Annotated in this window: 60 protein-coding genes, 5 tRNA genes and 1 riboswitch (1 of these 66 only partly in view); of the genes, 19 read left to right on the top strand and 46 right to left on the bottom strand. The window is 41.8% G+C overall.

Annotated features, from left to right (window positions below):
• From DOT_RS13440 to scfA, 8 genes are all read right to left on the bottom strand, one after another.
• Positions 1–317, bottom strand: partial view of an NlpC/P60 family protein gene (locus DOT_RS13440; protein ID WP_040412202.1) — the 5' end (the start) only. The gene continues 364 nt to the left of window position 1, outside the view; 317 of the gene's 681 nt are visible here — the first part of the coding sequence; the start codon lies at positions 315–317; its stop codon lies beyond the left edge, outside the window.
• 394 nt (positions 318–711) lie between these two features.
• The gene (locus tag DOT_RS31065; RefSeq protein ID WP_009619572.1) at positions 712–873 is read right to left on the bottom strand and encodes a hypothetical protein; all 162 of its coding nucleotides are present in this window, start codon (positions 871–873) and stop codon (positions 712–714) included.
• A 205-nt stretch (positions 874–1078) separates the two neighbouring features.
• Positions 1079–2737, bottom strand: coding sequence for a glutamine--tRNA ligase/YqeY domain fusion protein (locus DOT_RS13445; RefSeq protein WP_009619574.1), 1659 nt, complete (start codon positions 2735–2737; stop codon positions 1079–1081).
• Between the two features lie 375 nt (positions 2738–3112).
• Complete coding sequence (locus tag DOT_RS13450; RefSeq protein ID WP_009619578.1) at positions 3113–4264, bottom strand: trypsin-like peptidase domain-containing protein; 1152 nt, start codon at positions 4262–4264, stop codon at positions 3113–3115.
• 21 nt (positions 4265–4285) lie between these two features.
• Positions 4286–5095, bottom strand: coding sequence for an MBL fold metallo-hydrolase (locus tag DOT_RS13455; protein WP_009619581.1), 810 nt, complete (start codon positions 5093–5095; stop codon positions 4286–4288).
• Positions 5096–5112: 17 nt separating this feature from the next.
• Positions 5113–5820: a hypothetical protein gene (locus tag DOT_RS13460; protein WP_009619583.1), complete on the bottom strand. Its 708-nt coding sequence runs from the start codon at positions 5818–5820 to the stop codon at positions 5113–5115.
• A 75-nt stretch (positions 5821–5895) separates the two neighbouring features.
• On the bottom strand, positions 5896–7401 hold the full coding sequence (gene scfB, locus DOT_RS13465; RefSeq protein ID WP_040412173.1) for a thioether cross-link-forming SCIFF peptide maturase: 1506 nt from the start codon (positions 7399–7401) through the stop codon (positions 5896–5898).
• A gap of 130 nt (positions 7402–7531) precedes the next feature.
• Positions 7532–7672: a six-cysteine ranthipeptide SCIFF gene (gene scfA, locus DOT_RS28680; protein WP_007787631.1), complete on the bottom strand. Its 141-nt coding sequence runs from the start codon at positions 7670–7672 to the stop codon at positions 7532–7534.
• Between the two features lie 315 nt (positions 7673–7987).
• Positions 7988–8152: riboswitch (M-box (ykoK) riboswitch) on the top strand.
• A 205-nt stretch (positions 8153–8357) separates the two neighbouring features.
• On the opposite strand from scfA, the gene DOT_RS13475 reads away from it, so the two are divergent.
• Positions 8358–9656: a CBS domain-containing protein gene (locus tag DOT_RS13475; protein ID WP_009619589.1), complete on the top strand. Its 1299-nt coding sequence runs from the start codon at positions 8358–8360 to the stop codon at positions 9654–9656.
• The gene (locus DOT_RS13480) at positions 9653–10909 is read left to right on the top strand and encodes an Nramp family divalent metal transporter (protein WP_009619590.1); all 1257 of its coding nucleotides are present in this window, start codon (positions 9653–9655) and stop codon (positions 10907–10909) included. Before DOT_RS13475 ends, DOT_RS13480 begins: the two co-directional genes overlap by 4 nt.
• Before the next feature lie 249 nt (positions 10910–11158).
• Here the strand turns inward: DOT_RS13480 and DOT_RS13485 are convergent, their stop codons facing one another.
• Entirely contained in the window at positions 11159–11362 is a 204-nt protein-coding gene (locus tag DOT_RS13485) for an aspartyl-phosphate phosphatase Spo0E family protein (RefSeq protein WP_242833832.1), read from the bottom strand.
• 467 nt (positions 11363–11829) lie between these two features.
• Between DOT_RS13485 and DOT_RS13490 the strand changes: the two genes are divergently transcribed.
• Entirely contained in the window at positions 11830–12303 is a 474-nt protein-coding gene (locus DOT_RS13490) for a NapC/NirT family cytochrome c (RefSeq protein WP_009619592.1), read from the top strand.
• A 153-nt stretch (positions 12304–12456) separates the two neighbouring features.
• Here the strand turns inward: DOT_RS13490 and DOT_RS13495 are convergent, their stop codons facing one another.
• The 5 genes from DOT_RS13495 to DOT_RS13515 form a co-directional block, all read right to left on the bottom strand.
• Complete coding sequence (locus DOT_RS13495; RefSeq protein ID WP_009619594.1) at positions 12457–13518, bottom strand: DUF3231 family protein; 1062 nt, start codon at positions 13516–13518, stop codon at positions 12457–12459.
• Positions 13519–13636: 118 nt separating this feature from the next.
• The gene (locus DOT_RS13500; protein WP_009619596.1) at positions 13637–15232 is read right to left on the bottom strand and encodes a methyl-accepting chemotaxis protein; all 1596 of its coding nucleotides are present in this window, start codon (positions 15230–15232) and stop codon (positions 13637–13639) included.
• Between the two features lie 209 nt (positions 15233–15441).
• Entirely contained in the window at positions 15442–17085 is a 1644-nt protein-coding gene (gene hcp / locus DOT_RS13505; protein WP_009619598.1) for a hydroxylamine reductase, read from the bottom strand.
• Positions 17086–17326: 241 nt separating this feature from the next.
• Entirely contained in the window at positions 17327–18172 is an 846-nt protein-coding gene (locus tag DOT_RS13510) for a hypothetical protein (RefSeq protein ID WP_009619601.1), read from the bottom strand.
• Positions 18173–18184: 12 nt separating this feature from the next.
• On the bottom strand, positions 18185–19450 hold the full coding sequence (locus DOT_RS13515; protein ID WP_009619603.1) for a multiheme c-type cytochrome: 1266 nt from the start codon (positions 19448–19450) through the stop codon (positions 18185–18187).
• Between the two features lie 348 nt (positions 19451–19798).
• On the opposite strand from DOT_RS13515, the gene DOT_RS13520 reads away from it, so the two are divergent.
• The 3 genes from DOT_RS13520 to DOT_RS13530 all read left to right on the top strand — a co-directional run bounded on the left by DOT_RS13520 (position 19799) and on the right by DOT_RS13530 (position 21478).
• A complete protein-coding gene (locus DOT_RS13520) occupies positions 19799–20326 on the top strand; it encodes an HPP family protein (protein WP_050809883.1) in 528 nt (175 codons plus the stop codon).
• Positions 20327–20442: 116 nt separating this feature from the next.
• On the top strand, positions 20443–20868 hold the full coding sequence (locus tag DOT_RS13525; protein ID WP_009619608.1) for a universal stress protein: 426 nt from the start codon (positions 20443–20445) through the stop codon (positions 20866–20868).
• 319 nt (positions 20869–21187) lie between these two features.
• Positions 21188–21478: a hypothetical protein gene (locus DOT_RS13530; protein ID WP_040412178.1), complete on the top strand. Its 291-nt coding sequence runs from the start codon at positions 21188–21190 to the stop codon at positions 21476–21478.
• A 65-nt stretch (positions 21479–21543) separates the two neighbouring features.
• On the opposite strand, the gene DOT_RS13535 is transcribed toward DOT_RS13530, so the two are convergent.
• A complete protein-coding gene (locus DOT_RS13535) occupies positions 21544–21834 on the bottom strand; it encodes a DUF3846 domain-containing protein (RefSeq protein ID WP_009619612.1) in 291 nt (96 codons plus the stop codon).
• Between the two features lie 493 nt (positions 21835–22327).
• Here DOT_RS13535 and DOT_RS32710 point away from each other — a divergent pair, with 493 nt between their 5' ends.
• The 3 genes from DOT_RS32710 (at position 22328) to DOT_RS13545 (ending at position 24096) form a co-directional block, all read left to right on the top strand.
• On the top strand, positions 22328–22432 hold the full coding sequence (locus DOT_RS32710) for an HTH domain-containing protein (protein ID WP_348982147.1): 105 nt from the start codon (positions 22328–22330) through the stop codon (positions 22430–22432).
• 190 nt (positions 22433–22622) lie between these two features.
• The gene (locus DOT_RS13540; RefSeq protein WP_348982148.1) at positions 22623–23234 is read left to right on the top strand and encodes a flavodoxin family protein; all 612 of its coding nucleotides are present in this window, start codon (positions 22623–22625) and stop codon (positions 23232–23234) included.
• A gap of 241 nt (positions 23235–23475) precedes the next feature.
• Positions 23476–24096 carry a DUF3786 domain-containing protein gene (locus DOT_RS13545; protein WP_009619615.1) on the top strand — a complete coding sequence of 207 codons (621 nt, stop codon included), beginning with the start codon at positions 23476–23478 and terminating at the stop codon, positions 24094–24096.
• 202 nt (positions 24097–24298) lie between these two features.
• Here DOT_RS13545 and DOT_RS13550 read toward each other — a convergent pair whose 3' ends face one another.
• The 3 genes from DOT_RS13550 to DOT_RS13560 all read right to left on the bottom strand — a co-directional run bounded on the left by DOT_RS13550 (position 24299) and on the right by DOT_RS13560 (position 27062).
• Complete coding sequence (locus tag DOT_RS13550) at positions 24299–24853, bottom strand: PspA/IM30 family protein (RefSeq protein WP_083824099.1); 555 nt, start codon at positions 24851–24853, stop codon at positions 24299–24301.
• A 279-nt stretch (positions 24854–25132) separates the two neighbouring features.
• Positions 25133–26506: a DUF4179 domain-containing protein gene (locus DOT_RS13555; RefSeq protein WP_009619619.1), complete on the bottom strand. Its 1374-nt coding sequence runs from the start codon at positions 26504–26506 to the stop codon at positions 25133–25135.
• Positions 26496–27062, bottom strand: coding sequence for a sigma-70 family RNA polymerase sigma factor (locus tag DOT_RS13560; RefSeq protein ID WP_009619620.1), 567 nt, complete (start codon positions 27060–27062; stop codon positions 26496–26498). Before DOT_RS13560 ends, DOT_RS13555 begins: the two co-directional genes overlap by 11 nt.
• Before the next feature lie 319 nt (positions 27063–27381).
• On the opposite strand from DOT_RS13560, the gene DOT_RS13565 reads away from it, so the two are divergent.
• Complete coding sequence (locus DOT_RS13565; protein ID WP_009619622.1) at positions 27382–27804, top strand: GNAT family N-acetyltransferase; 423 nt, start codon at positions 27382–27384, stop codon at positions 27802–27804.
• 37 nt (positions 27805–27841) lie between these two features.
• Here DOT_RS13565 and DOT_RS31850 read toward each other — a convergent pair whose 3' ends face one another.
• Genes DOT_RS31850 through DOT_RS13575 form a run of 3 tightly spaced genes read right to left on the bottom strand, consistent with a single transcriptional unit; the run spans position 27842 to position 29256 of the window.
• Positions 27842–28462, bottom strand: a complete 621-nt coding sequence (locus DOT_RS31850; protein ID WP_009619623.1) for a DUF3231 family protein — start codon at positions 28460–28462, stop codon at positions 27842–27844.
• On the bottom strand, positions 28425–28907 hold the full coding sequence (locus tag DOT_RS31855; RefSeq protein WP_009619625.1) for a DUF3231 family protein: 483 nt from the start codon (positions 28905–28907) through the stop codon (positions 28425–28427). The genes DOT_RS31850 and DOT_RS31855 overlap by 38 nt, the downstream gene beginning before the upstream one ends.
• Before the next feature lie 25 nt (positions 28908–28932).
• Positions 28933–29256 (bottom strand): hypothetical protein, encoded by a 324-nt coding sequence (locus tag DOT_RS13575; protein ID WP_139024208.1) that lies wholly within the window; start codon positions 29254–29256, stop codon positions 28933–28935.
• A 155-nt stretch (positions 29257–29411) separates the two neighbouring features.
• Here DOT_RS13575 and DOT_RS13580 point away from each other — a divergent pair, with 155 nt between their 5' ends.
• From DOT_RS13580 to DOT_RS13595, 4 genes are all read left to right on the top strand, one after another.
• The gene (locus DOT_RS13580; protein ID WP_157998459.1) at positions 29412–29963 is read left to right on the top strand and encodes a helix-turn-helix domain-containing protein; all 552 of its coding nucleotides are present in this window, start codon (positions 29412–29414) and stop codon (positions 29961–29963) included.
• A gap of 74 nt (positions 29964–30037) precedes the next feature.
• Complete coding sequence (locus tag DOT_RS13585) at positions 30038–30898, top strand: hypothetical protein (protein ID WP_040412180.1); 861 nt, start codon at positions 30038–30040, stop codon at positions 30896–30898.
• Positions 30879–31658: an IS21-like element helper ATPase IstB gene (gene istB, locus DOT_RS13590; RefSeq protein WP_242833834.1), complete on the top strand. Its 780-nt coding sequence runs from the start codon at positions 30879–30881 to the stop codon at positions 31656–31658. Before DOT_RS13585 ends, istB begins: the two co-directional genes overlap by 20 nt.
• Positions 31642–32067, top strand: a complete 426-nt coding sequence (locus DOT_RS13595) for a hypothetical protein (RefSeq protein WP_040412181.1) — start codon at positions 31642–31644, stop codon at positions 32065–32067. The genes istB and DOT_RS13595 overlap by 17 nt, the downstream gene beginning before the upstream one ends.
• A gap of 96 nt (positions 32068–32163) precedes the next feature.
• Here DOT_RS13595 and DOT_RS13600 read toward each other — a convergent pair whose 3' ends face one another.
• Entirely contained in the window at positions 32164–32403 is a 240-nt protein-coding gene (locus DOT_RS13600) for a hypothetical protein (protein WP_009619638.1), read from the bottom strand.
• 1001 nt (positions 32404–33404) lie between these two features.
• Here DOT_RS13600 and DOT_RS13605 point away from each other — a divergent pair.
• Together DOT_RS13605 and DOT_RS13610 are read left to right on the top strand one after the other, a co-directional pair.
• Entirely contained in the window at positions 33405–33731 is a 327-nt protein-coding gene (locus DOT_RS13605) for a hypothetical protein (RefSeq protein WP_040412184.1), read from the top strand.
• A 99-nt stretch (positions 33732–33830) separates the two neighbouring features.
• On the top strand, positions 33831–34814 hold the full coding sequence (locus DOT_RS13610) for a DUF3800 domain-containing protein (RefSeq protein ID WP_009619646.1): 984 nt from the start codon (positions 33831–33833) through the stop codon (positions 34812–34814).
• A gap of 87 nt (positions 34815–34901) precedes the next feature.
• Here the strand turns inward: DOT_RS13610 and DOT_RS31410 are convergent, their stop codons facing one another.
• Complete coding sequence (locus tag DOT_RS31410) at positions 34902–35045, bottom strand: hypothetical protein (RefSeq protein ID WP_009619647.1); 144 nt, start codon at positions 35043–35045, stop codon at positions 34902–34904.
• A gap of 470 nt (positions 35046–35515) precedes the next feature.
• Between DOT_RS31410 and DOT_RS29735 the strand changes: the two genes are divergently transcribed.
• From DOT_RS29735 to DOT_RS13620, 3 genes are all read left to right on the top strand, one after another.
• A complete protein-coding gene (locus DOT_RS29735) occupies positions 35516–35713 on the top strand; it encodes a hypothetical protein (protein WP_009619648.1) in 198 nt (65 codons plus the stop codon).
• A gap of 186 nt (positions 35714–35899) precedes the next feature.
• The gene (locus tag DOT_RS13615) at positions 35900–36658 is read left to right on the top strand and encodes a phage antirepressor (protein ID WP_009619649.1); all 759 of its coding nucleotides are present in this window, start codon (positions 35900–35902) and stop codon (positions 36656–36658) included.
• 120 nt (positions 36659–36778) lie between these two features.
• Positions 36779–38677 (top strand): hypothetical protein, encoded by a 1899-nt coding sequence (locus tag DOT_RS13620; protein WP_009619651.1) that lies wholly within the window; start codon positions 36779–36781, stop codon positions 38675–38677.
• Between the two features lie 227 nt (positions 38678–38904).
• Here the strand turns inward: DOT_RS13620 and DOT_RS13625 are convergent, their stop codons facing one another.
• From DOT_RS13625 to DOT_RS30485, 23 genes are all read right to left on the bottom strand, one after another.
• Positions 38905–39849: a tyrosine-type recombinase/integrase gene (locus tag DOT_RS13625; RefSeq protein WP_009619652.1), complete on the bottom strand. Its 945-nt coding sequence runs from the start codon at positions 39847–39849 to the stop codon at positions 38905–38907.
• Positions 39850–40016: 167 nt separating this feature from the next.
• Positions 40017–40091, bottom strand: a tRNA-Gly gene (locus DOT_RS13630).
• A 675-nt stretch (positions 40092–40766) separates the two neighbouring features.
• A tRNA-Phe gene (locus DOT_RS13635) sits at positions 40767–40842 on the bottom strand.
• Positions 40843–40845: 3 nt separating this feature from the next.
• Positions 40846–40921: transfer RNA gene (locus DOT_RS13640), tRNA-Glu, on the bottom strand.
• 13 nt (positions 40922–40934) lie between these two features.
• Positions 40935–41010 (bottom strand) — tRNA-Lys (locus DOT_RS13645).
• Positions 41011–41124: 114 nt separating this feature from the next.
• Positions 41125–42408, bottom strand: a complete 1284-nt coding sequence (locus DOT_RS13650) for an adenylosuccinate synthase (RefSeq protein WP_009619654.1) — start codon at positions 42406–42408, stop codon at positions 41125–41127.
• Positions 42409–42419: 11 nt separating this feature from the next.
• On the bottom strand, positions 42420–42692 hold the full coding sequence (locus DOT_RS13655; protein WP_157998460.1) for a hypothetical protein: 273 nt from the start codon (positions 42690–42692) through the stop codon (positions 42420–42422).
• 118 nt (positions 42693–42810) lie between these two features.
• On the bottom strand, positions 42811–44112 hold the full coding sequence (purB, locus tag DOT_RS13660; protein ID WP_009619656.1) for an adenylosuccinate lyase: 1302 nt from the start codon (positions 44110–44112) through the stop codon (positions 42811–42813).
• Positions 44113–44155: 43 nt separating this feature from the next.
• Positions 44156–45568: an FAD-dependent protein gene (locus DOT_RS13665; RefSeq protein WP_009619658.1), complete on the bottom strand. Its 1413-nt coding sequence runs from the start codon at positions 45566–45568 to the stop codon at positions 44156–44158.
• Positions 45569–46135: 567 nt separating this feature from the next.
• Positions 46136–47470: a replicative DNA helicase gene (gene dnaB / locus DOT_RS13670; RefSeq protein ID WP_009619662.1), complete on the bottom strand. Its 1335-nt coding sequence runs from the start codon at positions 47468–47470 to the stop codon at positions 46136–46138.
• A gap of 62 nt (positions 47471–47532) precedes the next feature.
• A complete protein-coding gene (gene lonC, locus DOT_RS13675) occupies positions 47533–49431 on the bottom strand; it encodes a Lon family ATP-dependent protease (RefSeq protein ID WP_009619664.1) in 1899 nt (632 codons plus the stop codon).
• 33 nt (positions 49432–49464) lie between these two features.
• Positions 49465–49911 (bottom strand): 50S ribosomal protein L9, encoded by a 447-nt coding sequence (rplI, locus tag DOT_RS13680; RefSeq protein ID WP_009619672.1) that lies wholly within the window; start codon positions 49909–49911, stop codon positions 49465–49467.
• Between the two features lie 12 nt (positions 49912–49923).
• Entirely contained in the window at positions 49924–50859 is a 936-nt protein-coding gene (locus DOT_RS13685; RefSeq protein ID WP_009619674.1) for a DUF2232 domain-containing protein, read from the bottom strand.
• Positions 50860–50879: 20 nt separating this feature from the next.
• Positions 50880–51182: a MazG-like family protein gene (locus tag DOT_RS13690; RefSeq protein ID WP_040412188.1), complete on the bottom strand. Its 303-nt coding sequence runs from the start codon at positions 51180–51182 to the stop codon at positions 50880–50882.
• A 215-nt stretch (positions 51183–51397) separates the two neighbouring features.
• Positions 51398–51628 carry a 30S ribosomal protein S18 gene (gene rpsR, locus DOT_RS28685; protein WP_034141199.1) on the bottom strand — a complete coding sequence of 77 codons (231 nt, stop codon included), beginning with the start codon at positions 51626–51628 and terminating at the stop codon, positions 51398–51400.
• Positions 51629–51649: 21 nt separating this feature from the next.
• Positions 51650–52060: a single-stranded DNA-binding protein gene (locus DOT_RS13695; protein WP_009619677.1), complete on the bottom strand. Its 411-nt coding sequence runs from the start codon at positions 52058–52060 to the stop codon at positions 51650–51652.
• An 18-nt stretch (positions 52061–52078) separates the two neighbouring features.
• Positions 52079–52366: a 30S ribosomal protein S6 gene (rpsF, locus tag DOT_RS13700; protein WP_009619679.1), complete on the bottom strand. Its 288-nt coding sequence runs from the start codon at positions 52364–52366 to the stop codon at positions 52079–52081.
• 206 nt (positions 52367–52572) lie between these two features.
• Positions 52573–53673, bottom strand: coding sequence for a redox-regulated ATPase YchF (ychF, locus tag DOT_RS13705; protein ID WP_009619681.1), 1101 nt, complete (start codon positions 53671–53673; stop codon positions 52573–52575).
• 62 nt (positions 53674–53735) lie between these two features.
• On the bottom strand, positions 53736–53939 hold the full coding sequence (locus tag DOT_RS13710) for a DUF951 domain-containing protein (protein WP_009619683.1): 204 nt from the start codon (positions 53937–53939) through the stop codon (positions 53736–53738).
• Between the two features lie 184 nt (positions 53940–54123).
• Positions 54124–55005 carry a mechanosensitive ion channel family protein gene (locus tag DOT_RS13715; RefSeq protein ID WP_009619684.1) on the bottom strand — a complete coding sequence of 294 codons (882 nt, stop codon included), beginning with the start codon at positions 55003–55005 and terminating at the stop codon, positions 54124–54126.
• Between the two features lie 29 nt (positions 55006–55034).
• The gene (locus tag DOT_RS13720) at positions 55035–56411 is read right to left on the bottom strand and encodes an aminopeptidase (protein WP_009619686.1); all 1377 of its coding nucleotides are present in this window, start codon (positions 56409–56411) and stop codon (positions 55035–55037) included.
• A gap of 134 nt (positions 56412–56545) precedes the next feature.
• Positions 56546–57283 carry a CvpA family protein gene (locus tag DOT_RS13725; RefSeq protein ID WP_009619688.1) on the bottom strand — a complete coding sequence of 246 codons (738 nt, stop codon included), beginning with the start codon at positions 57281–57283 and terminating at the stop codon, positions 56546–56548.
• Between the two features lie 267 nt (positions 57284–57550).
• Positions 57551–57648 (bottom strand) — tRNA-Sec (locus DOT_RS30485).
• Positions 57649–57671: the final 23 nt, after the last annotated feature.

Here is a 57671-nt window from a genome sequence, read left to right on the forward strand (position 1 = left end):
TTCGACTGACGTTGCTTAGCTAAATAAGCCTCATTGAGCGACTTTACGGTCATAGGTCCAACAATTCCATCACCCACTAAACTATGGGCCAGTTGAAACGTTATCACTCCCTGTTTAGTCATGCTCCCAAAGATGCCATCCACTTTCCCAACATTGTACCCCAAATCATTAAGTTTTGTTTGCAGTTCTACAACATCCGCTCCTGTGGACCCTACCTTAAGCAAAACATTTCCCAACGATGCTTGGGCAGGAGGCGATGAAAATAATGAAAGTGAAAAAATTAACAAAAATAGGGCCAAAGTTAGTTTGCTTTTCATTCTTTCTTTATCCATCCTTTCCTTTAACAAATAAAACCTTTTGCAATACTGGCAACTATAATCCAATTATCGTCAAATTACGACAAAAAATCCATATGTAAAATCTTGTACGCCTTCAATATTTTACATATTCATAATACTGTTCCATTTTCAGAGAGCTTATCCATCCTTTTGCTCAATCAATTGAACTAGCGACTTACGTTTTCTTCATCCCCTCACACAGCTCCCAATTATAACCATATAATTATTTGTTTATCCTGAAGTGCCGGCACACACCACCTTCAAGACCTCAATGAAGCGGGCGGCATTGGTGCTGTTATGTATGGGCAAAAACGTAGAGGCTGGGATTTAATTTCCCGGCCTCTACCTCTAACCTTATAAAATTATGTAACTACTAAGAAAGCGTTAACTCTTTTACTTCCGAATTTCTAAATTTCTCTCCAGTAAGTCCAATAGAATCATTCATTTGACTAGTTAGACTTCCAGTTTCGTTGACGACGTCCTTTTTTACCCCTGCAGGCGCTCCAAATTCCTGGCTAACCTCTTTGTCTTCCATTACTATAAACCTCCAATAACTCTTTTGTTCTGCTTAGTATTTCCAAGAATTTAGAAAAAATGTTAAAGCAGATATAGAAAACTTGGCTGGACCTTCCAGAAAGTATACAACGAAAAAGTTATACGTTCTGATTAGTAAAAAAAGATCGACCAGCAAATGCAGTCGATCTTTTCCTTCTTGTAATACAAGAAAAGCAAAGTAATATTTATATCTTTGGCAATTCAAAGGAACTCTTTAAGGACACAATTCTATTAAAGACCAAATGTTCTGGCGTGGAATTTGAAGGATCCACATTGAAATATCCGTGTCTGAAAAATTGGAATTTTTCCTGGGGCTTTGAATCTTTAATGTTTGGCTCGACAAATCCCTGGACAATCTCCAGAGATTTGGGATTAATGTGTTCTAGAAAAGATGCTTCGTCTGTCAGATCTTCATCTAAAATTAAAGCTTCATATAATCTGCACTCTGCAGGTACAGCTTGGGAGGCTTCCACCCAGTGGATCGTACCTTTGACCTTTCTTCCCGTGAAGCCTGATCCGCTCTTGGTTTCTGGATCGTACGTGCAGTACAGCTCAATGACTTTTCCCGAGTCATCCTTGAGTACATCATGGCATTTAATAAAATATGCGTTTTTCAACCGGACTTCATTTCCAGGGAAAAGCCTATGATACTTAGCTGGAGGATTCTCCATAAAGTCCTCTTGTTCAATATAAATTTCTCGAGAAAAAGGAATTTGTCTAGTACCCATCTCTGGGTTTTCTGGGTTAACTTCGGCTTCCAACATCTCTATCTGACCCTCTGGATAATTGGTTATGATCACCTTAAGTGGCTCGAGCACAGCCATAGTTCTCGGTGCCTTAAGCTTTAAGTCTTCTCTAATAAAATGTTCCAACATTTTGCTATCCACAACGCTATCCGCTTTGGCTACCCCAATCTCTCGAGCGAAATTGCGCATTGCTTCTGGCGTATATCCCTTGCGTCGAAGCCCTGAGATGGTAGGCATCCTCGGATCATCCCAACCATCCACGACATGCTCATCAACCAATTGCTTAAGCTTTCGCTTACTCATAACCGTATTTGTGATATTCAAACGGGCAAATTCATATTGGTGAGGAATGTTCTCCATTTCACACTCCCGAATGACCCAATCATACAAGGGGCGATGATCCTCAAATTCCAACGTACAAATCGAGTGTGTGACTCCTTCTATAGCATCTTCCAACGGATGGGCAAAATCATACATAGGGTAAATACACCACTTATCTCCTGTATTATGATGGGTGGCATGAGCAATCCGGTAAAGGACAGGATCTCGCATATTAATATTCGGTGAGGCCATGTCAATTTTGGCGCGCAAAACCTTTTGTCCATCTGCAAATTCCCCATTGCGCATGCGTTCAAATAACGCTAGATTTTCTTCGACTGTCCGATCACGATAAGGGCTTGATTGACCTACTTCTGTTAAAGATCCACGCATTTTTCGAATTTCCTCTGCTGTGGAATCACATGCATACGCTTTACCCTTTTTAATAAGCAACACTGCCCGGTTGTACATTTCCTCAAAATAATCTGACGCAAAAAATAAACTATCCCATTCATACCCTAACCACATTACATCTTCCTTGATGGATTCCACATATTCTGTTTCTTCTTTGGTTGGATTCGTGTCATCAAAACGCAAATGGGTTTTGCCATTGAATTCGTCCGCTAATTCAAAATTTATAATAATTGATTTAGCATGACCAATATGTAAATAACCATTAGGCTCCGGTGGGAACCGCGTGATAATGTGTTGAACTTTACCTGACTTCAAATCCTCATTAACAATGTTCTTAAGAAAATTAGAGGTGGATTTGCTTTCCATCCATATCAACCTTTCTCTCTAATGTGTTCATGTTCCTGTCAAATTTCACTCTTGACCTAAATAATACTGCATACATGGAGAGAGTTCAACTTACCCTTTCAAGAAAACTTGGCTGGCGCCCGCACGAAGACAATGTCTTCGCACGTATTAGCCCTTCTTGCAGACACTGTCTTCGCACGTGTTAGCCTTAGTGAAGGGTGGTTGCCGCGCAGCGACATGGGAGTCCGATAGTATGATAAAGGGAGGCAATGTGCCTCCCTTTATCATACCAAGTCAGAAAGTATAAGTTTCAGAGCTCAGCTCTAATCTCCAATATCCTGGTTTGAGTATTAGCCTGCAGAGACACTTCGCTATCCTTGGCCATGAACCCATTTCTTATTGAGGCTTAATTTCCGTAAGCGTTACTGAAACATCTTGTGTCTTGTTGTTGCGGTAAATCGTAACGGTAACCTTGTCACCCGGATTGTATTTAAACAACTCGTGGGTTAACTCTAGAGAACTCTTAATTTCCTTGTTATTAAGCTTGGTCAAAACATCACCTGCAATGATTCCAGCTCGATCAGCAGGGCCTCCGAGTGTTACCTTGGAAACATAAGCCCCAGCTGGCCATCCTCGTTGACTTGCATATTCGGCCGTATACCGAGGATCTATTTGAACATTAAGTCCCGGATGGCTGGCATACCCTTTCTCAATTAGCTGTTTAATCGTCGGTAAAGCGTCTGAAATCGGGATGGCAAAGCCCATTCCCTCAAATCCTGCTTCCTGATTCTTAGCAGAATTAATCCCGATAACTTGACCCTGGTAATTTACAAGTGGACCACCACTATTTCCTGGATTAATGGCGGCATCGGTCTGGATGAGGTTAAAACTCGCTTCCCCCGGGATGTCTAGAATTCGGTTTGTTGCTGAAACAACACCGGTAGTCACGGAACGTGCAAATTCTTGCCCACCTGGGTTTCCAATCGCCACGACAGGTTCACCGACCTGAAGTTTTGTCGAATCTCCCTGCTGTGTGGCGGTTAGACCTTGGGTATCTGCAATCTGAACCACTGCTAAGTCCGTACGATCGTCGGCCCCTACCAATTTCGCATTAATATTTCGGCCATCGGCCAGACTTACAACGAGCTTTTCTGCACCTTCAACAACATGATTGTTCGTCACAATGTAGCCATGTTGCGAATCAACAATAAAACCTGAGCCGCTCCCTATTTCGGTAAGCCCGCCCCCACCGAACAAAGTGCCTTTAGATTGAAAATTAGCTATTCCAACTACTGCTGGCCCCGTTGCCTTGGCAATCTGAGCGACAGGAAAATTGGTAACCCCCTCTGTTTTAATGATAGGGGTTGTTGTCCCGCCATTTAAGACCACTTGATTTGTGGGGGCTGGTTGTTTATTCCCATAGATGGAAGGCACCAACGCCACTGCTATGACCCCACCCAGTAAAGCGCTAATTAAGGCAACTACAATAATTGCGAAATAATGGGGTCTTCTCTTTGAATAATCATCTCTATCGTTGTAATAGCTCATAGCCTAACCCTCCTCTATCTATTATTCCCTTAATACAACCAGTTCATGCGGAGTATACCGTGGAGCAACCTGCACCTGCACATCTGGGCACCTTTTAGCGGTATTCAACTCTTTCAGAATACGCAAAACTGTCGACAACGCGATTTCCGGAGTATTGTTTTCTTCACTCAAATGAGCTAGCATAACCCGTTGGGTATTTCCTTCAATCCACTCAGCAAGTCCTTCGGCCAGCTGCTTGTTCTCTAGATGACCGTAGTGTCCGCTGATCCTTTTTTTAAGATACCATGGATAGGAACCGTTCCATAATCGTTCATCATCATAGTTGGCTTCGACAATAAAGGCGTCACAGCCTTTCAAATGCTGATGCATCTCTTCGGTGATTCTTCCACTATCCGTGGCAATTCCAATCGCTAGGTTTCCCTTGTCTTTATTCTTCGACCGCGAGACTTTTAAGCCGTAACTTTCTCGGCTATCGTGAGACGTAGGATAAAGGAAAACGTCTAGACCTGCACAAGAAAACGAATCTCGTACATCAATCCGCTGGTTTTCAGCAATCTTGCCAAGGGAAGGACCCATCACCTCCCACAACCCAGTCGTGGCATAGATCGGTATCTTTAATTTACGAGCGAGCACACCTACACCACGGATATGATCTACGTGTTCATGGGTAACAACGATCCCTTCAATTTTTGATTCCGATATGCTTAAGCGCGAGAGGTTATACAGTAGGCTCTTACCACTAATGCCACAATCTACAAGCAAATGCCTGTCGTCATCTCCCACGAGAATTGCGTTTCCGGAACTTCCGCTCGCCAGTGTTGTAAAATGCAATATGTAGACCCCCCATATTACTTTCCAGTCGTTGCAGGATTCGCTTGTCCATTTTTCAAGGTAGGATTTGATAAGCCATTCGTTGCAGGATTTGTGACTCCATTGTTCGTAGGAGCTTTAAGCTGGTTCTGAGCCTGGCTTATCAATGCTCCTATTTGCGCTTTTTCTGTACTATCTGTAGCCAAACTCTGAGCCTTCTGCCACTGGGTGATAGCCCCTGTAAGATCTTGCTTCGCATTAGCCAAAAAAATGCCATAATTGACCAATCCGTTTAAAAATTCAGGTTTAATGCTCAATGCCTCTTTAAAACTCTTGTCTGCTAGATCATTATCCCCACTTTTAAAGGCAGCGGTTGCCATATCAACCATAACACCCGGATCTTTATTGGTCTTTAAAACATTTTGGTAAGCCTCAACAGCATGTTTAAAGTTCTCTTGTACCTCCGTGGGGGCGACATCTTCGGCTGCTACTCCAGCATCATAATATTCATTGCCTAAGTCTGTCTGTAGCTGTACATTGCTTGGATTTGCCTTGACCTGCTCAGCGATCGCTGCTAAGCGTACTTTTTTGGCCTGATAATCGGCGGCAGCATTGGTCGGACTGTTTGAGTCAGGAGAAGGTAAACCACTACCACTAAAGAAAAGAGAGAATCCGGACGCAACCATAGCAATACTAATCAGAATAACAAGAACCACCGCAAAACCACGATGCTGTTTTTTATTCAAACGGCTCGCCTCCTTGACCATTTAATTCCAGATACCATTGTAACACACCTTTTCAGACCATCCAATATTAAGAACCTAACAGCGGATTTCTGGGACGGGAGATGATACATCAGCTAAACGATCGTTATTTTGGAGACTTTCCTTGATTTTAATATATAGTGCTACCTCTAAGCGTTTCTTTTGAAGTTCACACCCTAAGGTATACACTTCCGTCAGTTTTTGAGTAGAAGCTACGTTAGCCGCATGACACCCCCCGCTACAAGCAAAGCGTGCCCAACACTCCCGGCAAGTCGATTTTGCATAGACATTTGCTGAGCGAAAGTCTTTAACCACCTCGGGCTTAAGTTGAAGAGGATTCTCGTTATAGAGTGACCCCAGCTTATAGGCTTCCTGCCCTACAAACTGATGGCATGGATAAAGATCGCCTTCCGGGGAAATTGCCACATACTCGTGACCAGCTCCGCATCCCGAAAGCCGTTTAAGCAAACAGGGTCCCTGATCTAAGGCGACATTGAAATGAAAAAAGTTGAAATTTCGATCTTGTGCTCGGCGTTTCAATAGTTCCTCACCGAGTCGATCATATGCTTCTCGGATTTTGTCTATATCTCCTTCTTGGAAGGCATAGGCGTCCTCTGGACCTGCTACAACCGGTTCTACTGAAATCTGTTTTATGCCTAAATCCGCCATGTGTATAACATCACGATCAAAATCTAAATTATAGTGCGTATACGTTCCCCGAACATAGTAATAGGTCCCTAGCGCATAGGGTGAGCTTTCCGGACGTTTGGTTGTGAACTGTTTGATTAGAGGGGTGATTTTTGCGTAGCTTCCTCGTCCATTGGCGTAAGGCCTCATCCGATCATGTACTTCCGGGCGACCATCCAGACTGAGGACGACACTGATCTCCTCTTCTTCAAGATAATTTTGAATTTCCTCATTAAGTAACACACCGTTCGTAGTTAGCGTAAATTTAATAGTTTTGTTCTTTGCAGAGCCTGCTTTTTTGCCGTATTCGACCAGAGCCTTAACTACTCCGAAATTGAGCAGTGGTTCTCCTCCAAAGAAATCAACTTCACAATGATTCCTATGCCCTGATGACTCTAAAACAAAATCAATACCCTTTTTACCCGTCTCCAAATCCATCAGCGTTCTACTGCCTCCAAAGGCCCCTGTACCGGCAAAACAATATTCGCAACGCAAATTACAGTCATGGGCTACATGTAGACAAATGGCCTTAACAATAGGCTTCTCTGGATAGTTCGGGGTTATTCCCTCTGCCTCCTCCGAAAAAAGAGTTCCTTCTTGGCGAAGCTCTTCCATTTCCTCAATGATCTCCGCCAGTTCTTCTTCTGTAAGAGCTAATTTTCTCGTTTGTCTAAGAATCTGGTTAATCCCCGCCGAAGTAACCTTTTCTTCCACCTCTTGCAAATCCTCAATAGCCTTGAGTACATTAAATGTCCTCTCATCTAGCAAATGCAAAGAACCTGAATTGACGTCATGAGCTATAAATAAATCTCCTTGAAGATAACTATGGACATTTTTCTTAAGGCGATATCTCTCAAAATTTAATAATTCCAATATGGGACCTCTCTTTCTTGCCTAACCAAATAAATAGAACAGAACCCAGCCCATATGCGGGGTGGGTTCTGAAATCCTATGTTCTAACCTTCACAAAAAGCATACCTACGCAGGAGCGCCTGAAGGCTTGGGTCTATTTAACACACACTTGATTACCAACCGTGCACGAAGTCTTGCAGGCAGATTGGCAAGAGGTCTGACACTTACCACAGCCTCCTGTTTTCACGGTAGCACTTAGGTTTGCTTTCACAATGGTCTGAATGTGTTTTGCCATCCAAACACCCTCCTCTCGAAACTTACATCATTTTATCATTCTAGATTATAACATACGGACGTAGAAAAAGGCAAAACATCCCCCTCCTAAAACACCCTTTCGCTTAAGCCTCTTAAATCCAAAATCATACCAACTTCGACTCAATTTTCTAACGTTCCATCTGTTTTCCACCTCATCCCATTGAACAACATTGTGCCACCTCGAGTAATTAAAAGAAAAATAGATATAACAATAAAGAATACGCCAATTATTGAATTTAAAGCAAAAATCTTGACACATTTGCTAAATGACGCATATAATAAAGTGTACTTAAAATCTATTCTCTGTTAGGTGAGGCTCCTGCATAAACATAGGCCACTGCCCAGAAATGTCGAGAGACGCCAACGGGTAGAACAGGTACTACCGACATAAGGTTTTACTTAATGTGGCTGAGAAAACTCTACGCTATGCAGTGCTAAAGCTCAACGAGTAGGGAGGTCCAAAACCTTTGAGTTTTAAGACCTTCTATTTTTGTAATAGAGGTCTTTTTCTTTTTATTAATTATTATTATCGTCCTCGCGGGGAATTTAAAGGAGGTGGTTTTATGGATTCTGGCCCATATCATTTGTTCAATTCCAGTATCACTCAAATTCGGAGTCATGTTGGCATTAGGTGCCAGGCTCCATCACTCAAAGGAGGGAAGTAAATGAATGAATTAAGAGTTTTAGGAGAATTTTATTTTAGTCAGTTGGCACATAAGCCGATCTGGGATGCCAAGGGACGTAGAGTTGGTCGCTTACTAGACATGGCCATGCGCTGGGACAGTATCTCTCCCCATGTTACCGGCATTCAATATGCCAAAGGGCTTCATGCCCTAATTCCTATTGGGTGGATAGGTTCCTGGAATGCAGACGGACTGCGCCTCAATACTACTTTTGACCCCTCATTAACGTGCCCGATGCATGAAGATGAAACGCTTATTGGCAAATGGCTGTTAGATAAACAAATTATTGACTTAGAAGGCTCTAAACTTGTACGTGTGAATGACATTGCCTTATCCTGGGTTTCCCATGAGGATCATCAATATCTGGTCTTGGTTGCTGTGGATATCGGTGTGCGTGGTTTATTCCGCCGCTTAGGTGTTGAGTTCTTATTGAGCCGTATCGCTAATAATTTTGTCGGCTGCCAATACATTAAACCTTTAGAAAATAGGACATCAGCCCTTCAACTTACTAGGGAAAAAGAACAACTCCGCCAACTTCATCCTGCAGATATCGCTGACATTATTGAAACAATGGACTATAGACAACGCGCTAACTTTCTTGAAACACTCGATTCTCAACAGGCGATTGATGCGCTAACCGAGATGGAATTGGATGCCCAAGTAGAAATGATTAATCAAATGGATGAGGTTCGGGCTTCTGATATCCTTGAAGAAATGCCACCCGACGAAGCCGCCGATATATTAGGCGAGTTGCCTGTGGAAAAATCCGAAGAAATTCTTCGCTTAATGGAGTCTGACGACGCTGAAGACGTTCGCGAATTAATGCAATATCAGGAAGACACTGCTGGTTCGCTAATGACCACTGAATATATCGGCTTACCGTTCTGGCTTACTGCTGAACAAGCTATTGACGAATTAAGACGGTTAGCTCCTGATGCGGAAACAATCTATTATCTCTATGTGGTTGATGAACAAGAAACACTTGAGGGGGTTCTCTCTCTCCGCCAGTTGATCATCGCTTCCCCTGAGACCCCCTTGAAAGATATAATGCAAACGAAGATTGTAAAAATCTCTCCGTATGACGATCACGAAAAAGTTGCTGACATTATCCACAAATATGGTTTACTTGCGGCTCCTGTCGTCAATGACCAAAATCATATCTTAGGAATCATCACGGTGGACGATGTTTTAGAATTATTAATGCCCGAGCGCCCTCGTGGGGAAATTTTCTCTAGCCTAATCGCCCTCCGTCATCTGCCGAAAGGGGGGTATAGCGAATGAACCGTAAAGTACGTTTTGCCCTGTTCTTTGCCGTTATGGGACCAGGAATCGTCACAGCCTTTGCCGACAATGATGCCGGGGGAATTGCCACTTATGCCTCAGCAGGTGCTAAATATGGCTATTCACTCATCTTCATCATGCTAATCAGTACAGTCCTTCTCGCCATTGCTCAGGAAATCTCCGCGCGCACAGGTGCCGTAACTGGTCGAGGACTGTCCGACTTAATCCGAGAAAATTACGGGGTGAAATGGACGTTCTTTGCCATGAGCGTTCTCCTGATTGCCAACCTAGGAACCACAGCTTCTGAATTTTCCGGAATAGCCACAAGCTTTGAAATCTTCGGAGTAAGTAAGTATCTCTCCGTACCTGCCATGGCCTTCATTATTTGGTGGCTTGTGATTAAGACCGATTATGGAAAAATGGAGAAAATCCTCTTGTTGCTCTGCTTGACATTTTTTAGTTATGTTGTTTCCGGAATTATGGTCCATCCGCCCTGGCCTCAAGTCTTCGTCGAATCTGTTACCCCCACGTTCTCAGGAACCCCTGCTTTTTTGCTGATGGCTATCGGGGTGATCGGAACGACCATTACACCTTGGGGGCAGTTCTACGTTCAATCGTCCGTCGTGGATAAAGGAATCACTGCCAAAGATTACCACTACACTCGCTGGGATGTCTTGATTGGAACCTTTTTCACTGGATTCATTGCCTTCTTTATTATCGTAGCCACTGCAGCGACACTCTTTGTCAACAAAATCCCGATTGAAACAGCAAAGGATGTGGCCTTGGCGCTAAAACCATTAGCTGGACAATATGCCACCTTCCTCTTTGCCTTCGGTTTACTCGGTGCATCGATGTTGGCCGCATTTGTACTTCCCTTAAGTACCGCTTATGCTGTCTGCGAGGCGTTTGGTTTTGAACATGGCATTAGCAAATCTCATAAAGAGGCGCCCGTATTCTTTGGGCTTTATACCGTCCTCATCGTTTTGGGGGCAGCCATAGTCTTGTGGCCCAAATTGTCCTTATATCACGTCATGTTGACCACTCAAGTGGTTAACGGGGTTCTATTGCCCCCCATTCTCATTTTTATGGTTCTGATTGCCAGTAAAAAAAGCATTATGGGGGAGTATGTCAATACAAAATTATTCAATGTCATCTCCTGGGCCTTCACCTTCATCTTAATTTTCCTTACCCTGCTTTTGCTTGTATCAACCTTGTTTCCAGAGTTTATAGGTAATGTTTTTGCTTTACTGTGATTATAGAGCCCAATATGCACGCAAACGACCGATGACGATGACGTTGCCATGGATGGCGAGATGGGACCTTCCGTTTTAACGGCATGGTAGTTTAGTACAAAGAAGGATTATTCACCAACACATGGTGAATAATCCTTCTTTGTATGTTGCCCTTTAACCTCATGAGAGTTGTAGCAGACTGAAAAAAAGTTTGTTACAACCCTTTTATAAAATCCTTTTATTACACTCCTCTTATCATATCGCATCAGTTTATGAAGCTATACGATAAGATTCCGTGATCGAATAATATTCGTTAAGTAAACTGTCTAATTTTTGGCTCATACCGATAATTTCTGGATCGGTAAGGCTCATATATTTTGCAGAATCATTGAGATTCATTCGGGCATCTTCAATTAAGCTCATTAATAGATCAAGATAGTATTTCATAATCAACACCTCTTTCCCATGACACAATCGTTTCTGGAAGAGTACTTATAAAGTTCACAAGCACACCCTCACTTGGAATATTTTAGTATATTATACCTAAGAAATCAAGATACCTCTTTATTAATTTATTTCATCGTCAATAAGCCAATTTTCACAATTTTAGTCTTCCCTTATTAAAATTTTTACACTTTTATTAAATTGAATTAGTAAAAAAATTATTAGATAATTCGAAAGATTTATAACGGTGAGCAGCTTCTTTGTAGAAAGGCAGTTGCTCTTTTTTAAATCCCTAAAATTTAAAGTTGAAAAACGGTTATCCTACTCCTTTCAGCGTAGCGAAATATTTTTATTTTGGGCATTAGGTATACAGCTTAACTATTACGAAGGAACCACAGTAAGGTAGATCTTTGACCTCTCCACGATTTTGTTGATTATCGTATTTTATAAGTAAATTTGAGAAACCTATTAGAATCTAACAGGGAAGGTGGATGTAAATGAAATCCTATCAAAGAAATTTAATAATCTTCGGACTGATTTTTCTATTAGCATATACTGTCTTTCGGTTTACTTATGCGTGGTACACAACACCATCGGCATGTCAAAAATGCCATGAAATTGAACCCTATTATATTTCATGGCAGAAATCAGCTCATAAAAATACAGACTGTCGAGATTGTCACGAAACAAGAGGGGCTTTCCATCGGCTGGATTCAATAATTAGAGGTATAAGAGACGTATCCATAAAAATAAAAGGTGATTATGGACTTTTCACAAACCCCATATATCATGATTCAAACTGTATTACCTGCCACATAGGGAATGATAAACCTGAGAGTAAAGCACCGTTTATGCCCGAAAGTCATGCTAAAATAATTAAAAATGGCGTGGGGTGCAACAATTGCCATAGAGACACAGGTCATAAGAATGGGCTAGGAGTCGATGCTAAATTTGAGATTTTATCACCATAACCTAAAAAGATAAAACTTAGGCACTCAGCAGGATCTCTCCAGAGTGCCTACAATTAGCACTAAATCTTTGTTCAGCATTCCAAACTCTCTAACATCCCTATATAGGATTAGGGTTTCGGTTCTTTACGATGCCTATAAAAAAATCGTGTCGGACTAATGTACTAAATCTCTACGGTCAGCCGTTTGCGGGATTCTTTCTAGCCAGCCACCATCAATCATTAATTCTCCTCCGTCCTTTGCTAATCCAAGGAGCTCAGTAATGAAATCACGGAAGGTTGCTATTAAGTCTATTCTGGCTGTATTTATCATGGCAAATCCGTATCCAGCGATTATAAACGTTGTAACTGAAGTAATATGGCTCATGATTAACTTATCGCTCAAGGGAGATTCCCTAGAGTCGGTGACCAAGATATCAAGGAGTGCCGGTGTGGGTAAATCTTCGTCCGTTAAGAAAGCGCCCAGAACTTTAAGTTGTTTATCAGAAATTTGTTTGGCTTTGGACAGATAATTTCTAATCTTTTCAGACTTAACGACTTGACTGTATCCTAATTTCAAAGTTCTTAACAACATCTTGGTTTCCATTAATGAGAAAATATGACTGATTTCCAAGGCATTGAGGGGGCGCTTTCTGCCAAAAAATGAACCAAAATAGCTTTTATCATGTACATGGTCGACTCTGTCAGGGATAACAATGCTAGGGCACTTTAATAATAGCCCTTTTGCTAAAAGTAGCTCAGTGGCTTTTTGGTGTATTTCATGAGAAGTACTTATACATTCAGAGAAAAAACTTCGGAAGTCGGAACGAGAAGAAACACTCAGAGCGTTGCTGTAATAGAGTAAAACAAATTTGTGCATTAATCTGGTATATAATAAGGTAAATGATTCAGAAAACAACTGTTTGGCATTGACATCGATATCCTTATCACCATAAGCCTCTGGAATAGGATGATGGATAGCCATAAAGATGTCCTCCATAGTTTGTACTCGTTGGCTTGAGACATCAAGTGCCCGTTGCAAAACCGATTGAATATCGGGGTCTTTCGATTGATGAACATAGCCTTTAAGAAAACATATGGACATGCTTTCTGCCATGTAACTTGCCCAAAGATGACCGATTTCTGAAGACGTTGGTGAAATGTCAGATAAATTATGTTGGACAGTTCCAAGGGGAACTTGTTCTACTTGACCTTGATTAGCTCCTTGCAAATTATTCATCTTTGACACTCCTTATACTTGTTTCCACAGAATTAGAATTTCCCAATTCAAGCATTATAATGCTTGAATTGGGAAATTTGTACTATCCACTGTGTCTTATTTTGTATAGTACTCAAAGTCATACAGCAACTTTAATGTCTGCACCGATTATTCCAGTAGTCGTTCCAACAGCATCCTTGATTGGCAAGGAGACAGTTAGACAAGGCGCATTAGTAATCGCGGAAATATATACTGAAGACACGTATCGCTCTCCATTCATGGCCCGTTTAAACCATTCTCGCACGTTAGCGTTTGCAATTTGGGCCGGCGGATTAGAATAGACGAATTTGCCGTCTTGATCATTTAACCACACAGCCTCCATAAAATCGTTGTCCTTCAAGACTCCGTCCAGTAAGGCCTTGCATTGTGGTGGAGAATTAAACTCAAAATCATTTGATTTCTTCATCATGATTTGGATAGCAAGTTCTGCCGTCCTTAGGAGGGCTTGCTGATTTTCGTCAATTAAATTGTGTTCTGAGGCAATCAATCCTGATAATCCTCGCTCAGCATCTAATAGATTTTGAGCTAGAATCTCAATATTCTCTAGATTCATATTTTGCGTGGCTATCGCGGAAGAAATGTCAGAAAACCGGTTATTAACCTCCTGAAAACTTTCTTCAACCACATCAACCTGTTGTCCTATATCTATAGCATATTCATACTGCTTTCTCGTTCCTAACAAGATCGCTTGAAGTAGCTCTTGCACCTTTTCATGAGAGGCACTGATTTGGGTTAACCCAGTTTCTACCCTCTTGGAAAGATCAACACAGTTTTGGACAAAACCACGGTTGCGTCCCATAGTTTCTGTTATGTTTTTTACATCCCCTGTCATTTTCAAAACCAGCATACTTATTTGCGAAACGGCTTGTTTACTATTGTCGGCAAGTGTTCGGATCTCTCGTGCCACGACGCCAAAACCCACCCCCTGATCCCCTGCCCGCGCCGCTTCAATGGAGGCATTAAGAGCCAACAGTTGTGTCTGATTAGCGATATCATCGACAGCACCTAAAATACCACTGATTGCTCGGAACGTTTCCTGAAACTGGTTGATAGAAGCCACAGCCTCTAGCGTAGAATCCTCCACCTGCCTTACGCCGGATAATATCTCCATTATCTGAGTCAATCCTACGTTAATATTCTTTTTTGACTCCGAACCAGTAATCCGGACCTGATGAGAGATATTATCCACACTTTCTAAGGCCGTGACCAACTCCTTTAAAGTTGTTATAGCCTTGGTTAAACTCTTTTGACTACTGTCGTTAACTTGTACGATATCCTGAGCCTCTTCAGAAAGTTGCCGAGCAAACGTGTGACTTTCACTCAAAGTAAACGTAAGTTGTTGGGTCGATGCGGAAATTTGGCCGGCCGCCACTTGAACTCCAAAATTATTCTTGCGCAATTTCTGCTCAAAGTTCTTCATCGGTTGCATAATATATTTTAATAGTCGGCTGTATCCTTTGCTTGGAAGGTCTGATTGATGACCCCCGTTCTGGATTGTGTTGACAAGCTTTTGCCACAGAGTCAGAAATCCCTGCTCCTGACGATAAGCCCATAGACAGATTACAATCATTATCAAGATATATATTATAATTCGCAGCCACCCTATAGAAATTAATTTAGATTCAAAATAAAGAGCAGAAAAAGATGCTGTGCCAATTATCCAATAAAAATTCATACTATGTGTGCCTCCTTTGTAGGTTAAAATTACGTCTACAAGGTAGCCCGTTTAAAACAAAAAGCCTCTCATAAAAGAGAGGCTTCGTTGCCGTTAATTGCTCTACGCAGAGACTTGTTTATTAAGTTTACTATATCACCGAAGACGAAACAACTCTTGTATTTCATGTATCTTGTATTTTCATCAGACCCTAAAGGGTTTTCTCTATATCAAGCCATGAACATTTTGACATCGTCTTCAACATTGGTAATGCCCGCAATACCGAAGTTTTCAACCAAAACCTTAATCACATTAGGAGACAAGAAACCTGGCAATGTCGGTCCTAGGTGAATATTTTTTACACCCAGGTAGAGAAGGGCTAGTAAAACGATGACAGCCTTTTGCTCATACCAAGCAATGTTATAGGAGATTGGAAGTTCGTTGATATCCTCCAGTCCGAAAACTTCTTTGAGTTTTAAGGCAATCACTGCTAAAGAATAGGAATCGTTACATTGTCCAGCATCGAGAACGCGAGGGATACCACCGATGTCCCCTAAGTTCAGTTTGTTGTATTGGTATTTTGCACACCCTGCTGTCAAGATCACGGTGTCTTTGGGTAGTACTTGGGCAAATTCTGCGTAATAGTTACGACTTTTCATGCGTCCGTCACAACCGGCCATGACGAAGAAGCGCTTAATTGCTCCCGTTTTGACAGCATCTACGACCTTATCGGCCAAGGCCATTACTTGATTGTGGGCAAATCCCCCGACGATTTCTCCCGTCTCGATTTCCGTCGGTGCTGGACAGCTCTTGGCGTGAGCAATGAGTGCGGAGAAGTCTTTGGGCTTTCCATCTGCACGATCAGCAATATGCTTAACACCTTCGAAACCGACCACTCCGGTAGTGTAGACACGATCTTTGTAGGAATCTTTCGGCGGAACGAGGCAGTTGGTGGTTAAGAAAATGGGGCCGTTAAAGGTCTCGAATTCTTTATCTTGCTTATGCCAAGCATTTCCGTAGTTACCGACAAAATTGTCATACTTCTTGAAGGCGGGATAGTAGTGGGCGGGGAGCATCTCCCCGTGTGTATAGACATCTACGTCGGTACCTTGCGTTTGGATAAGCAGCTCTTCGAGATCCTTAAGATCATGGCCACTGATGAGAATGGCTGGGTTGCTTCGAACCCCGATATTAACTTTGCTGAGTTCTGGATTTCCATAGGAAGTGGTGTTAGCCTTATCCAAAAGGGCCATAACATCAACCCCATATTTCCCCGCTTCTAAAACGAGGGCGACAAGATCACTGGCGGCAAGCGTATCATCTAGAGTGGCTACCAGGGCTTTTTCGATGAATGCGAAGATCCCGGACTCTTTGTATTCAAGTGTATACGCATGCTCAGCATAAGCTGCCATCCCTTTTAGACCATACGTAAGCAACTCTCTGAGTGAGCGGACGTCTTCATTTTCTGTCGCTAAAATTCCTACGAGCTCAGCTTTCGCTTCGAACTCCTCTGCCGAAGCTGTCCAAGTGGCTGCATCATGTAGGTTTGCCGGAATAGTGCCGCCCACTCGCATAACTGCTTGTTTAAGATCTTCCCGGAGTTCGAGACCATCCTGAATTCGTTTTACAAAACGGTTTTTATCGAAGTTAGCATTTGTAATTGTGCTAAAAAGGCTTTCCATGATGAATTGATCAACATCTTTACGAACAAGATAGCGTTCACGTGCTTGTACTGCATAAATTGCAATCCCTTTTAGAGTGTAGATCAGAAGATCTTGCAATTTGGCAACATTTTCAGTTTTTCCACATACTCCTTTGATTGTGCATCCAGTCCCTTTGGCGGTTTCTTGACATTGATAACAAAACATACTCAATTTTGTCTCCCCCTAAATTCTTATTTTTAATTCTTGGCGTAATCTCTTTGACTAAATTTAGTTTAGATCATTACAAGGTGTCGTACTGTGATTGGGGAGATTCTTCCGGTGTGAGATAAATCACACCAACACTTCACGAACTATCTTGGGAACTATCTTCGAAAGCTTCCTCATGACGTCCGTGGGTGTCTAAGCACTATCCATACCGAGTAATTGCTCATAATGTGCTGTATTTATAGCTTTAGGATGTGCTTAGGGGCATGGTCTCCTCTCTTTTGCTCTCCTCAAGCATAACAGACGATTCCGGCAACAGGCTTAATCCTCCCAAAAGCGCGAGATTACAGAAGAGGAGCGGACCCAGTAATGGATTGCGATATAAAAATCTAGCCCAGATGATACTCTGAGTTCCGGCCAAATCTCCCCATACATGAAATCCGAATCCCACTAAACCTACCAACATATTAAGAGCTAATATGGATAGATAAATATAAATTTCCTTAGGGTCAGCTTGAGTATAAGCAATATAAAAACAAGCTATCGCGGCAAGTATGCCTGAAACTAGAGGTATTAGAGTGTAACTGGGTATAAAGGCGAGGCGGGCATGGTCTAAAAATGCTGCCACAACCGCGCCCAAGAAACCCAGACCCATTAAGAGCAATAATTTGGAACGTCGAGCTGTTCCTCGATAGTGCTCACTGACCAAGGCGTAACAGGAAATCCCCGCAAAGGCAATCGGAGCTGCAACCGGAGAACCTTCAATCAGGAGACGGTGAAGACTTTCCTGACTGGAGGTGGCGTTTCCTGTCAAATGAAAAAATGTGCCCACCACACCAACCAAAACGCCTAACCACATCACAGTTTGAAAGGTCTTCTTAATCACGGTATTAGATTGGATTATGACTTGAGCAAGAATTGCTAAAACCGCAAGCGGGCTAAAAATTAAAGGTATTAGTTCCCAGCGGAAAAAATTATTCTGAGAGTGTGCCATTACGACATCAACACCGGTCAGGAGGAAGTTAAAACCCATCATTCCTAACAAAAGCGAAGTCTTATACGGGATGGTTAGTCGATTAAGCCGATCGATCATATCTGAATCCTCCTAGTGCTTCACTTTCAATGCCTCGGCTTGAGATTGCAGTTCTACGAGAGCTTTTTCTTGCTCGTAAATTCCATTCCAGTTCACGTAGTCAGCCCCTCCCATCACGGCTCCGAACCGTGCCCTGCGGCCTTCGTGGTGCCATAATTCAAAATATAGGAAATCAATAGGAGTTCCGAATGGCTTGGTTCCAAGCAACCCTGTAGCGCGAAGATCTTGGATAATTGATTTCCCCTTAGCAAGGTTTTGATTCGTCAGGACAATATTTTTCTCCGCCTTGCTCATCACATCATCGATAAACGGTTGGACGTGGCAGTTGAGACAGACAGCATTCATCGTTTGCTGGTGAACATCTCCATTTTTGCGTACTGAAGCAATCTCGGGAGCCAGGGTCCATTTAAGACGTTGACCCACATCGTGGGTTCCTTGAACACTGCCAAAAGCCGACATATGACACGTGGCGCAAGTTGGGGCAGGGAAATCTTTGACCGTCAGGGTTCCCGCAGGTGCATCCATGTTAAACTTTGATTCGTTGGCTTGATAATAAGCGCCATGCGCAGATTCGTCATAGATTTCTGCTTGAGGATGGTCAGGGCCTAAATGGCATTGGGCACAAGTTTCTGGTTTGCGGGCTTGTGCTACTTCGAATGTGTGTCGTAAATGACATTTTGTGCAATCTCCAAAGCTTCCATCACTGTTCTTTTGACCAACAGCATGACAGACTTCGCAGGATTGAGCGCTAGCATCTTGACCGATCAAATTAAAAACAGGATTGGCATTACCGCCATTAAGAGGTTTTCCATTTGCATCAAGCAAATGATACTTAGCAAGTTCCGCTGGCGTAAAATTCTTTGCTCCTTGGACTGCATACCAGGATTTAGCGGCATGGTTACTGTCCGTAAACTGCTGAACTTCTGTAGCGTGACACTGGACACAGTTGTTGGGAGTTGGTTTGGCGATGAGAGCTACATTGTAATGATCCTTTGTCAGGGTTTCTTGACCTTTGACCGGTTTATGACAATCGAGACACTGAACTCCGCGACCGGAATGCTTGCTGTCATGATATTGTTGAATAATTCCCGGGTTCTCTTTTTGGTGGCATTCCACGCAGGCCTTGTTTTCTCCAAGGGTCGCAACGCTTAATGTTGGCATACTTGTTTGTAGTCCTGTGGGGCCAATGAGAAAATGGTAGGTCAAGAACAATACACCGGCAATAAAGATAGTCCCGATCGCCAAGATGGCGATCATGCGTCGTGTTATTGATGGCATCTAAATGTGATCTCCTCCTCTTTAATAGTTTAGCAACCCTAGAGCATGTACTGAGACGATGTGTGAGTCTATATTAGTTGGAAATTTTGTGGTAATTATATCTGGATTTGTTGTTGAATAGTGTGATAGAGGTCACACTATTCAACTAAATGTAAATCTCAAAACGTGTTCACTCAATGAAAGCGACCATAACTGCAAAAGTGTGACACAATTCACAACTTCCCCGCCTCAATCAGATTATAATCAGTCATGAAAATTGAGCTGGAGGAGTGAGTCAAAATGCAGGAAGTTGAGATATTGAGGGTAGAAAGTCCGTCTAAGCCAGAAAATACGAAAGCATTAATTCAGATGGTGGCGACCTTGTTTATTAGGTATCTGTCTAAAATGAAAGGCTATAAAAGGACAACGCCCCTTGTAACTCCACCACCTCTAGACATAATTATTACCTGGCTGGGCGCTTTTTTAGGGATAACAGCTATTGCCTTATTTGCTGAAAATTATAGCCTTCCGATTGTGGCTTCCTTTGGCGCATCTGCGGTATTAATTTATGGGGTTCCTGATGCCCCTCTGTCCCAACCACGTAATGTTATTTTGGGTCATACTCTTTCGGCCGTTGCGGGCGTCACAACCTTTATAATGTTTGGGTTGACCTGGTGGTCACCTGCCTTAGGTACTGCCCTAGCTTTAATCATAATGATTCTCACTAAGACAACACATCCACCGGGAGGAGCAACTGCACTATTTGCGGTATTGAGTAAGGCCCATCCTAGCTATATTTTGACCCCGATTGCCTTGGGTGCCGTGATCCTTGTAATAATCGGGCTTCTCGTAAATAACCTATCCCCAAATAGACACTACCCAAGGTATTGGTACTGAGAGAACAATCGAATCGAACCTTATAAATCATGATTCTTGATCCAAGAGTCGAGTAATATAACTAAATTGATATCAAGGGATATAATCTATCTTAAATATAATGGGAGTGAGAACAAATGTTTAAGAATATTTTGGTTCCGACCGACGCTTCAGAACCAGCACAACGTGCTTTGATGATTGCCTTGGAAATGGCGAAGACGTACGGCTCCCGAATTGTTCTCCTGCACGTGGTTTTTACACCGGAGGCTTTGGGCTATACCCTTTCAAGCGGGGTTACCGTACCTCAAGAAGAGATTAGTATATACGGGAAAGAGGCCCTAACGGCAACTCTGGATGGGATTGATACCTGGAATCTGTCCATTGAAATGAAACAAAGACCGGGGCATCCAGCTGTTGCTATTCTAGAAGAAATCGAGAACAGAGACTTTGACTTAGTCATTATGGGTAGTCGTGGGTATGGACCGATTGCCGGGTCTTTGCTTGGAAGTATTAGCCAACGTATTTTAAGCAAAGCAACATGCCCGGTTATGATTGTCAAATAATACTAATGAGGACGCTCAGAATAATATAACTGAGTGTCCTCATTTAGTTTATGATTCTCGACCAGTCGGGTATGAAATAAACACATTAAGCGGGTAATTACCCGCTCTTTTTGTTGAAATCCAAGGGGCGTTCCGACACGTCGACGATTGATCTTAGCATCAGGTCTAAACTATAGGAATTGACGGTATTTTTTTATAGGACTTTAGTCGTGAGATAGTAGGCATTAGGTCCCCACTCTGATTGAAATTAGCAGGATAAATAGGTATGAGGATGAATATGGAAAATAAACTATATTATAGTATCTGGGAGGTTGTATTAATGATTAACATTAATGCCCTTGAAAAACAGTGCCCCAAATGTTTTGGACTCGGCAGAATTGAGAACCCCACATGGTTACAGTTCTGGACCATGCAAAATGATCTTAAAGACGGGTTTCAAACCTTAACTGATCAAGCACAAGAAACCAGCGTCGAAAATGCGGATCATGGTCAACCCACTGAGCCCATATTCTTTATTTGTAGAGAATGTCACGGAAAAGGAAAAATACTTACTGTCGAAGGGAAACGTCTTATGGAGTTTGTAAGGTTCTGGATTAATCCGAATTATTAACTCATAAATCAAGTATCTATTTCGACATCAATAGCAAAGTTATTAGTCAGAAGTTAGATTTACTCCTATTTAAAGACTTCTGAGAAAATATTAATATCCTCCTCGTTGAGTGACACAGGCTCCGTATTGTCTACTCGAATAATAATAAATGTTCCTTGTATATCCGCCCTTTTGATTGGTTTCTGGGGTAGCGGATAGTTTCCATCGCAGACGATTAAGCACCCAGGACGGATGGTTTCCGCCGTTTCAATATAACCCTGAATTGTTAATTCAAAGGCCTTAAGGTTATTAGGTAGTTCACGAACATCAGGAGCTTTCCCTGGCTCCACCACCAAAACTGTTATCCATTTAACCAATGTCTACTTCTCTCCTTCGATCGAACCGAATTAAGATACCTACTAAGACTGACTCATTCGCCAACAATAAATGATTTACCTTTAAAAGGTAGTCCAATGATTTTTGTTACTACAGGAATGCTCCTCTAACTTTTAATATGGGTTCACTTCCCACTCATTGCAGTGAGCGGACTTCTCAATTTAGTGTTTTTCAACTCCAAGGTACGGCTTGGAGTATGTTTTAGATAGAAAAGTAAGGATTGAAGGATTACGGCAATCTTAATAGAAATGGTCGAGTCCACCGCTTACTATAGATTCGATCTCTCAGCTAAACTATGAACAAAAGCTGTACAAAAAGTGATGTGCCTAATGTGTATTAGGCGCTAAAAGGCGTATTGGACCAGAAGCGGGTCAAGTCTACCGAAGGATTATGGAAAATTAGAATTGTCCAGTTGCCTGAGAAAAGCTTTTTAAGACTGAGTCTAAATAGCCTTTCTCAGGCACACAAAAATTATTGATAGATATTAAAGAATACAAGATTACATTAAACACTTTAAATAAAGTAACTGAAATTAATACTAATTGGCTTTCAGATTATATAAATGGAAAAAAGAATTAGTCAATTGACCAATTAAAGATTTTTGTATTAAAGTAAAATAAAGGTAAATTTTTCATTGATGGCGAATAATTTCGAGGTATCAATAAAGGAATTTTATACGAACTTTTTCGTATAAGTATTAACAGGGATTGTTGTTGGAGCTTAATTAATGCGCTAAATGTAGGATATAGCGGTGCATTCTATTAAGGAGGTGGCATCATTGTTAATAGCGGCGATCAACGGAAGCCCCAACCGGGACGGTAACACAGCTCTGCTGCTCCGGGAAGCTCTGTCGGCGTCTGAGAAACTGGGAGCGGAAACCCAGTTAATCAATGTGGCTGAAGTGTTGAATGATCTCGACCAGCCTTTCTGTGATAGCTGTACCTATCCCTGCAACGCTGCCTGCGCCGAAGGCAACAAGCTGGGCGAGGCGCTTGCAATAATCAGACAGGTAGACGGCCTGATCATCGGGAGCCCGGTCTACTACGGCACCATTAGCGGGCAACTGGCGGCTTTCTGGGACAAGACCAATACGCTGTGGCAGAGCAAGGCCCTGCTGAACGTGGTGGGAGGAGCGGTAACGGTTGCGCAGGCCCGCTTTGGCGGCCAGGAAACCACCCTGAAGGCAATCCATGACCTGATGCTGGTGCAGGGGATGATCATTGTTGGAGACGGTCACCGGGATTTCGACTGCGGGCACCATGGGGTTTGCGCCCAGCAGCCGTCCGAAGAAGACGTTAATGCCATAGAACGGGCGCGTATTATGGCCCGACGCATTGTGGAGGTGGCCGAGGCAACCCTACCACTACGTTCAAGGTCCTGAGCGTTGAATGCGTCTCATTTATATCAGAAGCGAGAGTCTCCTTCGGTTTTCAGCTAATCCAATTATCTAGTATCCAGGGCTTTTGCAGGGTCAGCACTCAGCCTTCAAGCCCACGTTCATATCTCAGGTGAAAAGAAGGGTTGAGCCCGGCTTATCGACAGTTGACAATCTAATATTCGCGGGTTGGTTCCGCACTTTATTCGTGCATTTTCAGTATTACTAGTGAGTGGTGGTGTCTGAGATGGAAACTAATTACCGAGTTGCTTATGATAAATACTGGCGGGACATAAAAAGAAAGGTACCGGAGCAAATTGCAACACAGCTCTCTGTGACTTACTGTAGCAATACCCGTCAATTTGTCGTGATGTTTTTTAACTTAGAGTATATTTTGGATTGTAATACCGAAACGATCTACAGGAAAACAGACGGACATGTCCCAGAAATAACCGAATCTATAATAATGCTTAATTACCTGGCCTATGCAGGATCGCCCCAAGAAATTACTAAAAAATGGGTCAGTCTCAAAGAAATACCGAACGGTGGCTCATTGTTTTATCCTGCATTTCATAAAGTTTCAATCGTAGGTCTAATCAAGGCGTTTGGACACCAGTCGAAACAATTATTGGTGTGCGCAGCCGCTTTGGGCGGACAACCTACATCCTTTGGCAATGCGTCTGCTATTTTTCAGGCTTTTCCCGAAATTCCTTTGTGTGTTATTATTTGGGAAGGAGATGAAGAGGTTTCGGCCAATGCCACCATCCTATTCGAGCCGTCCATTGAACTCCTATTGCACATCGAGACCGTTATCGGCCTGGGTGGGTATCTTGCGAGTGAATTGATGCGGAAGGCAACTTCGTTTTAACCGTTACTATCGCAGGGGTGACCCGCAACAATAACCAATAGCACCAGCGTCCTTTATTCATAGAATGCTGGTGCTATTTTTTAACCCTCTTATAGGACTCCATGTAAAAAAAGATTGCGTTCGTTAATAACGAATGCTCTTATAAGACGGATTGTGGGGGTATATACACATAGAGCACTCCATAAGCGGGGTCCTTTGAGTTTTAAATATCACTAAGACTACCTCGATCACGTTCCTTCTTCAGTTCAGCCAACTCCATCTCAATATCTTGCTCAGCCTTAGCATGTTCCAGCTCTACAAATGGGTCCTCTGAAGGCTGCGTGACCATAACTGAGGTGGCCTTGGCCTCTGCTTCTGTGCGCTCCACCTTGTCCTTAAACCGATCAATATTAGAAAGAGGATCATTACCAGTAATCCCTGAGATAACCTCATTGGCCTTCTTCATAGTCGCTGCACGGCGTTGACACATAATAAGATTGTCACGTTCAGCTTTCGCCTTGGAAAGCTTATCCGTTAATATACGCAAGTTCTCCTGCAAATCTTGCAAAGCTTGAGTTTGCTCTTTTAACTGGTTCTGATAATCTTTTAGGCTAGCCTCAGCTTGCTTTTTAAGATTAAGTGCAGTTCTTGCTAATTCATCTTTTCCAGCCCTAACCGCCTCAGTAGCCTGCGCAATACGAGTTAATATATCTTCCTGAGCGTGCTTGATATATTCCTCCAATTGAATTTTGTCTGCAACTGCACGATTAACTTGGATCTGAAATGACCGTACCTACATACAGATTAAGATTGTCAGTGAGGAATTCGGACTAAAATAGGGAATTAGTTATTGGTAAACTTGTCATAGTTGCGATTATAGGACCCAAATATAAGGAAGACTACTCTTTGTTATATTCTAAATTTGTTTTTCGTTTTTGACTTTATAATTACACGAAAGAGTCATGTAACATAATCCATACCCTAAAACAGAGAAGCAGACGGCTATTACTAAAAAATCTAGTCCTTCGATATAGACTCCTCCCCCTAGAAATTTAATCTATTTCAGTTCAACATCAAACTTATAATCCGTCATAAGCTCGTACTCATGACCATACAAAGTAATTTTAGCGATATCTTCTGGATGATCGGTCTTAAACTCATAAGTGCCCTGGTGGGTTTCATAGTCCATAGCGCTCATTCTTGACGGGGAGCCTACTTGTTTTATTTTGTTACCATCCTTATCCTCAAGTTCAAAGAAGTTGTAATATATATCGTCGGCAAGTCCGCTAATCGTGTAATGCATCGTGAATTTCCCTGGACTGCGTTCAATGTCAGAAATGTTAAAAGCTAGATCCTGAATTTTAATCGAAACAGGTAGTTTTGTAAGATCTGCCTTATATAGCTTTTCCTTATCACTGTCTTTCTTACTAAATACACATCTATAAGGGATCACCGTAAGCTTTTTCGTATCATTAGGTATTCTAAACAAACTGATGGCGGTATTGAAGCTGGAATCGGTGGAGCTTCCGGAAAGAGGCTTGTAGTTCAGGCAATTTCCCTTGTCGTCAAGAATAAAGAATCCTAATCTCAAATTTGGAATTTGCTTAATATTATCGGTACCTTTCAAACTGATGATATTGCTGAGCGCACTTCTGATGACCTTAACGGAATCGACCTTGCCATTCTTAAATTCATGCACAACATTGGACTCTGTAGTTTGGGCAGCAGTGTAAATATCTTTTTCTGTAAGACCTGTGTCTATTGTCCACAGTCCGTGCACCTCTCCAACATTCCCCCCAATATTTTCAGCATCTAAAGTCAACGTATAATCTTCTTGAATTTCAATATTGGAATCTTCAAAATAATAAGATCCATAGCCCTGATAATCACCATTGTCTTTTTTTACTAAGTAGTCACTTCCTGTAGATACATGGTTTTTTGAAGGAGTGCCGTCTTTAGTGCTTACAAAACGCGGCATCAAGTCTGTACCGAGAACAGGTTCAGCGCTCCCAAATCCACCAGGCTTACTTAAATTGAAACCAACAATGAGGGTGGCTCCGTCATAAGACAAATCATTGACAGTGAGGGTTATTCCTTTGTCAGTTGTTTTTTTATTCACAACGGTTTTTTTAGTACCGCCTGTGATATCTACCTTAACGCTTTCATAATTTTTAGCTGCCGATGGATTGACAATATTCACAAGCGAATTTAGAATAGGCAGGTTCTGCCCAAAAGCGACTAATGTGCTAAGGCCCATAATACTTATACATGCTACCAGCAATAAAAAGGTCTTTTTGGGCAAATTGCGGCTCTTTTTCCTCTGTTCAAGATTTCTTAAAGTGTCATCGATTCTTGCATTTATAGACTCCGGCACAACAGAAGGGATCTCTAGTGTTGACTTCAATTCATCCCGGTCAAAGCTACTTTTCATATTTATCGTCTCCTTTTACGCCCATCAGTTTTGAAAGCTCTTTTCTAGCTCTCGACAGACGAGATTTTACAGTCCCTTGAAAAATATTAAGTATTGTGGCAATTTCTTTCACGTTAAAATCTTCGTAATAATGTAAGATGGTCACTTGTTTGAGATTCAGATCAAGCATATTAATAAAACCTAAAGTCGCGTCATCGGAAGGGTAGGTATCCGAAACTGCCTGTTCGCTTACTTTTTCAAGGGAGACAATTTTATCGGACCTTCGTGAAATTTTCTTACACTCGTTTATAAGTATGCGTATGAGCCAGGTCTTGAAAAACTCATCTTTTTTAAGGTTTCCAATATTGGTATACGCGGAAATGATCGTCTCCTGGATTGCATCGGCTGCATCGAAGTCTGATACCAAAAGGCCTTTGGCAATCCTATAAAGAGCCAGCCTGTGGCAGTCAATCAGAGCAGAAAACGCTGTTTTATCGCCTGCTTTTGCGAGTTTTACATTTGAATTATCAATTTTATTAATTTTTCGAATATCTTCAGTGAGTATCATGCTAGTCATTAATCATCCCCCAATGCTCTTTGTATTGTAACGCGATTACATCCATTAGAGTGTTTGAGATTCAAAATGGTTCACGGTTTAATAAATTCTTTTAATTTTTCAAGGGTAGATACCAAAAGGGGGGAAGAAAGATCCGAAAACTAAATAAATAAATTATCATACAGGCAAGGGCCCCAGCGTCCTTAATGGAATGCTGGGGCCCTTGCCATAATCTTCATTATAGGACTCAGAAGGAAATCAGTCCCAATAGGACGAAGACATATAAAGTTAAAATACGTCATGGGATTCGTACTGCTTGATTTGAAAGTGGGGGTGCACAATGGTTACCTATAGTGAGGGTTTAGACTGTATTGATTGGCATCAACTTTTTCATCTTTATGATGTTGTCGGACTCGTCGCAGGGTATGGAAAGAAACAAGATTTCACTAAGATTCAAAATGCTTTCGAACATAGTTATAAAGTAGTTACTGCTTGGGATAGCGACACTCTTGTAGGTGCTGTTAGAATGATATCGGATGGGATCTGTTATGGGATGATTTTTGACGTTGGCGTTTTGCCAGAATATCAGAAATTAGGTATAGGCAAAGGCTTAGTTATAGAAATACTAAAGGATAATAGCCACCTGTGCATTCATTTAACATCAACTTTTGGAAATGAGGAATTTTATAAAAAGTTAGGTTTTAAACCACATAGAACAGCTTTGGCGAAGTATCCATATGAATCTGAATATTTAATTGGCTAAAGAGCTGCTAAATTAATTACATTCTCGGGGACAATATTTAATGAGTTAATTCCTCACGATTAACTGTTTGTGGTACTCGTTCCAACCATCCATACTCAATCATTACATCTACTCCATCCTTACTAAATTCCAAGATTTCTACCATGAGACGGGTAAAGTCCGAAACAATATCTTTTCTTGAGTTATTTGTTAGTCCGATACCATAAGCCATTATAATACGGGCCATCGCTATTGTTGTATGAAACATCATCAGTCTGTCACTATATGGAGATTGTGTAGAGTCTGTAATGAGGTCATTAAGAATTTCTGATTTAGGTAAATCATCTTTTTCTAATAGAGAACCCAGTACTTCTAATTGTTTATCAGCCATTCTAACCCCACGGTAAAAATGATTCCTTACTTTATCTATTTTTGTGACCTGGGCAAAACCTTGTTTTAGTGTTCTCATTGCAGTTTTAAAATCAATGACATTAAATATATTACTAATCTCAACTGTGTTTAACGATCTATCACTTTTTCCGAAGAACGAGCCATAATAGCTTTTATCATGTACATATTCTACGCGATCTGGAAGTTCAATGTAAGGTGACTTTGAGAAAAGACCTTTTTCTAAAAGAACTTCATCTGTTTTTTTGAATAACCTGTTTAGATTTTTCAATAAATCTAGAGAATAGGTCTTTTATATCAGAACGTGACGAATCACTAAAAGCTAAAGTATGATTGATTAATATATATCTTTGCATAAGTTTTGTATATCTTACAGAAAACTCCTCACTAAACAACTCCGGAGCATTAATATCCACGTCTTTCTCACCAAAACCATCAGGAATTTGGTGATGGATCGAATTAAAAATTTCCTCTAAAGCATTTATATTCTGGGTTGATGTGTCCAGGGCAAGTTGCAAAACATTATGGAAATCAGGGTCTTTAGAGTTGGAAACCATGTGTTTTAACATAGCTACTGACATGCATTCAGCCATATATGTTACCCAAAGATGATTAATTTCAGAGGATGTTGGTTTGATGTTGAAAATATTGTGTTGGACAGCAATGAAGGGATCTTGTTCAACTTGGCCTTGTTTAGCTTCTTGCATATTGTTCATCTTTCAACCTCCTAAATCGTTACATTTAATGGTAGGCGATTACTTCTTGATTTTGATCGTTATTTTCTAATCCAAAGTAACTTGTCTCAATTTGTTCTTTTGGCAGTTGATCTAGTTTGTTTTTAGAGGCAAATATTCTGGAATCGGCCAGGGTAACCATAGCCTGAGCAGATGCTAGACCAAATAATGAATTGTTAAATATCGCTGAATAATGGGTTTTAGACTTAATGGGTCGTTTAAATAGCTTGAGTTTTTGACCGCCCGCATACAATATGCCCCAAGTACACATCCCACCTAAAAGTCCTTTAATTAGATGGTGATCTTTGCCGGTTAATTTTAGAATAAGCATTATTGGTAAACCAAAAAACGTACCCACTATTGATTTATACTGAAACCTGACCCCACTCTTTCATTGAATATTGACCCCCTCGCAATAAAAAGATATCCTTTCTCGGTCAGCAGGAATTACATAGAGAAAGGATATCTAGGGGGAGAATGAAAGATGTGCAAGACTGGATCGCAGTAAAACGACTATACCGGAGCGGCATGAAAATCAAGACTATATCAAGACAGTTGGGGATATCCAAAAATACCGTCAAAAAGCTTATTAAACTTGAAGAAGAACCCAAATATATGAGGTTTGTAAACACGACAAAAATCGACGGCTATAAAACTCAGATTAGAAGGTGGTATCTAGAACCAGAATTTAATTTCATTGGAACTCGGATTTTTCGAGAGCTTAAACTTCTAGGTTATACCGGTAGCATTGGTCCGGTTTACAGATACCTTACTATTCTTAAGGATGAAAAGCGCAAAATTAATAGCATTGCTACCGATAGAATAGAAACACCTCCTGGGGATCAAGCTCAGTTCGACTGGGCTGAGTACACTATTGTAGTCAACCATCAAATTACAAAAGTCTATTGTTTTTCTATGATCCTTTCATCAAGCAGAGTAAAAGACATCGTGTTTTCACTTACAGTCGATGGAGATGCTATCTACGAAGCCATTCAAGATCTTTTAGCTCATTTGGAGGCGTTGCAAAAGAACTTCTGATTGACAACCCAAAGGCTCTAGTCATTGAGAATAAACAAGGTCTTCCCCCAAAATTCAATATTGATGCCTTACGATTGGCCACCCATTTAGGAACTGAATTAAATGCCTGTAACCCTTACAGGGCTCGAACGAAGGGCAAGGTAGAAAAGCCGTTTCAGTACATCGAAGAGCAATTCATCAAAGGGAATTCCTTCACGTCAATGGACGAACTTAATGCTAAAGGAAAAGCCTTTATGAAGGAATGGTGCAAAGTAATGCATACAACCACTCGGAGAATTCCTGAAGAAGCCTTTCGAGAAGAAAAAGAATGTCTTCTCCCTTTACCAGCAAAACGTTTTGTGAGAGTTCAGCCTGAACCACGTAAAGTAAGCCCGGATTCATTGATTAGTGTAAAAGGTAATAAATACAGTGTTCCCGTAGCCTATGTAGGAAAAACGGTCAAGTGTCGTATCGTCTACGGCTACAAGCTCCTCATATATGACAAGAAAGATCATTTCATTGATTATTATGAGTTAAGGCGGGGAAACCATGAAGTCACACGTAATGATCTCCACTATAAAGAGATTCAGACAAAGGTTCCAAAATCTATCCCAGAGATTAGAAGACGATTTGTCACAACCTTCGAAAGGGGCGCGGAATACCTTGAAAAATCGGCTTCGGTGATCGAACAATCCAGCTATCATGCGAGACAAATCTTAAAGCTACAGGAGCTTTACACAATATCCATACTCAATCAAATCCTTGGTTATTGTATCGACCATAATATTTATACCATCGATGGGATTAAAGAAATCTTAAAAAATAAATCTCTAGAGATTTTAGTTGAAAGTATGGGCCGTGAGGTTGCAGCGGCTACCACGGAAAATCCGGGACTGACAAGAGCTTTATCCTACTATGGAGGGGTCAATTTTGAGTGTGAATCTAGCAATGGATAAGGAGGATCAGTACATTTATTCCATACTCAAGCAATTTAAACTGGTAGATATTCGTGAGAATTACGTTGATCTCATTGAAGAGGCGAAGAAAGAGCAACTGGACTACAAGCAATTTTTGCTCCACATTCTTCAGCATGAGGAACAAGGAAAGAAACGTCGGATGATCGCTAAGCTTATTAGAGAAGCTCACTTTGAGAAAGAGCAAGCCTTAGACGAATATGACTTTAGTTTTCACAATTTCCAACATATGAAGAAGATACAAGAGTTATCGACTCTGGAATTTCTAGATCGAAAAGAGAATATTATCCTCATTGGTCCGCCAGGCGTTGGAAAGAGCTGCATTGCTACAGGACTTGGAATAAAGGCTTGTGAAGCCGGAAAGAGGGTCTTATTCGTTAATGCTGTAGAATTCATTGCCGAATTAGCAGCCCAAGCAACTCAGGGAAAATTAAAGCTTCTATTTAAAAAGCTTGCACGAATTCCTTTAATTGCGATCGACGAGCTAGGTTACCTAAAAATGGACAAAGAAAAAGAGAGCTTATTTTTTCAATTTATCCGCCACAGATACGAAAAGAATGCTCTCATCATAACGACTAACTTACCGTTAGACCATTGGGACGAAGTATTTACCAGCCAGCTTGCAGCGACTGCAATCTTAGACCGATTAGTCCATCACTCCCATATCGTCAGTATAACGGGTGATAGCTATCGTGTAAAGGGAAAGAAGAAAGGGATTAATTTAAATGAAAAATCTCGCTAACACCCATTTCGATCAATACGTTGAGCTATTTAATTCCCAAGGTAAAGTGGCTGCCATCGAATATATAACCCAGGAGTGTAACATGGATTATTTAGCATTTCAGAGGAAACTGCGAAGTAAATCCAACTATGTTTATGATCGTGGTGCCAAGAAATATCGAGTTCGAGACAACGAGGATCAATTTATGAGCTTAGAGGAGTTATGTACTACTAAGGTGACCTCTACAAAAATGGAGATCAAAGCCAACGCTAATCGGGATAAGTTAATCTTTGATACGATTGTTATTGACCTAATGAAAGACCGGCTATCAGAAATTGCAAAATATATTGTCTTTGAACAGAGTTCAAAGGAGATTCATATTAACTCTGAACGCCTACAGCGCGATGGTTACACTTTAACAATCAATTGAATTTGGGGGTCAAATTTGGATGAAAAACTGACCCCTTTTATCCAATAGTATGGGGGTCAGTTTTGAGTGAAATTTTTATGAAAAAGGGGTCAATTTTCATTGACAATCAACACCCACTCCTATATGAAGTATTTCTCCTAAAATGTAATTTTCTTTTCTGTTTACTCGTTTTGGCGAAAAAAAGAATTGACCTGTAATTTGAGGATATACTACTTCCGTTTTCTTGACTTTGTAAATTAAAGTATTTGATATCTCCATACAGATCGTGCCTATCAGCCCAACCAACATTCCAATAACAATTGAATCTTGCATTTTTCCTATTCGCTTAAATATCATGCTCAGCCCTCCTAACTCAGTTAATTTCTCCAAATTCAAACATACTAGACTGGAATAATCTTCATGTTATGGTTTAAACTCAAAATAATTTACGCAAAATGACTCGCAAATAATAATCATAATGCCCCTGTTAGACGCTGAAATATTGTTTTGAATTACCACATCGTCAGATGACGATAAATTTCAGTTGGCACTAAACCGTTTTACGCAATTAGCATACTTCGTAAAATTCTTACTTTTACATTATCATTCACACATACGGTTGCCTCCCTGTTCCTTGATGATGGAGAAGCTGTAACAAACGTCAGCGAGCTTCTAGGACATGCCAAGAAAAGCACGACGTTAGATATTTACGGGCATAGCACTCCTGAGGGCAAGGTTAGAGCAGTTGCCCGGTTAGGTAATATTATTCTTAAATCAGTCAATTAAAGCGCTGAGGGTTCCCTCAGCGCTTCTCATTTTCTTATTAAAACTCTGGTTGTCGTCAAATTGTCGTCAAACGGAGCTAGTAAGGCTTTAGTAGTTAAATCAAAAAGCACTGCAATCCCTTGCAGTGCCTTACATTTCTTATGGAGCGGACGACGAGATTCGAACTCGCGATCCTCGGCTTGGGAATTCGATCCCTATGGTTTTGATTAATTTTCAGTTAATGCAAAGTCCTTTATTTATGGGCTTTTTGGACTGTTCTATGAAGTTTATCTTTCTATCTTATCTCACCCTTTTTTGGCGTGGTTGCAGTATAAATTACAGTCAGGATCTTAAAGGGAGTTTTTTGTAGGGGTGAGTGGAGGCGAACCGTACCGTCTGAAATGTACAAAATTATTAACCAATTATAGACGTAACTCAATACGGACTCAACGGTAGTTATTCTATTTGTATCTATTATGACTAGTACATAAAAAACTAATTCAGGTCACTTCCAAGATACGTACCTTTGCTAAAAAACATTGACATTCGACACAACAGGATAGAATATGTTACCCTGTTGTGGGCGGCCATTCTTGGGTTTATGCAAAAGTTCCCTTGCTCCTGATTATTTAAATGCGCAAAAAAATAAACTCATCCCTGCTAAAACGGAAGCTGGGAAAAGCCTATTGCTAAATGTGCCAGCCTCACCAAAAGTAAGCGAGGAAAGCTTTGTTTCAATTAATTATAAGCTATTTGACATAAATGTCAATACAAATATAAATAACCGCCCCATAAGGGGTGGTTATGGGATCGCCAGCCCTGCTAAAATGGAAGCTGGGGAAACGTCCTATTACAGTATTATTCATCGCTATCCATTTTATACCAAAGATACGTTCAATTATTTAATATACAATTCTTGATGTCAATGTTCTAGTACATTGTTAACTACTGTAGAGAATTGTTACAAAATTTGCTAAAATATTAAATAAAGTTCTCTATAGGAAGGTCCGGGTGTCTTCATGCAGGATTTTTGTCTGTATTTTGATGAATCGAATAAGTTAGACGAACGAAAAGTCTTTTCCTATTATGGTGCATATGGTGGAACAGCAAATGTCATTAAAGAACTAAACAAGGAAATCGAATCAATTTTTTATACACTAAACACCAAAAGTGAACTTCACTTTAGTCAATACAATCACGATAAACATTTAAAGAAGTATTTTCTCGCATTATCTACCGTTCTTAATAATCCTAATCCCAAGTTTAGAATCTTTATTGTAAATAACAAAGATGCTCTACAACTTGCCAAAGATTTAAATATTAATATATTTGAACTTCGCAGTCTTTTTTATATTAAAATTCCTGAACGCTTATTCTATGGTATGCTGAGGGATTTCCAAGAAAGTTCTAGGATAAACATCTTTGTAGATGAAAGCAGTGAATATGATAAGCTCGATTTATTTACTAAACTTAGAGATCAAGTAAACGCTCATTCAGCTTATCGTAAGAAGAATTATATCGTCAAAGAAGTTCAAAGCACTAATTCTGAAGATTGTTTGAATGTCCAAATTGCCGACGTTTTGATGGGTATTGTAGTATTTTTGATGGAAAAAACTTATCGTAATCATTCCAACACTTCGACAATTAAAAGTGATTTAATTTATAGACTCCTTATGGTAGGAAACAACCTTTTAAATTTCCAACAGAAAATTATTATTTATAGATGGGACGAAAATACACCTAACCCGACAAAAGTCCCATTAAGCGAGTATGTTTCTGAATTTATAATGTATAAAGCTGTCTATGATTCGAATGAAATATATAAATTACAAAAACTTCTGCTAGAAAACCAAGACTTATCAACCAAGGATTGTAGACTAAAAATGGGATATCCAAATACGCAACTACAAATGCTATTTGGATACAAAAATGAAATAGAGGGTAAGGGCAGAAACTATTCGTTAATATCTACTTCTGCACCCTCTGACCCTATTTCTTCATAAATGCAATAGGATACAAAAATAGCGTATAACACGGAAAAACTCCGCCTCATATTTGGCCTGTATTGAGTTAAAAAGAGGGGGCGAATATTATTCTACCCTCTCCTCACTATCCAAGTTTTCAGTGCAAATTATGACCCTGTCCTGGCCTTTTACATTTTTAAGCTTAATTAATAAATTCCTGTTCAACTCATAGAGCATTTTAAAGACTGGATCCGTTTCCTGTTCAATCATTTTAGCGTAATTAGCTATGCGTTCATCGATAGTGTGCCGGGGATCCTTTGGCTAATTTTCGTTTCTGCCCGATATCAGCATGAGGGATCAGATCGAATAGCCCTGACGTAAACCGACCGATGCCACCCTAAGTTAAGTTACCCCCCCATGCCATATTGCCTATACCTAGTGCAAGGAAAATGCGTTCACTACTTTTTAAACACGACCCTTCACCATTCTATCGGAGGCACTGGCTACTTCTTAGTACAACAATGAACGAATAAGGGCCACCCCATTGACTAAATAGCAAAATATGAAAAGTTGGTTTAGGGTTTATAATATTTCTTTTAGAAAAAAATCGACCCCCTTTGGTTCACAAACCGAAAAAAATCTCTCAAGGCTAAAACTGGCGTACGAAATTTTATACAAATTTCCATTAATATCCTAATGAAATTATTTTTAGGACATGTTATTCTGTAGTCAAGGGAAATTTGATTCCCGATGTTTCAAAATTAAAAGTAAAAAAAGATGGTATTCACACTACCGTCATCGAGATAAACGAGGCGAGTATTTCCGATGGTTCGCCACCATCATCGAAGGCAGTGTTTCCGATGGATTTGCCGACCATCAGCGAGGGCTATGTTTTAGATGGACTTGCCAACCATCAGCGAGGCTATGTATTTAGATGATTAGCCATCATCAGCGAGGTGTGTCAATAATTTGACACATCTTTTTTGCGTCTAAAAACAAGGAGGTAATTTTATGCAACAAACAGACTAAGAATGGATTTGCGACACAATTTAATAGGTGCAGTTTATTCCCGAAGTTTAATTTAGTCACTAAATCTCTTACTTTATTATGAAAGGATGCTAAAAATGCAAACACTTAATAATCAATTAAATAGTAGCTTACAGGAATTTGCTTTCCAGAACCACAACGTGAGGATCATCATCAAAGACGGTGAACCTTGGTTTGTTGCCAAGGACGTTTGTGATGTTCTTGAATTATCTGACACAAGGAGAGCAGTTGAACGGCTGGACGAAGATGAACGGAGTTTAACTCCACTCATCGATTCAATCGGACGAAGCCAACAATTATATATTGTGAACGAACCTGGACTCTACTCCCTGATCCTTCGTAGCCGTAAGCAAGTGGCAAATCAGTTTAAACGATGGGTTACTCATGATGTCCTTCCTAGTATCCGTAAAACAGGTTTGTATTCAATACAACAACACGCTCAACAACAACTGCCAGCACCCAAAAACTATAGAGAAGCAATGCAAGTTATTGCAGATTTATTTCCCAAAGCTCAAGCTTTTGAAGAGTTTCTCTCTGTGGAAAATGCCTGTACTATAAGAAATGCAGCAAAATATTTTGGGATTGGAGAAAAGCATTTTAAAGATTTGTTAAAAGAGCAGAAACTTTTTGTAAAAGATGGTACTGCTCCATTGCAAAAATATATCGACCGTGGTTATTTCAATATAACTTTTGCACCTAGAACTTTTGGAGGTAAAAAATATATCTTCCCAGTTATCTTAATTACCCCCAAAGGTTTGATGTACTTGAGTAAGAAATTTAATCTAAAACCTGCTTGCACTCCTGTATTGCCTTATTCCCCAGATTTAATTGCCTAATATTTTTTCATTAATGAGGGGATTGACCGGATAAACCCGGCGGTCACCTCCGCAATTTCACGAAGGAGTGTTTGGTTGACACTTCATTCGAAAATAAAGTTGGGGGGTCATTTTCATTAAATGCAATTATCCACTGGCAGAACAACAAAATCAAAAGAATTTTTTGATGCCATTTTCGGAAAAGAAGCAATCAATTTTAACTGCATTAATTATAAAACTGGAAGAACATCACCCCCCATTAACGGACTCTATAATGAAAATACCCTTAATGTTCTTGAGCAGTACAATAGCCAGGATTACGAGATTTACTTTGTCGTTAACGGTGGGGGCTATAAGAACCGTGACATTATCAAGATAAATGCCGTTTTCATCGACCTTGATTGTCCTAAAGTTAACGGTCAGCTACCGTCATTAAACGATGTAAACGAGTTTAAACTTCAATCGATGGATGCCATTCGAGAGTTTCAGCTAAGTCCATCAATTATCGTTGAGTCTAGAAATGGTTACCACGCTTACTGGCTTCTCCATGAAGGGGCTACGATTGAACAGTTTAAAGAATGTGAAGCTAGACTTGTTAAGCAGTTTAATGCAGACCCCAAAGTACAGAAGCCTTGTAACTTAATGAGAGTACCAGGATTTTACTGGTGTAAGGACGTTAATAACAAGTTTTTGGTAGAGATTATTGAGCTTAATAATCATAGATATAAAGTTGAGGACATTCTCAATGCTTTACCAGAAGTGGAAATCGTTGATAGGGATTTTCGTACCAACAATAATCACGAATGTATAACCCTAGTGGTTATTGATGGTACTAATAACCCTCAACCTACCAACGATAATATTGAGTTAATCAAGACTCTGAACGTCCAAGCGTTACAACAATTACTAACCCCTAAACCGATAACGCTTCCCAAAGATGAAGTGTGGGACTACCTGAAGAAGCAACCCTTATATCAATTCTTAGGAGTAACCGAAAAATCATTCCGGTGTCTTATCCACGAAGATAATAACCCCAGTGCAGGCATAATTGTCAACGAAGAATCCGGCCATCATATCTACTGTTGTGGCAGCAGTAACTGTGACTTCAGAGGAACAATAATTGATGTAACCGAACGTCTAATAGGTCTCAATCTATTTAACACGCTTAATTTCCTAAGGAAGGTTTATAAGATTGAACTAGCAGAAGCAGAATGGGGAAAGAATCATAGAGAAACCTTGGAACGCAACCTGGAACTTATAAACGGACAAACTATTCACGAACTCTATCCAGAGGTTTACAAGTTGGTAAAAAACTATCTGCCACTCATTGACACTCTCCACCAAATTGCAAAACAGCATATCTACACTGAAACATTCTCTGAATCATCTGGTAGGCCAGTATTCTTTGTGAGTATACGGGAACTTGCACGGAAGTTGAAGAAGGACAGTAAGAATATATCCGTTCAACTAGCAGCATTAACTTACTTGGGCTTAGTAAATAAACTTTCGGAAGAAGAAATACCAGAACCTTTCCTGAAACGGGCAATCGATGAAGCCACTAAGCACAACCACAAATACTTGGTAGGATTTTATTCTATCCCATCCTATGACAGTGAATCATTGGCTTTCATCACAACCAAAGCAATCGAATTTAAAACGAAGGGCTTCACCATGAAAGGCTTTAGTAGACACATGTTGCTGCTTTCCCTTGGCGAATCCGAAGCTAACCGAATATTCCCTCAAATGGCTGGAAAAGCTATTCCTCAACTCAACGAGGAAGTGACTTCTAAAATGGAACGAGTGGCCCTTCAAATGATCCGTCAAAAAGGGTGGACTACAGAGAAAGAGATACTAGAACAAATCGAGCTTCATTTTCGAGGACAGCAGAGGTTTAAAGAGACTCAGATAAAGAGAATGCTACCAGACATGTATGACAAATATCTTCTGAAACGTGTACCACTGAACAATGAACTAAAGGAGAAGTTTGGAATAGATTGCATAGGCTTTCCGAGAATAATTATAGATATTGAAACTGCTTAAAATGATAGACGGAGTGTTCTTGTAAAATTTGTTGAACACTCCATTTTTATTTTTAAGCCTGCAACCGAATTGCAAATGACAAACCCTAATAAAATTAATATCAATTGTCTAAACAAATAGTAGCAACCGTCCAATATCGTCCTCCAGTTTTGCTGGGCGTATGATTTGGCATTTCTTACAGATGTTAAAATAAAGAGAGCCACCCCGTAAGGTAGCCCATCAAATTATTAACGCTTTAACTTCCTCATACGTTCTTGCCTCTGAACAATAGAATTTAGTGGTGAGGCAATGGTATGCTGTTCTCGCAAATCTTGCGATGTTAGTGCCACGTACCTTTTTGTAACCGTTAAATCAGTATGCCCCAATGTCCTTTGTAGTGCCAAAGCATGCCCACCGTTTCTTAAAAACATTAAAGCGAAGGCGTGGCGAAGATCATATGCTGAAATCTTAAAGCCTAGTTTTTCTCCATATCGGCGTAACCTTAATGTCCAAGCATGAGTATCCATAGCTTTTCCTTCGGAGGAAGCAAAGAGCGGAGCATTACCCCAGCTTTCTGGACGTACGGAAAGAAGCTTTCTAATACCGTCCACAGTTAGTGGAAGCAAAGGTAATGTTCTGCTTATTCTTGTTTTAGCAATTGAGGCAGGAATGTGCACTTCCATCCCACGCAGATTAAAATGTTCAGAGAGCAATGCTAGTGCCTCCTTTGGCCTAATCCCCGTATCGATCGTCAGGCACAGCAGCACATAGTCACGTAACCCTGAATATGTTCTACGATCGAAAATGGCGATCAATTGTTTGAGTTTGATCTCGTCTATTTCTCTTACCCTTGGCTCTTCCCTACGTTGTGGAATGCCATCAACAGGGTTTGCGGTCAATGTGCCTTCTTGTACCATCCAAGTGAAAAAGCATTTTAGATACTTACGTCTTATATTGTGTGTCGCCGGAGCTAAATGATTTCCATTGGCAAAATAATGAATGACTGCCTTCTTGACTATGGCATAATCCCCCCACCCCTCATGGAACTCCTTAAAGAAATGTCCTAGATGCCATTCGTAATCTTTTATCGTGCGTTCAGAAACACCCTGAGCTAGTTTAAACAACGTAAAGTCCTTTACACACTCTTCTCGCGTTAAAAATTTCTTTCCATCAATTCGTCTGAGCCTTGCCATTTAACATCACTCCTGCAAAATATTTTCTTTGCAAGAAATAGGCGTTAACTGAGCCTCGGCGTAGTCAAAATCGCCTAGTCCGAGATACCACGTTCAGAGCCTCGGCCTAAACAAAAAAGCCTCACGCTTTCATTCACTGAAAACCGTGAGACCGTTGATATTACTTATGGAGCGGACGACGAGATTCGAACTCGCGATCCTCGGCTTGGGAAGCCAATGCTCTACCGCTGAGCCACGTCCGCTTAGTATATAAAGGGTTTTTTCCTTTTTAGCCTGTTTAAGACCGCCAGAAATCCCTTTTCCCAACAAAGAAGATTATAAGCGTAAAAATCAATTATGTCAACTCATTCTGGTCAAATGGTTATCAAATGAGTTTTCCAAAGTACCGAGGTTTCCTGCTTTCCACTAACAATTTCTATGTTTGTATTATATTGGCACTTATAAGCCTTTAGTCTGACAAGCACTCTTAAACTGTACAAATCATACTATTAGGTAGCGGTATGAATATTATATAAATGAAAGACAGGGGGTTAATTCTATGGTAAATTTCTTCTCACTTATCTTTTTAGTGATTAGTGGTTATTACATATATCAATCAATGTATGTGAATCCAAAATTAAAATCTTCCAGACACGGTGACAACTTAATCACTTCATCTTCAAATTCAGTAAATGAACTAAAAAACACGTGCAAAATAAGCGATCTAATTGCGCTATAGTTCTTTGAACATAAAGTTGAGCCCTGACTATAAAGTATCAAATTGGGATTTATAGATAAATATCCTCAAACACGAAATGAGGAGTTTTATCTTTGAAAAAATATTTATCCTAACAGTTTTATAAGCAATGTACCCCTGACAATAAAACAGGCTCTGATCTATTCCATCAAGGATAAGATCAGAGCCCCTTATATTTGTGTGGTGCCTCAGGACGGAATCGAACCGCCGACACGAGGATTTTCAGTCCTCTGCTCTACCGACTGAGCTACCGAGGCAAATGGTGACCCGTACGGGATTCGAACCCGTGTAACCGCCGTGAAAGGGCGGTGTCTTAGACCGCTTGACCAACGGGCCAATTAAGATGTCATGGTGAGCCATCCGCGACTCGAACGCGGGACACCCTGATTAAAAGTCAGGTGCTCTACCGACTGAGCTAATGGCTCAAATAAGTACACCAACGAATTTAAATATTACACGAAAGTATAGTATCTGTCAAGACTTTTTGTAGTATTACTTTTAATTAAATTAAAATTGTTGATTCCCTATCTTTCGCAGTCCTAAAACATTTCGCCGCGTACTATGGTTTGTTCGCGTCCTGGTCCTATTGCGACCAACGTAGCAGGTACGCCAGTTAGCTCTTCAATCCGAAGGATATAATTTTGTGCTGCCTCCGGTAAATCCTCAAAGCGTCGGACGAGAGTCAAGTCTTCTTGCCAACCAGGCATTTCCTCATAAACGGGTTGACATTGCTTAAAGATCTTTTGACTTTGCGGGAATTCATGAATGGTTTCTTCATTGACACGATATCCGACACAAATTTTGAGTGTATCAAATCCCGTCAGAACGTCAAGTTTCGTAACAGCAAAATCAGAAATTCCACTCACCCGAACAGCATAGCGAGCAATTACAGCATCAAACCAACCGCAGCGACGCGGTCTGCCGGTTGTGGTTCCAAACTCATGTCCATTGGCCCGCATTTGTTCCCCGGTCTCATCTAGAAGCTCTGTAGGGAAGGGACCTTCTCCGACACGTGTGGTATAAGCCTTAATTACCCCGATCACACGATTGATACGGGTTGGACCAACTCCAGCGCCTACACACGCTCCTCCTGCAATCGGATGAGAAGAGGTCACATAAGGGTAAGTACCATGATCAATATCAAGTAAGGTGCCTTGAGCGCCTTCAAAGAGTACTTTTTCTCCAGCTCGAATGCTTGCATCAATGGCCAGTGAACTGTCTGCGACCAATGAACGAATTCGCTCGGCATAACCTAAATAGGCTTCATAAATTTCATCAAATTCAAGGGCTTCCTTCCCATAGACTTTTACGAATAAGTTATTTTTTTCTACCAAATTACGACGCAGTTTATCCGCAAACTCTTCTTTATCCAAGAGATCAATAATGCGAATCCCAATCCGCGATGCTTTGTCCATGTAAGCAGGACCAATTCCCCGCTTCGTTGTCCCAATCTTATGATCACCGCGTGCTTCTTCTTCTAAACCGTCAAGTAACTTATGGTAAGGCATAATCACCTGAGCATTACTACTAATCAGCAGTTTACCCGTCTTAATCCCCCGCTTGGCTAAGTACTCAAGTTCATCCAACAGAACCTTAGGATCGATCACAACACCATTACCAATGACACAGGTCTTGTCTTCATATAGGATTCCCGAAGGAATGAGGTGGAGTTTAAATTCTTCTCCATTTGCAACAACCGTATGACCCGCATTGTTTCCACCTTGGTAACGGACAACGACATTCGCCTTTTCAGCTAGGAAATCCGTAATCTTACCTTTTCCTTCGTCTCCCCATTGAGAACCAATTAATACAACAGCAGCCATTAGAATTCCTCCTATCTTTCTATCAGACGGTCGCTTTCACCATCACAGCGCCTTGCTATACGGCATCTAGCCATCCTTGGCGATGCTCTATCTCGAACGTCCTGTTCGAGTCCTGGTCGGCGTTCTAACCTCATACGTCCTGTTTGAGTCCTGGTTTCAGCGACTCTCGGCCATCCGTGGCCTGCGGTCCCTTCCGCCATCACTGTGTCTACCATCATCCAACGTTCCTCCACCATGGCAGCAACAGTATCTAGCCATACATGGCGATAGTCCCTTCTCGCCATACTTGGTTACAGGGACTTGGCTATTCAACAACTAACCATCCTTAGCTAAATTGACACTTGATTAACTTTTGTTAATTATATCATCTTGAGTGTTTGAGCAACGTGAACCTAAATTATCCTAAGCTTCTAATCCCAGTCGCTTAAAGATATCATCTACATGCCCCAGGTGATATTTTAAATCAAACAAACCTTGGATTTCCTCTTTGGTCAGATACTTTAGAACGCGAGCATCTGCAGAAACGACCTCTATGAAGTCAATCCCATTATCCCAAGCCTGAAAAGCATCCTGTTGAACCCATGCATAGGCATCTTCCCGCATGCATCCGTGTTCAACTAAGGCCAAGAGAACACGCTGGGAAGATGTCAGTCCATACGTTTTTTGCAGATTGCGTTTCATCTGGTCCTCACGAATCCTAAGCCCAGAAATCACCCGGGTCATTTGACGAAGCATATGATCTAAAAGAAGACAACTATCCGGAAGGATGACACGTTCCACAGAGGAATGGGTCATATCCCGTTCGTGCCAGAGCGCAATATTCTCCATTGCCGCCAACGCATTGCCACGCAAAAGACGCGACATACCCGCCACCTGTTCACACACGATCGGATTGCGCTTATGCGGCATCGCCGAAGAACCTTTTTGTCCCTCAGCAAAGGGCTCCTCAACTTCAAGAATATCTGTACGTTGCAAATTGCGAATTTCAGTCGAGATTTTTTCTAGTGTACCGCCGATTAAAGCTAGTGTCGTCATAAAGTGTGCGTGCCGATCCCGTTGCAAGATCTGATTGCTTACCAAAGCCGTTTCCAATCCCAAGTGCTTACAGACGGCCTCCTCGACTTCAGGCGCAACATTCGCGTACGTCCCTACAGCTCCGGAAATCTTACCAGCACTTACGGTAACAATCGCTTGGTCGAGACGTTCATCTTGCCGATCAATCTCAGCGATCCATAAAGCCAACTTCAATCCAAAAGTCAGTGGCTCAGCATGAATCCCGTGAGTTCGACCGACCATTACAGTATATTTACTCTCCAGCGCTCGCTTAACCAAGGCAGTCCGCAACGCTTGAAGGTCCTTCTTCAGTAAACGCCCGGAATCTCTTAAGACAAGGCTTAACGCAGTATCCTTTACATCTGAAGAGGTCAAGCCGAGATGCAGGTGTTTTCCAGCCTCTCCGATTTCCTCCACAACTGCTTGCAGAAAAGCGATCAGATCATGACGCACCACTGCTTCAATTTCCAAGACACGCTTCGGATTCACTTTCGCCTTGGCTCGGATTTCTTCCATGGCTTCAAACGGTATCTCTCCCCGCTTCGCCATTACCTCAGCGACCGCTAGTTCGACTTCTAACCAGCGTTCATATTCATACCCGTCCTGCCATAACTTTCCCATTTCAGGGTGAGTATATCGATTGAGCAACAACTTTCGCCCCCTGTCATTTCGTAGCATCCCGTAAATTGGGGTGTTATACCTTATTTACAATATCTCGCCCTACAACAATCCCCGTCGCCGAAGCTTGCATCAACCCGCGAGTAATCCCCGCTCCATCACCGATGGCATATAAGCGGGGAATGGCTGTCTCAAAGTTTGTTTTAACTATAACCTTTGAAGAATAAAATTTAACCTCAACCCCGTATAACAACGTGTTTTTTGAATACATACCCGGAGCAATCTTATCAAAGGCTTTGAGAGTTTCAATTAATGACGTCAAATACCGCTCCGGCAACACGTAACTTAGGTCACCCGGAACTGCGGAGAGAAGTGTCGGAGTGGTGGTCGATTTTTTTAGACGGGTTTCGTTTGTTCGTCTCCCTTGCAGCAGGTCCCCCAGTCGCTGGACCATTACGCCTCCACCAGTTAACATGTTCGCGAGTCGAGCAACATATCGCCCATATTCGATCGGTTGATTAAAGGGTTCTGTGAAGCTAGTTGACACTAACAAAGCAAAATTTGTATTTTTCGTTTTTTTTGCTGGATCAGCATAACTATGCCCATTTACCACGCCAATACCACCATCGTAGTGTTCTTCGGAAACCACACCACCCGGGTTGACACAGAAACTCCGTGTTTTTAAGTCATACGTGTCAGAATAATAAACCAGCTTCGGTTCGTAGAGCTCCCGCGTTAGATGATCCATAATGGAGTTCGGGACTTCAACACGTACTCCGATGTCTACCTCATTATTTACGATGGGCACACCTAAGCGAATGGTCTGCTCTGCAAGCCAATTCGCACCCCCTCGGCCTGGGGCTACAACTACAAAACGAGCGGCAACTTCATCCAGGTCTGACTCATCTCTGCGTTGAATGGTTGCCCCTTTAACTCCTTCAGGAGTGGCCAAAATATCCTGAACATCAGCAAGTTCCCAAAAAGTTGTATTTGTCTTGTTTAGGAGATATTCATACATACCCTTCAATACATCAAAGGCTAGTTCTGTTCCCAAATGCCGTACAGGACAATGAATTAACTGAATATTGTGTCTTGACGCCTCATATTGAATCTCTTCAACCTTTGGGGTATCTAAACCGTATACCTTTTCCTGCGCTCCAAATTGAAGGTATTTAGAATCGGCGTAATCTATTAGCTCCTGAGCCTGCTTTTCCTGCATATATTCCATTAATCTGCCGCCAACTGCAGGGCTTAAGGATAGTTTTCCGTCGCTGAATGCTCCCGCACCTGACCATCCCCGAGTAATAGCACAAGGGTTACAACCCGCACAAATCCCAGTGGCACGGGCAGGGCACTTTCGCTTGTCAATGGTTCTTCCTTTATCTACAATCAAGATCTTTAAGTCTTTATTGTGTTCTGATAACTCTAAGGCCGTGAAAATTCCGGCCGGACCAGCTCCTATAATTAAGACATCCACTTCATGTTTCAATTGTAACTCCTCCTAGCACCGTCTACTTTCCGTAACAGGCAAGAACCTCTAGTCACAAACAATTTCATCTTAACAATCCTCTTCTCCCTTGTCAATCTAATTGCCGAACATTGACGATAAATATACAAAAAACATTCGGCATTTTTAGTTCAAGTTATTCTAGGATAACTCCTTCTAATTAATATATTCTTCATAAAAAGGATAAAGAAAACCCGGCTTCGCCGAGCCTTGGCGAAGGCGAAACCGTTGGTTGCACTTATGCTACAGACGACGAAGACACTGTCTTCGCACGGGTTAAACCTTCTTGCAGCACTGTCTTCGCACGTATTAGCCTTGTTGCAGTATGTAACGAAATTATACTTTCTGCCCTGTAATAAGAACTTATTCCATTCATCAGTGGTGCCACACAGCGGCATGGGGGTCTGATAAGTATAAAGAAAACTTGGCTGGCGCCCGAAGACACTGTCTTCGCACGAATTAGCATTCTTGCAGTATACAAACGAAGTTTATACTTTCTGACTAGTACTAAAAAATCCCCCAGCCCACAAAATGGCCAGGGGAAAAAGATTAAACGGTTTGATGCTGACGTTCCAGGTTAACAAACTTTGTGAATTCTTTAAGAAAGCCCAATTCGACAGTTCCTACTGGACCATTACGGTGTTTGGCAATAATCAACTCAGCAATGCCTTTCTTCTCCGATTCATGATTATAATACTCATCCCTGTAAATAAATGAAATCACATCAGCATCCGCTTCAATAGCTCCAGATTCCAACAAGTCTGACATAATTGGCCGTTTATCCTGGCGTTGCTCAACGCCCCGATTGAGCTGTGATAAAGCAATGACCGGTACTTTTAGTTCCCGGGCAAGCCCTTTGAGGGTTCTGGAGATTTGAGCCACCTCTTGCTGCCGGCTTTCCGTCTTTTTCCCAACCGATAATAACTGGAGATAGTCAATAATGATCATCCCTAGATTATGCTCCATCTTCAAGCGACGGGCCTTCGATCGGAGTTCAGCCAGAGAAATTCCCACGGTATCATCAATAAAGATTGGTGCATCTGACAGAGGACCCACTGCTCGCGTCAGCTTCGGCCAATCTGCATCAAGTAATTCTCCGGTCCTTACACGCTGTTGATCGACCATTGCTTCGCCACAAAGCATCCGCTGCACCAACTGCTCTTTGGACATTTCCAAACTAAAGATAGCCACCGGAACCTTGGCGCGAACTGCAGCATTTTGGGCCATATTTAAAACCATAGCTGTTTTTCCCATGGATGGCCGGGCAGCAATAATCACCAAATCAGACGGCTGCCACCCTGATGTCATTCGATCCAATTCTGTGAAAAAGGTAGGAACGCCTGTGAGATTTCCTTTATTTGCGTAAAGATACTCTATTTTTTCAAACGTCTCTAAGAGCACATCGCGAATGAAGCTAAATCCATCTTTGATGCGTCGACGTGAAAGATCTAAAATAAGCTTTTCTGCTTCTTCTAGCAGACTACGCGCTTCTTCTCCAGGCTCATATCCCCGTTCTAAGATACTGCTTGTCGCCCGAATGAGTTGTCGAAGAAGCGCCTTCTCCGTCACCAGCTTAGCATAATATTCCACATTGGCTGATGAAGGGACTGAACGAGCGATCTCCGAGATCGTGGCAATCCCGCCTACCTGCTCTAGACGCCCCTGTTGTCGCAAAATCTCCGCAACACTGACCAGATCAATCGGATCTCCTTTTTCAAACAGATCCTGAATGGCGGAAAAAATCAAACGATGATTATCTCTATAAAAATCCTCCGGTTGAAGCATTTCAAAGACAGAACTTCCGGCCTCGGGATCGAGCATCATCGCACCTAAGACTGCTTGTTCAGCCTCCAAATTATGGGGTGGAACTTTTATTAGTTCCATAACCTCTCTCCTCCTGGTCATTCTTGCTCTCACAAGCTCTGTAACTTGAAACTCTTCAACTGCTAAAAAACATGTTTAATGGCCTCTTCAATCGTACTAACTGCCACCACTTCAATACCTTGCAGACTCTGAGGTACATCTGCCATATTTTCTAGGGGAATCAAAACTTTGCGAACTTCAACCTGCTTTGCTCCAAAGATCTTTTCGTAAATTCCACCAACTGGTTTAACCTTACCCTGAATAGAAATTTCTCCAGTCACCGCGACATCTTGACGCAGTGGCTGCTTTCTCAAAGCACTGTAAATAGCTAGCGTTGTTGCCAATCCAGCTGAAGGACCGTCAATTTTTGCTCCACCGACCACATTGACATGCACATCGTAATTACGCAAATCTTCTCCGGTCAGATCACGGATGACCGCCGTAGCATTAAATACTGCATCTCTAGCCATACTTCCTGCCGTTTCATTAAAGCGTACCGTTCCTTTGCCATCCCGTCCGTCGAAGGTAATCGCCTCAATCTCCAACACGGAACCTAGAAACCCGGACACACCCAATCCCAAGATTCTTCCTATTTCCATGCTGGGTTGCACTTTTCGTACAATATAAGGAGTGAGCCGGGCCGAACGCAGGACTTCATAAACATCGGCACTTGCTACTCTTATTTCTTCCTGATCTGAATTGCGATATCTCGCCAAACCATAGGCATCAGTAAGAATGCTATTTGCTTTTCGTCCTTCAATCACATATTCACTGATAATTCCCGGGACATCGTCTTCCAAAGTCACACCTAGTTTTTGAGAGGCTTGGCGTATAATATGCTGAACATCTCCTGGCTCCAGCGGCGCAAAGAAGACTTCCGAACAGCGGGAACGCAGAGCAGGATTGAGTTCTGCTGGATCTCGCGTCGTGGCTCCAACGAGGACAAAATCAGCGGGAGCCCCCTCATCAAAGAGTTTTTTGATCCACTGAGGAACCTGGGGATTACTCGGATCGTAATATGAAGAATCGAATGAAACACGCTTATCCTCTAGCACCTTAAGCAATTTATTTAAAAGTAAGGGATCCATCTCCCCTATTTCGTCTATGAACAGAATTCCACCGTGAGCCTCGCTCACTAGTCCCATTTTAGGCTCAGGGATACCCGTTTCAGCCAAATCATGCTTTGCCCCTTGGTATATCGGATCATGCACCGATCCCAAAAGAGGATTGGTTACATCTCGGGGGTCCCATCTTAACGTTGTCCCATCCACTTCGATAAAGGGAGCGTCTTTGGCAAAGGGAGAATGGGAATGCTTCTTAACCGCTTCTAACGCAACCCGGGCGGCAGATGTCTTACCGACTCCAGGGGGACCATACATTAGGATATGTTGAGGATAGGGCGTTGCTAACTTGGCCAACAAGGCTTGTACAGCGCTTTCCTGCCCCACAATCTCTTCCACAGTCTGCGGACGTAATACGTCAAACGCGGAACGTTTTAGTGAAACGGTATTCATCTTTTCAAGGATGGCGAGCCTCTTAAGCGTCTGGGCATTTTCCGGTCCGGTCGTTTCTTGAAGGACTTGAATCTTAATCTCTTTAACGTAATCCTCATGCCGCTCCTGCATCTTTTCTGAGACAACGCGTTCTAGCCGTTCCTCTACTGAACGCCGAGCAATAAGTTCCGCAATCTGCTCTTCGATTTCATCTAAGAGCTTGGGCACTTCCTGCAGCTTCGGAATCTTCTGAACTGTAGGGTCATCAGATACAATTTTGCGTAATCCGGCAACACGTTCAACAAGCACATCTGAACGCATAAGTTTAAGCGCTTCTAACCTACTGGCCTTAAGAACCAGTTTGTCGGTTCCATGATAATTTGAAAGTAAAACGTAGAGTGCATCGACTTCTCGTCGCCACTCTTCCTCATCCTGCAACCGATCACTAAGATTCGTATGATCTAGCCATTTTGTCAAAAGCCCTTTCATCAAGGATCCCCTTTCACGAGATCAGATTAACATTTATATTGCAACAACTTTTACCTGAAGCTTTGCTGTCACTTCCGGATGAATTTTCACATGAACCTCATAGTTTCCCAAGGCCTTAATCGGTTCTTTGATGTCTAACTTACGTTTATCCACTTCAAACCCATGCTGCTTTTTTAAAGCGTCGACAATTTCTTTGTTGGTAACCGAACCAAACAAGCGCCCACCTTCGCCCGTCTTCGTCTTGACTTCAATCAGGAGAGCATTTAGTTTACCTCCTAATTCAATCGCATCGACCTTTTCTTTTTCTTTGCGACGATCTTCCAGCTCTTTCTTATGCGAGATATCCTGAATATTTCCGGTTGTCGCTTCGATCGCTAATTTTTTAGGGAAAAGGAAGTTTCGAGCAAACCCGTCAGCCACTTCGAGGACTTGTCCTTTTTTACCCGTTCCTTTTACATCTACTTGAAGAATAACCTTCATATGAATTCCTCCTTACACTTCTTCCGGTAAACGGCGAAAATTAAAAACAAGGTCAAATAGCCCAAACATTATTATACTAACAACACTGAAGAAGAAATATAGAATGCTGATCAAAATTATTGCCAATTTAAGCAGGCGCGGGATCTTAGGTGATTGTAAGAAATACAGGTACACTGAAGTACCCAACACCAAAGCTAAGGCTCCATATACAACCATTATGTTAATCCCTATACCACGAAGAACAGTCCAAGAAAATTGATCACCTAAAAGATAACAGGCAATCCCTAAAACGGCACCCCAAACCGTATACCAAGGTAAACTCCAACGCGAGAACGGAACCCGTCCTCCATCATCCTTAAACCAACGCCTGACAATATAGAAAATCAATCCAAACTCAACAAAAGCGGATATCGCAGCAAAACTGGGAATGATTAAGGCATAAAAGTGAATTCCTTGTTGCAATAGATCTCGAACTTGTACCTCACTAATCCCTTGTTGTTGCATCAAGACCAGCAATCCTGAAGCCTCATATTGCTCAACTATTGTGTTAATCACGTCACTCACAGTTTTGGCATCAAACCCTTGAGCCATCAAAGAGAGGGTTGGTATGGCCCCTAAAACTGCAGCTAACATAGCACTCCAAAAAAAGGTCATGCGCACCGGCCAATGTTTTTGCTGGCCCAAGACGCCTAGTAACCCGGCCAAAGGAACAAGACTCATCTGATTAAAGGTTGTTACTCCTAAAACAATCAACGGCGCAACATAACCAATCAACAGAAAAAACGTGGCTATAGGTAACCCACTTCGACGGCCGACCAAAAACACGGCAAGTAGCATAAGTGCTTCCCAGATAAGTCCCCATGTCCCCCAAGCGACCCCCAGCCAAGGAAAGGTCAACAGGATCGCACCCGCTAAGTAGCTCGCAACCGTTTCGTCACTTAAAAACATGTGCCAATTCTCCTATAAACTTAGTCTTCAGGGGCCAGATAGCTCAAAAGTAAACTTAAATCTCCCCACTGTTTCTCAAGATTCATCTCATCCGCATCTTTCAAGCTTTCAAGGCGTTGTAAAAGCATGCGATCAAGCCGAGAAAAGTCAAAACCCAACCGTCTGGCCAGCAAATAACTCATTCCCACAAGATCAGCCAACCCCTGAATCATCTCTGCCTCTGAACCACACAGTGTTCCATGTTGAATAAGCCACTGTGCCTGAATTAAATTGACCTTTAGCTCATCAATAGCCCTTAAGCCTTTGACAACATCAACTTCAATATGCTCCAGGGTTGCCCCCTCCTAAAGTCATTTTTCTCAATAAATGTTACTAATAAACAAACATCTACAAACACTTCGTGATAAGCATACAAATCTCCTGCACTTTACAAGCATGAAAATTTCGCCAACCAAGTTTCATTCGTCAGAGGTGCCGCACTGCGACAAGGGGTTTCAACTAGGCAAAAATAGAAAAAAGGAGCTTACGCTCCCCCTTTCTACTCTACGCTATATGGTAACAAGGCAATACTACGAGCCCGTTTGATAGCCAATGTCACTTGACGTTGGTGCATGGCGCAGTTTCCAGAAATACGGCGAGGCAATATTTTACCACGATCCGTAACGTACTTGCGTACTTTGTGTGTCTCTTTGTAATCCATTGACACAACTTTATCCACACAAAAACTGCATACGCGCTTACGTGGGCGACGTCCGCGTTCACGTTTCATACTAATTCTCCCCTTCCCAACTTAGAATGGGATGTCATCATCCAAATTTACTTCATGTCCAAACGAGCCAATCCCTCTTGGAGAAGTTGATTCCATATTGCCGCTCCCGCTGTCCTTCGGACTTAAGAAATGAACATCTTCAGCAACAACCTCTGTAACCCAGCGCTTTTGGCCGTCCTTATCATTGTATGTTCTAATTTGGATTCGTCCATCTACCGAAGCAAGCTTTCCTTTAGCCAAATAGTTGGCACAAAGTTCAGCAAGTTGTCTAAACACAACACATGGAATGAAGTCAGTTTCTTTCTCACCTTGAGCATTCTTAAACTTACGATCAACAGCTAAAGTGAAATTAGCTACCGCTACGCCACTAGGTGAATAACGTAACTCGGGGTCTTTAGTTAAACGGCCAACCAAAACGACACGATTCAACATGTTTGCCCCACCGTCCTTTTAGTCATCTTTTCTAACGGTTAGAAAACGGATTACATCGTCGGAGATTTTCATAACCCGTTCAATTTCCTGAGATGTGCGGCCTTCGCCGTCAAAGTTCATCAGGATATATTGGCCTTCTTTATAATCTTGGATTTCATAAGCCAACCGACGTTTGCCCCACTTTTCGACCGTTAAGTTTTCTCCACCATTGCTGGCTACGAGCCCACCTAAACGGTCAACCAGTGCTGTGGTTGCCTCCTCATCCAGATCTGGCCGGATGATATAAAGTAATTCGTACGCTTTCATATTTGCACCTCCCCTCGGACTAAACGGCCCCGTTAAACGGAGCAGGGATATTTATACTACCAAGCAAAAATTATACCATCTCGTTAGTAGAAAAGCAACAATATTTCTGTATAAAATATATACTTCCAGTCGTTTAGAGGCTATTTATGAAAGAAAACTTGGCTGGCGCAGGCAGAACGCTTAGTTGTACAAGAATCCTTGTTGATTTATACGTTAAACCTGAAGTGAACAATGTCGCCGTCATGCATCATGTACTCTTTGCCCTCCAAACGAACTAACCCTTTTTCACGAGCACCATTCAACCCGTTGTGCTCTACAAAATCCTTATAGGCGACCACCTCAGCCCGGATAAACCCATGCTCAAAATCGGTATGAATGACTCCAGCTGCTTGAGGCGCTTTTGTTCCTTGACGAATCGTCCACGCTCTCACTTCCACCTGACCAGCAGTAAAAAAGGTCATGAGTCCCAATAAATGAAAAGCAACCCGAATCAATCGGTCCAGTCCTGACTCTTCGAGTCCTAAATCCTGTAAGAAGACTTCCTTCTCGTCTTCTTCAAGTTCTGCTATCTCCGCTTCAATCTGCGCACAAACTACAACGACTTCTGCATCCTCTTCTGCTGCGATTGCCATAACTTGTTGAACATAGGGGTTATCGGCTGCTGTAGAGAGGCCAGCTTCGCTGACATTCGCAACATAAAGCACCGGCTTTAAAGTTAAAAGTGAAAAACCTTTTAGAATTTCCCGTTCCTCGTCCGTATAAGTCAAAGAACGTGCCCCTTTTCCCCGATTAAAGACTTCCTTCAACCGCTCTAACAGAGCCACTTCGCCTTGAGCCTTTTTATCTCCGGCCTTTAAGAGTTTAGACGTACGATCTGCACGCTTCTCCACACTTTCCATGTCCGCTAAGACCAACTCAAGATCTATGGTCTCAATATCTCTTTTAGGGTTAACATTTCCCTCGACATGGATCACATTATCGTCTTCAAAGCAGCGCACAACATGCACAATGGCATCGACTTCACGGATATGGGAAAGGAATTTATTCCCTAGTCCCTCGCCTTTACTCGCCCCTTTGACAAGTCCGGCAATATCCACAAACTCGACGGTAGCAGAAACAATCTTTTTGGGATGAACCATATCCGCTAGTTTCTGCAAGCGAGAATCAGGCACTTCTACCATCCCCACATTCGGATCAATGGTACAGAATGGATAATTCGCCGCTTCAGCACCCACTTGGGTAATTGCATTAAACAACGTTGATTTACCCACATTCGGCAAACCAACAATTCCTGCATGTAATGTCATGCTTTACCTCCTCTTAATTATGTGACAAGTTATCTCCACAGATTATAAGTGATTTTCACCCACTAATCCATCTCATTTTCTTCGGCCCGCTTTAGAATCTCTTTTAAATTGCGCTCGAGTTTAACACGAGGTATCCAGGCCTGATGTTGACATCCTAAGCATTGAATCCTAAAATCCATCCCTGTACGCATTACTTTCCAATCTACGCTTCCACAAGGATGCGGTTTACGAAGACGAACAATATCCCCAACATTCAATGGAATCACTATCGACTCCCCCTTAATCGAGGTTCGAGGTTCGAAGTTTGAAGTTCGAAATTTAATATCGCACTTCGCTTCGGGCATCGCACTTCGCTTATTTAGCTCCTGATAAGTTCACTGAACTCGACGGAGTTTTACTACTCTATTGACTAAGTATTTTTTTATCCATTATTTCTACTGGGCCCATCGTCTATTGTTCGTCATTAGGTGAACCTTTTTTGAGATCTTCGAAAGACAAAATTTTTAGTTGTGGCGTACGAATTCCCTCTTCTAAAAATGCGCTGTGAATTCGACGACGCAGTTCTCGTTCCAGACCCCACTGTTCATTAGGGTGGGTGAAGCCAACAATGCGTAAAACAACATTGAGATCGCCGAATTGAATGATACCCTGCACTGTGGGAGCTTCTATGATTTTCTCTCCGAATTCAGTACTAACTACCTCACAAACTGAATTCATTACTTCCCTTGCATGGTCAAGATTTTCATCGTAGGGAATCTGAATATCAACCAAAGCCCGCATCTTCCCGCGGCTGAAGTTAGTAACTGCCGTAATACTACCATTTGGAATAATGTGCAGTTCGCCGCCCCAGTCTCTGAGGTGAGTCGCCCTAATTCCAGTTTCTTCAACAATGCCCGAGAATTCACCCACTTGAACATATTCTCCAACAGAAAACTGATCTTCAAAGAGAATAAAAAAACCGCCAATCATATCTTTAACCAAGCTTTGAGAGCCGAAACCTAGGGCGACACCCAAAACACTGGCCGAAGCCAGTAGTGTCCCTGTATCAAAATTAAACAGTCGTTTAAGGATATGAACTACGACCGTGAAGGTAATCACGTAAAAAGCCATACTTCGTAGAAGGGAGAATATTGTATTGGCCTTACGTTCATCTAGAAGTTGTTTCCCTTTACGCTCAACCAACATGCGCCTTAACAGATAAATTAATAATCCATAGGCAATACGGGCAACAACGAGAATAACAGCAATATATAGTAACGTATTTAACGCCGACATCCCTATTTTGTGCCAGTCAAAATCACTCAATTTATCCGGGATCCAAGTGAAATTCATATTATAGTGGTCCTTTGCTGTAATTTCTGCTAATTACGATATGCTAAAAAAGCGTAATACCCACGCATCATCATGACCAAATCTGCGACTGAAGAGATTTCCCACGGGGCATGCATGCTTAGAATTCCTACCCCACAATCCAATACTTCCATTCCGTAAATTGCCATATACTGAGCTATTGTACCACCGCCGCCCTGGTCAACTTTTCCTAATTCAGCAGTTTGCCAAACAATTTTTGCCTCATCAAAAATTCTGCGAACCTCTGCAATGAATTCCGGGTTCGCGTCACTCGACCCTGATTTACCTCGAGAACCAGTGTATTTGCTAATAACCATACCTCGACCCAGGAAAGCCGAATTCCGTTTGTCCATAACCTCTGTATAATTAGGGTCATATCCACCGGTGACATCTGCCGAAAGCGCTTTTGCTCGGGCCATTGCACGTCGAACCATCAATCCATCATATGTACCACTTTGCAAGGTAATAAGTTCCGCAACGAAGTTCTCCAAGTAACGAGCTTTCATGCCTGTATTGGAGTCACTGCCAATCTCCTCTTTATCTGCAAATAGAACCATCGTTGTCCACTCCGGCTGCTCTATAGCTTCAATTGCTTTCCAGGCAGCAAATGAACAGACTCGGTCATCTTGCCCATACCCCGCGATAAAACTTCGGTCTAAACCTGAATAGCGTGCTTTTCCTGCTGGGACGACCTCTAATTCTGCACTGACGAAGTCTTCTTCCTCAATACCATATTTCTCCTTCAAAATGTAGAGGATAGCGGACTTAACCCGTTCTTCTCCCTCCCCATTAAAAGGATCATGTCCAAGCAATAAGTTTAATCCTTCTCCTGTAATGGCTTCACTTAATTTCTTGTCATTTTGATCCTTCGCTAAATGAGGAAGTAAGTCGGTAATAGTGAAAATCGGGTCTTCTTCATCTTCTCCGACCACAATACTAACCTTTTGACCATCCCTCAAAATGATCACTCCATGAAGGGCAAGCGGCAGAGCTGTCCATTGGTATTTCTTAATCCCTCCATAATAATGAGTTTTAAAAAAAGCCAGGCCTTCTTCTTCATAAAGGGGGCGCTGTTTAATATCTAACCGAGGAGCATCAATATGAGCCGCAACAATTCGAAAACCCTCGCTTAAAGGACGAAGACCTGCAATTGCCAATATGCCCGCTTTTCCTTGAACTTCCAGTCGGACCTTTTGACCTGACTTAAAATCCTTCACCTCGTCAAGCGATATAAAACCTGACTTCTTAGCCCATCTCTCTAGGATCTGCCATGATTCCCGTTCTGTTTTTCCTTCACTGAGAAAAGCTAAGTATTCTGTCATCGCTTGACGTTCCTTCTCAGAAATCTTTAGTTCATCCCATGCCAACTTCACTATTTTTGAACTCATATAATCACCTTTCCAACCTTAAGCAATTTTTATATTTAGCTTAAGTTTTCTTCTTCTCTGGTTGATTTATACAATTGGCGCCTCACACTATCCCTTGGCTGGACTGTTTATACTTTCTCCCTGACTAGGGCATCTTAAAACCAAACTCCCTTGCCAAGTGAAAGCGGTTCAAGCAGTTTTTGACTGAGTTGCGCAGAAAACGCCTGATCCAGGGTCTGAAAGATCCCTGTTAAATAAGGATAAAAGTTCGAGTTCTGAATTAGGTCATTAATGCCTCCACCTACTCCCATTTTCAAGAGCGGGGAAGACAACCCTGCAACGACGGCTAGGCAAATAAGGGCACTCAATCCCCCAAATATGAGACCTCCTCCTCGATTAAAAGCCCCACCCCAAATACCAAAAAGACGAAGAAGAATAGAGACCAACAAGTGAATCAAAATCACCACTATAAAAAAAACGCAACCAAAGGCAATAAGGCTTAGAGCACGCTCAGTAAGCGCCTCCGCTAAGCGATGGGTCACTTGCTCAATAGCTTGGGGCATCTGTACATTAGGGAGGTTTAACGAGGCGAAAATATTACGCCATTCTGACGGCAGGGCCCCTAAAATATTCCCTAAAGCCTGTTGTTGTAGACTACTGGCTTTAGACTGAACAATGGGAAGGATTGCTTGATAAATCACGGGTTCCAACCATTTTTGCAGCGGAAAATGTTGCTCTGCCCACTGAAGAGCAGCCATATACTCCCATGATGCTACCACAAAACCTACAATACTACTCAAGAAATTAATAACGCTAGTTATAAGGCCTCTTTGATAACCATGTAAGGCTCCAAACAGAACAAACCCCATAATAAGCACATCAATAAGATTCATGTACTCCCCCCTACCTTATAAAAGCTAATTTAAAATTATCTTAGCGCAACAAAACTAAACAATAATATTTCACTAATCCATTAATATTCGGTCTAACTGTCCAAAATCCTGCAGGATAAAACAACCCTCATCAGGGAAATCAAAAAGACAGCTGCTCGCTGCCTCATATTGATATTCGGTATTTGATTTTCGAACTGCGAAGCTCGGACTATAAAAATCACAACTATAGCATTCGATAAGCGAAGTTCGAACCGCGAAACACGATTATGGCGGGGATGCGTGAGAATCGAACACACCTCGGAACGTTCTGCGTCCCGACACGCGGATTTGAAGTCCGGGAGCAGCACCAGCTACTATCCATCCCCATTCTGTCGACAATAATATAACA

It is taken from the genome of Desulfosporosinus sp. OT (assembly GCF_000224515.1).
Classification (GTDB): Bacteria; Bacillota; Desulfitobacteriia; order Desulfitobacteriales; family Desulfitobacteriaceae; genus Desulfosporosinus.

What these genes read in the sequence shown, in the direction of transcription:
- rpsF (WP_009619679.1), bottom strand. Translation starts at nt 52,366, where the DNA reads ATGAAAGCGTACGAATTACTTTATATCATCCGGCCAGATCTGGATGAG.
- DOT_RS13475 (WP_009619589.1), top strand. Translation starts at nt 8,358, where the DNA reads ATGAATGAATTAAGAGTTTTAGGAGAATTTTATTTTAGTCAGTTGGCA.
- DOT_RS13510 (WP_009619601.1), bottom strand. Translation starts at nt 18,172, where the DNA reads ATGATCGATCGGCTTAATCGACTAACCATCCCGTATAAGACTTCGCTT.
- scfA (WP_007787631.1), bottom strand. Translation starts at nt 7,672, where the DNA reads ATGGCAAAACACATTCAGACCATTGTGAAAGCAAACCTAAGTGCTACC.
- DOT_RS13530 (WP_040412178.1), top strand. Translation starts at nt 21,188, where the DNA reads ATGATTAACATTAATGCCCTTGAAAAACAGTGCCCCAAATGTTTTGGA.
- dnaB (WP_009619662.1), bottom strand. Translation starts at nt 47,470, where the DNA reads ATGGAACTAATAAAAGTTCCACCCCATAATTTGGAGGCTGAACAAGCA.
- DOT_RS31410 (WP_009619647.1), bottom strand. Translation starts at nt 35,045, where the DNA reads ATGATTGAACAGGAAACGGATCCAGTCTTTAAAATGCTCTATGAGTTG.
- ychF (WP_009619681.1), bottom strand. Translation starts at nt 53,673, where the DNA reads ATGACATTACATGCAGGAATTGTTGGTTTGCCGAATGTGGGTAAATCA.
- rplI (WP_009619672.1), bottom strand. Translation starts at nt 49,911, where the DNA reads ATGAAGGTTATTCTTCAAGTAGATGTAAAAGGAACGGGTAAAAAAGGA.
- DOT_RS13490 (WP_009619592.1), top strand. Translation starts at nt 11,830, where the DNA reads ATGAAATCCTATCAAAGAAATTTAATAATCTTCGGACTGATTTTTCTA.
- DOT_RS13545 (WP_009619615.1), top strand. Translation starts at nt 23,476, where the DNA reads ATGGAAACTAATTACCGAGTTGCTTATGATAAATACTGGCGGGACATA.
- DOT_RS13715 (WP_009619684.1), bottom strand. Translation starts at nt 55,005, where the DNA reads ATGAATTTCACTTGGATCCCGGATAAATTGAGTGATTTTGACTGGCAC.
- DOT_RS13445 (WP_009619574.1), bottom strand. Translation starts at nt 2,737, where the DNA reads ATGGAAAGCAAATCCACCTCTAATTTTCTTAAGAACATTGTTAATGAG.
- DOT_RS13525 (WP_009619608.1), top strand. Translation starts at nt 20,443, where the DNA reads ATGTTTAAGAATATTTTGGTTCCGACCGACGCTTCAGAACCAGCACAA.
- DOT_RS13650 (WP_009619654.1), bottom strand. Translation starts at nt 42,408, where the DNA reads ATGGCTGCTGTTGTATTAATTGGTTCTCAATGGGGAGACGAAGGAAAA.
- DOT_RS31855 (WP_009619625.1), bottom strand. Translation starts at nt 28,907, where the DNA reads ATGAACAATATGCAAGAAGCTAAACAAGGCCAAGTTGAACAAGATCCC.
- rpsR (WP_034141199.1), bottom strand. Translation starts at nt 51,628, where the DNA reads ATGAAACGTGAACGCGGACGTCGCCCACGTAAGCGCGTATGCAGTTTT.
- DOT_RS13500 (WP_009619596.1), bottom strand. Translation starts at nt 15,232, where the DNA reads ATGAATTTTTATTGGATAATTGGCACAGCATCTTTTTCTGCTCTTTAT.
- DOT_RS13720 (WP_009619686.1), bottom strand. Translation starts at nt 56,411, where the DNA reads ATGAGTTCAAAAATAGTGAAGTTGGCATGGGATGAACTAAAGATTTCT.
- DOT_RS31065 (WP_009619572.1), bottom strand. Translation starts at nt 873, where the DNA reads ATGGAAGACAAAGAGGTTAGCCAGGAATTTGGAGCGCCTGCAGGGGTA.
- DOT_RS13555 (WP_009619619.1), bottom strand. Translation starts at nt 26,506, where the DNA reads ATGAAAAGTAGCTTTGACCGGGATGAATTGAAGTCAACACTAGAGATC.
- DOT_RS13595 (WP_040412181.1), top strand. Translation starts at nt 31,642, where the DNA reads ATGAAAAATCTCGCTAACACCCATTTCGATCAATACGTTGAGCTATTT.
- DOT_RS13515 (WP_009619603.1), bottom strand. Translation starts at nt 19,450, where the DNA reads ATGCCATCAATAACACGACGCATGATCGCCATCTTGGCGATCGGGACT.
- DOT_RS13725 (WP_009619688.1), bottom strand. Translation starts at nt 57,283, where the DNA reads ATGAATCTTATTGATGTGCTTATTATGGGGTTTGTTCTGTTTGGAGCC.
- DOT_RS13625 (WP_009619652.1), bottom strand. Translation starts at nt 39,849, where the DNA reads ATGGCAAGGCTCAGACGAATTGATGGAAAGAAATTTTTAACGCGAGAA.
- lonC (WP_009619664.1), bottom strand. Translation starts at nt 49,431, where the DNA reads ATGAAAGGGCTTTTGACAAAATGGCTAGATCATACGAATCTTAGTGAT.
- DOT_RS13615 (WP_009619649.1), top strand. Translation starts at nt 35,900, where the DNA reads ATGCAAACACTTAATAATCAATTAAATAGTAGCTTACAGGAATTTGCT.
- DOT_RS13560 (WP_009619620.1), bottom strand. Translation starts at nt 27,062, where the DNA reads ATGACTAGCATGATACTCACTGAAGATATTCGAAAAATTAATAAAATT.
- DOT_RS13575 (WP_139024208.1), bottom strand. Translation starts at nt 29,256, where the DNA reads ATGCTTATTCTAAAATTAACCGGCAAAGATCACCATCTAATTAAAGGA.
- DOT_RS13600 (WP_009619638.1), bottom strand. Translation starts at nt 32,403, where the DNA reads ATGATATTTAAGCGAATAGGAAAAATGCAAGATTCAATTGTTATTGGA.
- DOT_RS13685 (WP_009619674.1), bottom strand. Translation starts at nt 50,859, where the DNA reads ATGTTTTTAAGTGACGAAACGGTTGCGAGCTACTTAGCGGGTGCGATC.
- DOT_RS13520 (WP_050809883.1), top strand. Translation starts at nt 19,799, where the DNA reads ATGGTGGCGACCTTGTTTATTAGGTATCTGTCTAAAATGAAAGGCTAT.
- DOT_RS13480 (WP_009619590.1), top strand. Translation starts at nt 9,653, where the DNA reads ATGAACCGTAAAGTACGTTTTGCCCTGTTCTTTGCCGTTATGGGACCA.
- DOT_RS13450 (WP_009619578.1), bottom strand. Translation starts at nt 4,264, where the DNA reads ATGAGCTATTACAACGATAGAGATGATTATTCAAAGAGAAGACCCCAT.
- DOT_RS13695 (WP_009619677.1), bottom strand. Translation starts at nt 52,060, where the DNA reads ATGTTGAATCGTGTCGTTTTGGTTGGCCGTTTAACTAAAGACCCCGAG.
- DOT_RS13610 (WP_009619646.1), top strand. Translation starts at nt 33,831, where the DNA reads ATGCAGGATTTTTGTCTGTATTTTGATGAATCGAATAAGTTAGACGAA.
- DOT_RS13565 (WP_009619622.1), top strand. Translation starts at nt 27,382, where the DNA reads ATGGTTACCTATAGTGAGGGTTTAGACTGTATTGATTGGCATCAACTT.
- DOT_RS13495 (WP_009619594.1), bottom strand. Translation starts at nt 13,518, where the DNA reads ATGAATAATTTGCAAGGAGCTAATCAAGGTCAAGTAGAACAAGTTCCC.
- DOT_RS13620 (WP_009619651.1), top strand. Translation starts at nt 36,779, where the DNA reads ATGCAATTATCCACTGGCAGAACAACAAAATCAAAAGAATTTTTTGAT.
- DOT_RS13655 (WP_157998460.1), bottom strand. Translation starts at nt 42,692, where the DNA reads ATGGCGAGAAGGGACTATCGCCATGTATGGCTAGATACTGTTGCTGCC.